The 56,306-nt window shown below is 68.9% G+C and carries 54 protein-coding genes and 2 pseudogenes (1 of these 56 only partly in view); 27 read left to right on the top strand and 29 right to left on the bottom strand.

The window, feature by feature from the left end; all coding sequences use genetic code 11:
• From BQ9890_RS09870 to BQ9890_RS09835, 6 genes are all read right to left on the bottom strand, one after another.
• A protein-coding gene (locus BQ9890_RS09870) for a terminase large subunit domain-containing protein (RefSeq protein WP_075891202.1) crosses the window boundary here: on the bottom strand, positions 1–201 show its beginning. It extends 1,299 nt beyond the left edge of the window; 201 of the gene's 1,500 nt are visible here — the first part of the coding sequence; the start codon lies at positions 199–201; its stop codon lies off the left edge, out of view.
• Between the two features lie 91 nt (positions 202–292).
• The gene (locus BQ9890_RS09865; protein ID WP_075891200.1) at positions 293–937 is read right to left on the bottom strand and encodes a terminase small subunit; all 645 of its coding nucleotides are present in this window, start codon (positions 935–937) and stop codon (positions 293–295) included.
• Positions 894–2,204 carry a DNA methyltransferase gene (locus BQ9890_RS09860; RefSeq protein WP_230297895.1) on the bottom strand — a complete coding sequence of 437 codons (1,311 nt, stop codon included), beginning with the start codon at positions 2,202–2,204 and terminating at the stop codon, positions 894–896. Before BQ9890_RS09860 ends, BQ9890_RS09865 begins: the two co-directional genes overlap by 44 nt.
• Before the next feature lie 333 nt (positions 2,205–2,537).
• Complete coding sequence (locus BQ9890_RS15910) at positions 2,538–2,930, bottom strand: hypothetical protein (protein WP_075891196.1); 393 nt, start codon at positions 2,928–2,930, stop codon at positions 2,538–2,540.
• A gap of 1,083 nt (positions 2,931–4,013) precedes the next feature.
• A complete protein-coding gene (locus BQ9890_RS09840) occupies positions 4,014–5,096 on the bottom strand; it encodes a hypothetical protein (protein WP_075891192.1) in 1,083 nt (360 codons plus the stop codon).
• Positions 5,097–5,193: 97 nt separating this feature from the next.
• Positions 5,194–5,682: a hypothetical protein gene (locus BQ9890_RS09835; RefSeq protein ID WP_230297894.1), complete on the bottom strand. Its 489-nt coding sequence runs from the start codon at positions 5,680–5,682 to the stop codon at positions 5,194–5,196.
• Between the two features lie 104 nt (positions 5,683–5,786).
• Here BQ9890_RS09835 and BQ9890_RS15375 point away from each other — a divergent pair, with 104 nt between their 5' ends.
• Complete coding sequence (locus BQ9890_RS15375) at positions 5,787–6,272, top strand: hypothetical protein (RefSeq protein WP_143226299.1); 486 nt, start codon at positions 5,787–5,789, stop codon at positions 6,270–6,272.
• A 225-nt stretch (positions 6,273–6,497) separates the two neighbouring features.
• Here the strand turns inward: BQ9890_RS15375 and BQ9890_RS09830 are convergent, their stop codons facing one another.
• From BQ9890_RS09830 to BQ9890_RS09765, 14 genes are all read right to left on the bottom strand, one after another.
• Positions 6,498–6,995: a single-stranded DNA-binding protein gene (locus BQ9890_RS09830; RefSeq protein WP_075891188.1), complete on the bottom strand. Its 498-nt coding sequence runs from the start codon at positions 6,993–6,995 to the stop codon at positions 6,498–6,500.
• Entirely contained in the window at positions 6,995–7,189 is a 195-nt protein-coding gene (locus BQ9890_RS09825; RefSeq protein WP_075891186.1) for a hypothetical protein, read from the bottom strand. Before BQ9890_RS09825 ends, BQ9890_RS09830 begins: the two co-directional genes overlap by 1 nt.
• Positions 7,186–9,696 carry a DNA methyltransferase gene (locus BQ9890_RS09820; protein ID WP_075891184.1) on the bottom strand — a complete coding sequence of 837 codons (2,511 nt, stop codon included), beginning with the start codon at positions 9,694–9,696 and terminating at the stop codon, positions 7,186–7,188. The genes BQ9890_RS09825 and BQ9890_RS09820 overlap by 4 nt, the downstream gene beginning before the upstream one ends.
• Positions 9,689–9,868 (bottom strand): hypothetical protein, encoded by a 180-nt coding sequence (locus BQ9890_RS09815; RefSeq protein WP_075891182.1) that lies wholly within the window; start codon positions 9,866–9,868, stop codon positions 9,689–9,691. Before BQ9890_RS09815 ends, BQ9890_RS09820 begins: the two co-directional genes overlap by 8 nt.
• The gene (locus tag BQ9890_RS09810; RefSeq protein WP_075891180.1) at positions 9,865–10,167 is read right to left on the bottom strand and encodes a DUF4406 domain-containing protein; all 303 of its coding nucleotides are present in this window, start codon (positions 10,165–10,167) and stop codon (positions 9,865–9,867) included. Before BQ9890_RS09810 ends, BQ9890_RS09815 begins: the two co-directional genes overlap by 4 nt.
• Positions 10,164–10,499 carry a hypothetical protein gene (locus BQ9890_RS09805; RefSeq protein WP_143226298.1) on the bottom strand — a complete coding sequence of 112 codons (336 nt, stop codon included), beginning with the start codon at positions 10,497–10,499 and terminating at the stop codon, positions 10,164–10,166. Before BQ9890_RS09805 ends, BQ9890_RS09810 begins: the two co-directional genes overlap by 4 nt.
• 65 nt (positions 10,500–10,564) lie before the next feature.
• Positions 10,565–11,395 carry a DNA translocase FtsK gene (locus BQ9890_RS09800; RefSeq protein WP_075891176.1) on the bottom strand — a complete coding sequence of 277 codons (831 nt, stop codon included), beginning with the start codon at positions 11,393–11,395 and terminating at the stop codon, positions 10,565–10,567.
• 6 nt (positions 11,396–11,401) lie between these two features.
• Complete coding sequence (locus BQ9890_RS09795; RefSeq protein ID WP_075891174.1) at positions 11,402–11,665, bottom strand: hypothetical protein; 264 nt, start codon at positions 11,663–11,665, stop codon at positions 11,402–11,404.
• Positions 11,662–12,324, bottom strand: coding sequence for a ParB N-terminal domain-containing protein (locus BQ9890_RS09790; protein WP_075891172.1), 663 nt, complete (start codon positions 12,322–12,324; stop codon positions 11,662–11,664). Before BQ9890_RS09790 ends, BQ9890_RS09795 begins: the two co-directional genes overlap by 4 nt.
• Positions 12,321–12,689 carry a hypothetical protein gene (locus BQ9890_RS09785; protein ID WP_075891170.1) on the bottom strand — a complete coding sequence of 123 codons (369 nt, stop codon included), beginning with the start codon at positions 12,687–12,689 and terminating at the stop codon, positions 12,321–12,323. The genes BQ9890_RS09790 and BQ9890_RS09785 overlap by 4 nt, the downstream gene beginning before the upstream one ends.
• Complete coding sequence (locus BQ9890_RS15675; protein WP_154671910.1) at positions 12,686–13,138, bottom strand: hypothetical protein; 453 nt, start codon at positions 13,136–13,138, stop codon at positions 12,686–12,688. Before BQ9890_RS15675 ends, BQ9890_RS09785 begins: the two co-directional genes overlap by 4 nt.
• Positions 13,139–13,805: 667 nt before the next feature.
• Complete coding sequence (locus BQ9890_RS09775) at positions 13,806–13,991, bottom strand: hypothetical protein (protein ID WP_075891166.1); 186 nt, start codon at positions 13,989–13,991, stop codon at positions 13,806–13,808.
• Between the two features lie 21 nt (positions 13,992–14,012).
• Positions 14,013–14,240 (bottom strand): hypothetical protein, encoded by a 228-nt coding sequence (locus tag BQ9890_RS09770; protein WP_075891164.1) that lies wholly within the window; start codon positions 14,238–14,240, stop codon positions 14,013–14,015.
• Between the two features lies 1 nt (position 14,241).
• Entirely contained in the window at positions 14,242–14,508 is a 267-nt protein-coding gene (locus BQ9890_RS09765) for a helix-turn-helix domain-containing protein (RefSeq protein ID WP_078062364.1), read from the bottom strand.
• A 94-nt stretch (positions 14,509–14,602) separates the two neighbouring features.
• On the opposite strand from BQ9890_RS09765, the gene BQ9890_RS09760 reads away from it, so the two are divergent.
• From BQ9890_RS09760 to BQ9890_RS09750, 3 genes are all read left to right on the top strand, one after another.
• Complete coding sequence (locus BQ9890_RS09760; protein ID WP_075891162.1) at positions 14,603–15,058, top strand: hypothetical protein; 456 nt, start codon at positions 14,603–14,605, stop codon at positions 15,056–15,058.
• An 18-nt stretch (positions 15,059–15,076) separates the two neighbouring features.
• Complete coding sequence (locus BQ9890_RS09755) at positions 15,077–15,484, top strand: ImmA/IrrE family metallo-endopeptidase (RefSeq protein WP_075891160.1); 408 nt, start codon at positions 15,077–15,079, stop codon at positions 15,482–15,484.
• A gap of 124 nt (positions 15,485–15,608) precedes the next feature.
• Complete coding sequence (locus tag BQ9890_RS09750) at positions 15,609–16,709, top strand: type I restriction endonuclease (protein ID WP_075891158.1); 1,101 nt, start codon at positions 15,609–15,611, stop codon at positions 16,707–16,709.
• A 59-nt stretch (positions 16,710–16,768) separates the two neighbouring features.
• Here BQ9890_RS09750 and BQ9890_RS09745 read toward each other — a convergent pair whose 3' ends face one another.
• Positions 16,769–17,569: a PASTA domain-containing protein gene (locus BQ9890_RS09745; RefSeq protein WP_078062363.1), complete on the bottom strand. Its 801-nt coding sequence runs from the start codon at positions 17,567–17,569 to the stop codon at positions 16,769–16,771.
• Between the two features lie 84 nt (positions 17,570–17,653).
• Between BQ9890_RS09745 and BQ9890_RS09740 the strand changes: the two genes are divergently transcribed.
• The 6 genes from BQ9890_RS09740 (at position 17,654) to BQ9890_RS09715 (ending at position 24,126) form a co-directional block, all read left to right on the top strand.
• The gene (locus tag BQ9890_RS09740; protein WP_075891154.1) at positions 17,654–17,965 is read left to right on the top strand and encodes a hypothetical protein; all 312 of its coding nucleotides are present in this window, start codon (positions 17,654–17,656) and stop codon (positions 17,963–17,965) included.
• Positions 17,966–18,312: 347 nt separating this feature from the next.
• Positions 18,313–18,987 (top strand): GNAT family N-acetyltransferase, encoded by a 675-nt coding sequence (locus tag BQ9890_RS09735; protein WP_143226297.1) that lies wholly within the window; start codon positions 18,313–18,315, stop codon positions 18,985–18,987.
• A gap of 369 nt (positions 18,988–19,356) precedes the next feature.
• Positions 19,357–20,400, top strand: a complete 1,044-nt coding sequence (locus tag BQ9890_RS09730; RefSeq protein WP_075891150.1) for an efflux RND transporter periplasmic adaptor subunit — start codon at positions 19,357–19,359, stop codon at positions 20,398–20,400.
• Position 20,401: 1 nt separating this feature from the next.
• A complete protein-coding gene (locus BQ9890_RS09725; protein WP_078062361.1) occupies positions 20,402–21,211 on the top strand; it encodes an ABC transporter ATP-binding protein in 810 nt (269 codons plus the stop codon).
• Positions 21,208–22,614, top strand: coding sequence for an ABC transporter permease (locus BQ9890_RS09720; RefSeq protein WP_075891148.1), 1,407 nt, complete (start codon positions 21,208–21,210; stop codon positions 22,612–22,614). The genes BQ9890_RS09725 and BQ9890_RS09720 overlap by 4 nt, the downstream gene beginning before the upstream one ends.
• 54 nt (positions 22,615–22,668) lie before the next feature.
• Entirely contained in the window at positions 22,669–24,126 is a 1,458-nt protein-coding gene (locus tag BQ9890_RS09715; protein ID WP_075891146.1) for an MFS transporter, read from the top strand.
• Here the strand turns inward: BQ9890_RS09715 and BQ9890_RS09710 are convergent.
• On the bottom strand, positions 24,115–24,948 hold the full coding sequence (locus BQ9890_RS09710) for an HhH-GPD family protein (RefSeq protein ID WP_195907704.1): 834 nt from the start codon (positions 24,946–24,948) through the stop codon (positions 24,115–24,117). The two genes, BQ9890_RS09715 and BQ9890_RS09710, sit on opposite strands and share 12 nt — an antisense overlap.
• A 246-nt stretch (positions 24,949–25,194) precedes the next feature.
• Between BQ9890_RS09710 and BQ9890_RS09705 the strand changes: the two genes are divergently transcribed.
• The 7 genes from BQ9890_RS09705 (at position 25,195) to BQ9890_RS09670 (ending at position 32,165) form a co-directional block, all read left to right on the top strand.
• Positions 25,195–25,782, top strand: a complete 588-nt coding sequence (locus BQ9890_RS09705; protein ID WP_075893003.1) for a TM2 domain-containing protein — start codon at positions 25,195–25,197, stop codon at positions 25,780–25,782.
• Positions 25,783–25,964: 182 nt separating this feature from the next.
• Positions 25,965–26,558, top strand: a complete 594-nt coding sequence (gene dcd / locus BQ9890_RS09700) for a dCTP deaminase (protein WP_075891144.1) — start codon at positions 25,965–25,967, stop codon at positions 26,556–26,558.
• Complete coding sequence (locus BQ9890_RS09695) at positions 26,551–27,771, top strand: hypothetical protein (protein WP_075891142.1); 1,221 nt, start codon at positions 26,551–26,553, stop codon at positions 27,769–27,771. The genes dcd and BQ9890_RS09695 overlap by 8 nt, the downstream gene beginning before the upstream one ends.
• A 283-nt stretch (positions 27,772–28,054) precedes the next feature.
• Positions 28,055–28,837, top strand: a complete 783-nt coding sequence (locus BQ9890_RS09690) for a hypothetical protein (RefSeq protein ID WP_075891140.1) — start codon at positions 28,055–28,057, stop codon at positions 28,835–28,837.
• 325 nt (positions 28,838–29,162) lie between these two features.
• The gene (locus tag BQ9890_RS09685) at positions 29,163–30,923 is read left to right on the top strand and encodes an FAD-dependent oxidoreductase (protein WP_078062360.1); all 1,761 of its coding nucleotides are present in this window, start codon (positions 29,163–29,165) and stop codon (positions 30,921–30,923) included.
• Positions 30,910–31,185: a metal-sensitive transcriptional regulator gene (locus tag BQ9890_RS09680; RefSeq protein WP_075891138.1), complete on the top strand. Its 276-nt coding sequence runs from the start codon at positions 30,910–30,912 to the stop codon at positions 31,183–31,185. The genes BQ9890_RS09685 and BQ9890_RS09680 overlap by 14 nt, the downstream gene beginning before the upstream one ends.
• 308 nt (positions 31,186–31,493) lie before the next feature.
• Entirely contained in the window at positions 31,494–32,165 is a 672-nt protein-coding gene (locus BQ9890_RS09670; RefSeq protein WP_075891134.1) for a class I SAM-dependent methyltransferase, read from the top strand.
• A gap of 259 nt (positions 32,166–32,424) precedes the next feature.
• On the opposite strand, the gene BQ9890_RS09665 is transcribed toward BQ9890_RS09670, so the two are convergent.
• Positions 32,425–35,091, bottom strand: coding sequence for a (Fe-S)-binding protein (locus BQ9890_RS09665; protein ID WP_075891132.1), 2,667 nt, complete (start codon positions 35,089–35,091; stop codon positions 32,425–32,427).
• A gap of 354 nt (positions 35,092–35,445) precedes the next feature.
• Between BQ9890_RS09665 and BQ9890_RS09660 the strand changes: the two are divergent.
• Positions 35,446–36,712: pseudogene (locus BQ9890_RS09660) on the top strand (IS256 family transposase).
• Positions 36,713–37,225: 513 nt separating this feature from the next.
• Here the strand turns inward: BQ9890_RS09660 and BQ9890_RS09655 are convergent.
• Complete coding sequence (locus BQ9890_RS09655; RefSeq protein WP_075889596.1) at positions 37,226–38,329, bottom strand: IS110 family RNA-guided transposase; 1,104 nt, start codon at positions 38,327–38,329, stop codon at positions 37,226–37,228.
• 358 nt (positions 38,330–38,687) lie between these two features.
• On the opposite strand from BQ9890_RS09655, the pseudogene BQ9890_RS15905 reads away from it, so the two are divergent.
• The 8 genes and pseudogenes from BQ9890_RS15905 to BQ9890_RS09615 form a co-directional block, all read left to right on the top strand.
• Positions 38,688–39,890, top strand: a pseudogene (locus BQ9890_RS15905) (proton-conducting transporter transmembrane domain-containing protein); the annotation flags it as partial.
• 629 nt (positions 39,891–40,519) lie between these two features.
• Complete coding sequence (gene mbhE, locus BQ9890_RS09645; RefSeq protein WP_075891128.1) at positions 40,520–42,889, top strand: hydrogen gas-evolving membrane-bound hydrogenase subunit E; 2,370 nt, start codon at positions 40,520–40,522, stop codon at positions 42,887–42,889.
• Positions 42,886–43,404 carry a Na(+)/H(+) antiporter subunit C gene (locus BQ9890_RS09640; protein ID WP_075891126.1) on the top strand — a complete coding sequence of 173 codons (519 nt, stop codon included), beginning with the start codon at positions 42,886–42,888 and terminating at the stop codon, positions 43,402–43,404. The genes mbhE and BQ9890_RS09640 overlap by 4 nt, the downstream gene beginning before the upstream one ends.
• The gene (locus BQ9890_RS09635; RefSeq protein ID WP_075891124.1) at positions 43,404–45,278 is read left to right on the top strand and encodes a Na+/H+ antiporter subunit D; all 1,875 of its coding nucleotides are present in this window, start codon (positions 43,404–43,406) and stop codon (positions 45,276–45,278) included. Before BQ9890_RS09640 ends, BQ9890_RS09635 begins: the two co-directional genes overlap by 1 nt.
• On the top strand, positions 45,278–45,952 hold the full coding sequence (locus tag BQ9890_RS09630; protein WP_075891122.1) for a Na+/H+ antiporter subunit E: 675 nt from the start codon (positions 45,278–45,280) through the stop codon (positions 45,950–45,952). Before BQ9890_RS09635 ends, BQ9890_RS09630 begins: the two co-directional genes overlap by 1 nt.
• Complete coding sequence (locus tag BQ9890_RS09625) at positions 45,949–46,488, top strand: MrpF/PhaF family protein (protein ID WP_075891120.1); 540 nt, start codon at positions 45,949–45,951, stop codon at positions 46,486–46,488. Before BQ9890_RS09630 ends, BQ9890_RS09625 begins: the two co-directional genes overlap by 4 nt.
• Positions 46,485–46,895, top strand: coding sequence for a monovalent cation/H(+) antiporter subunit G (gene mnhG, locus BQ9890_RS09620; protein WP_230297893.1), 411 nt, complete (start codon positions 46,485–46,487; stop codon positions 46,893–46,895). Before BQ9890_RS09625 ends, mnhG begins: the two co-directional genes overlap by 4 nt.
• Before the next feature lie 202 nt (positions 46,896–47,097).
• Complete coding sequence (locus BQ9890_RS09615; protein ID WP_075891116.1) at positions 47,098–49,125, top strand: RNB domain-containing ribonuclease; 2,028 nt, start codon at positions 47,098–47,100, stop codon at positions 49,123–49,125.
• Here the strand turns inward: BQ9890_RS09615 and BQ9890_RS09610 are convergent.
• The 5 genes from BQ9890_RS09610 to BQ9890_RS09595 all read right to left on the bottom strand — a co-directional run bounded on the left by BQ9890_RS09610 (position 49,007) and on the right by BQ9890_RS09595 (position 54,433).
• Positions 49,007–49,750 (bottom strand): response regulator, encoded by a 744-nt coding sequence (locus tag BQ9890_RS09610; RefSeq protein ID WP_195907657.1) that lies wholly within the window; start codon positions 49,748–49,750, stop codon positions 49,007–49,009. The genes BQ9890_RS09615 and BQ9890_RS09610 overlap by 119 nt on opposite strands.
• A 21-nt stretch (positions 49,751–49,771) precedes the next feature.
• Positions 49,772–51,082 carry a sensor histidine kinase gene (locus tag BQ9890_RS15360; protein ID WP_143226295.1) on the bottom strand — a complete coding sequence of 437 codons (1,311 nt, stop codon included), beginning with the start codon at positions 51,080–51,082 and terminating at the stop codon, positions 49,772–49,774.
• On the bottom strand, positions 51,034–51,291 hold the full coding sequence (locus BQ9890_RS09605; protein ID WP_075891113.1) for a hypothetical protein: 258 nt from the start codon (positions 51,289–51,291) through the stop codon (positions 51,034–51,036). The genes BQ9890_RS15360 and BQ9890_RS09605 overlap by 49 nt, the downstream gene beginning before the upstream one ends.
• 80 nt (positions 51,292–51,371) lie before the next feature.
• On the bottom strand, positions 51,372–53,687 hold the full coding sequence (locus tag BQ9890_RS09600; protein WP_143226294.1) for a hypothetical protein: 2,316 nt from the start codon (positions 53,685–53,687) through the stop codon (positions 51,372–51,374).
• A gap of 92 nt (positions 53,688–53,779) precedes the next feature.
• Positions 53,780–54,433, bottom strand: a complete 654-nt coding sequence (locus tag BQ9890_RS09595) for an ABC transporter ATP-binding protein (RefSeq protein ID WP_078062358.1) — start codon at positions 54,431–54,433, stop codon at positions 53,780–53,782.
• A gap of 810 nt (positions 54,434–55,243) precedes the next feature.
• On the opposite strand from BQ9890_RS09595, the gene BQ9890_RS09590 reads away from it, so the two are divergent.
• On the top strand, positions 55,244–56,306 hold a 1,063-nt coding region (locus tag BQ9890_RS09590), incomplete at its 3' end, for an amidophosphoribosyltransferase (RefSeq protein ID WP_407638914.1).

Genomic DNA, 56,306 nt, shown 5'->3' with positions numbered 1-56,306 from the left:
CTGGCGAGCGACCTCGATGACAACGGTCCGGAACCGCAGCTTCCCATCGGGGCGCAGTTCGAAGAGGTGGACCAGCAGCCACTTCTGCCAGGGCATCAGGTGGAGATGGAGCATCTCCTCCGCGAAGCGGATCACTTCGAAGCCGAGCGTCGTCTCCTCGGTGAGCTCGCGCAGCGGCTTCGTCCAGATGCGGGGCGCCATGCACCCCATGACCTCGCGGGCCCTCGGATCCGAATAGTGAATCGGGGCGGACGCTCCGGGGCGGCCCTTCGGCCGGCGCTTCCGGGTAGGACTACGCCGTTGCTTCGCCGCGCCGCTTGCGGGCTTCCTCTTGGAAGTTGACGAGGCGACTGCCATGAGCCTCCCCCTTCGCCGCATCCTCCACAGCACGGCGAGCCGCTGGGGTCGCGAGCATCTGCTGGAGGATGTTGTTCAGGTGAGGGATCATGTACAGCGCCTTCACGGCGACCTCGACCTTCCCGTCCTTGGTTGCTTCGTCGACGTGAGCCGCGATCTTCTGCGCCGAAGCGATCAGCGCCGCATCCCGGGAGGCATCCAGCTCAGTGGTCGCCGCGACTGTCTCGTTGACCGCATCCAGCAGGGAGATGTCACCAGCCGACGAGGGCGACTGGAGTCGCTGACGCTGCCGCTGGATGTCGAGTACAGCGGCCACCGCCGCCTTGTCCCCACGCCTCGCCTTCGGCCACATGGCCATCTGCAGGACATCGAGACGGTGCAGCTCCAGGCGGTGCAGATCCGCCGGATTGGGTTGCGGGGATCGCTCCATCTCCCGGACTGCCGCGGCCTCCGCGGCTTCGGCATCTCTGAAGTTCAGCTGCCCCGCGATCAGGTCGAATGATGTGCCGGCCCGCCACAGCTCCAGTGCCTGTGCATCACGCTTGTCGCGCCGAGGGTGAGGGGACCGATTCTGAGTCATGCTCGCCCCCTACGAATGAGACCGGCTCCCCGGTCGACGCTCGGACCGGGACGACGCCCGTCGCATCCTCGAACCTCCGACAGATGACGTCCACGTAGCGCGGATCCAGCTCCACGAGCGCTGCGCGACGACCCTCCATGTGAGCCGCGATCACCGTTGACCCGGACCCGCCGAAGGCATCGAGGACGAGACCGCCACGAACGACCGAGTTGCGCACCATGGGACGGATCAGTTCGACCGGCTTCATCGTCGGATGCAGCGCCGACGCCTTGGGCTTCCCGACCTCGAACACCGTCGAGGATCGGTTGTCGCCGTGCCAATGCGGGCCACCCCGGCCGAGACGCCCACTGCCGCCCTCGGCGAACCCGTAGGCGATGTGCTGGAACTCCTTCTCTGGCACCTCGGCGGAAAGGATCGGCTCGTGGCCGTTCTGATAGTCCGAGTGCCCCAGGACGAACCGATCCTTCACCCACACCAACGCCTGGCGCAGGACATACCCCGACGCCGCGAGCGCGCCTTCGAGATAGCTGCGCTGCGACTCTGCGTGGCAGACGTAGACCGCGCCGCCGGGCCGGATGAAGGGCCGGGCCGCCGGGAGGAACGCCTCCACGACCTGACGGGCGCCTTCGGCACTGTCGTTGCGAATCGTCATCCGGTCGCCGGTGCCGCCGACGTACTCGACGCCGTAGGGCGGATCCGTCCACATCGCCTCGGCCACGGCCCCGTCGAGGAGTTCCCTGTAGGTCTCAGGTCGGCAGGAGTCTCCGCAGATCACGCGATGGTCGCCCAGCAGCCAGAGGTCACCTTCCCGGGAGACCGGCGAGTCGGGGGCCTCGGGCGCATTGTCAGGGTCGCCTCGCACTTCGCCCGGCGCCATGATCGCGTCGAGCAGGTCTGCGAGCGCGCCCTCGTCATACCCCGTGCCGGACAGGTCCGGCAGTGATGAGAGGACCTCGGAGAGCAGCTTCTCGTCGTAGTCCCCGAGGTCGGCAGTCCGGTTGTCGGCCACCATGATGCGGGCCGCGCCGTCATCGTCGACGTCGACGTAGGTCACGGGCACTGCGGTCGCGCCCTCAGCGGCCAGGGCCTTGTGAGTGTGGTTCCCGGCGAGGACGTACCCGGTGGAGCGCTGGACGATGAGGGGTCGGTAGACGCCGTTGGTTCGGATGGAGTCCCGGATTGCCCCGACCGCGCCGCGGCGAGCGTTGCGCGGGTGGGTCCGGACGGCGTCGATCGGCACGTACTCGATGGCCAGATCAGCGATCACGAGGACCTCCGATCAGCGGTCGAAACTCTACCTGACGTGCAGTTTTAGCGGGGGGGGGGGTAGTTTCTGCCCGTGCGCGCATGCGCGTTTTCGCCCGTTTTTCCGCCCATGGGGGTGGGGTACGGGGGAGAGAGAGGACTCTGGCCGGGCGGGGCCTAGGCCGACCTTGAGGTCAGCCGTGATCTGAACCCCCCCCTACCCCCTGACGACGGGTCGATCTTCACGAAGCCAGTGCCGACTCGCGCCGATCGGGTGGTCGAGGGCCGGATCGCGTCGACCGAGACGCGCAGCGGCACCTCCAAGGTGCCCAGGTCCACGCGCTCGCTGCCCAGCTCAGTGAACAGGGGCAGGCTGATGGACGCGTGCATGTCGGGAGTCTTCGGCATCGTCGTCCTCCTCGTCATCGTCAGTCGCCGCGAACAGCGGGACCGTCCAGTCGCGACTGAGTCTGCCGACGCCCGGGTGTGGAGCGTCGTTCGACCGCGCGTTGTTGCAGCCCGCGTGGGATGCCCGGAAGTTCGCCGGGTCGAGCGCCAGCTCTGGATAGTCGGCCACGGGGTAGTAGTGATCGAGCTGGAAGCGGGACCGGTTGGTCTCATCGCTGAGCTCAGCGTCGTAGTCAATGGCCTGCCCGCAGATCCAGCACGGCGCATCCGCCTCGATGCACAGGGCGTGGAACTCGCCATGGAGCTTCTTGTACCGGCGGTGTGAACGGGGATCGGCCACAGGATCACCTCACTCCGAGACGACGAAACCCGGGGCGTCATGCGCTCCCGGGTCACCGTGGACATACCTCGTCCGCTGGCACCCACTGTACACCCGAGGTCAGGGCACTCTGCAAGCATCGCGATACCGGCGTGTGGTGCGTTCCTGCACCGCCGCGTCTGGCCAGCACACCCACAGCTCCCGGCCAACCTTCATCGTCCGGACCCTGCCTCGTCGCGCCCATTTCCACACCAGGTCCCGAGTCACACCCGGCAGCCGGTCGGCCACATCGTCTGGCCGCAACCACTCGATCCCGTCAGGCGCACGCACGTCGCACTCGCTTCCCCCGGTCGCCGGACTCGATCGCCATGGACACCAGGCGGGTCCACGTGTCATCCACCCACTGCCGTCCGCACTCCGGGCTGTCGCAGGTGACCATCTGCGGGGCTCGCTCCACCGAAGGAGGATGGTAGGTCAGCGAGTAGCACCCACACGACGGGCACGGCATCGGCACCACATGCGGGCGTTCCTCCCACGGCCAGCGCGCGCGGATCGTCGCCACCATCCGGGACAGCTCGGCACGCATCTCGCCCGCCCACTCTTGGTCAGCGACCCACCGCAGGTGCGGCATGATCCACCGCTGAGTCGCCTCGACCGCCTCTTGGGACGCACCCAGCGGCACGGGATCAGGAGACACCTCTTCGCCATGGAGCATCTGGACACCCGGCCTCGACCACCGCCACCCGATCCGTGAAGGGCCCAGAAGGTGGGCCGGGTGCTCGGCCACGATCTCCTCCACCCACACGCCCAGGGCACCGACCAGCTCGTCGGCCGCATCCAGCTCAGGCGGATACAGGATCCGCGGGCCCGGCGCCCCGCCACCGCCATCGGTCTTGCCCGACGGGGACGACAGCGCCGGCCTCGCGAGGTACGCCAGGTGTGCCGTCACGGTCGGGACATCCACCACCGCACCCACCAGGGACTGCCAGCACCACTGGCACAAGCGCCCCACCTCAGCAGGCCTGGGCACACATCCCTTGCACTCCTCATCCGCACAGGACACCAGATGCTGACCCCTGATCACGCACCCAGACACACAGCTGCTCACCGTCTCCTCCTCCGCTTGTGCTTCCCAGACCTGGGAGTCGCCTTGCTGCCCTTCCCGGACCGACCATTCCCGTGCCTGCCCGAACCTTCCCTTCCCGGACCTGCCCGTCCCGTCCCGACCCGACCCGGCAAGTCGTGACTTCCGAGGCCCCGAGTCTGCGACTGGTCGTGAGACTCGCCTGCGACTCGGGGCGGACTCTGCGGGAGCGGACCGCCGGCGCCGGGGCCATCGGAGCGGGGTCCCGCGGACGCACCCTGATGGGTGCCGGGGTCCACCTGCTCCGAGATGCCCTCGGGCGCGCCGGGCTCGACCTCGTGACTCGCAGGACCGGGGTGCTCGCCCTCGCCCGCGAGATCGCCCACCGAGGGCGTCTCTGAGGCTTGGGGGAGACCCGCGGACGTCCCGCCAGTCGTCGAAGGAGTCAGGTCGGTCCTGATCCCGTGGTCCAGGAAGTAGCGTCTCGCCCAGGCGCCGTACTTCGGCATGGGCGGGATGGGGAGGAGCGGGTGGTCGCGGTCCCACGTCCCGGTCTCGTCATCTTGGCGCTGGGAGTTGCACAGGGTGCATGAGACGACCATTGTCGCGACCGTTCCCGGCTTGCCGGGGACCCGGTGGTCCAGGGTGCCCTTCCGGTTGCCCGAGGGCCCCGACCAGTACACCTCGCGCCCGCAGTATCGGCAGTTGTCGCCGTCTCGCAGGATGACGGGCCCCTTGAGGCCCGGATCGCGGTTGTCGTTGTCGCGCTGGCGCTCCCACTCGCTGCTCTCCTTGGAGAGCATGTGCAGGAAGCTCGTGTCCTCCAGGATCTTGACCTTGCGGATCCCGTCGACCTCGATCCACTCCATGAGGCCCGCGGCCACGGCCAGACGGATGAGCTCCTCGTGACGACCGTTGCCCAGCATCATCAGGGTGCCCAGATCAATGACGTAGTCCGTCCAGTGGGCGGCGCCCATGGTGGCCGCCCGCCACACGAACCCCGCGAGCTCGTTGAGCGTGCGAGAGTCCACCCCCTGCATGCCCATGACGCTCATGAGCTTGGGGTAGGTGGCGGCCTCGTCACCGGATCTCAGCCAGGCCATCGGTTTCCTCTCGGGTCAGTCAGAGCACCGGCACTCGCCGGTGAAAGGGTTGATCAAGCCGCCACACGAGGGGCAGAACTTGCCCTCGGGCGGATCTTCAGACTTCGCCATGCGTCATCACCTCCCCTCCCGTCAGTCGGGGCAGGAAGTCCGCGAGTGCGGCCCGGATGCGGGTCTGCGTGGGGAAGTAGTCGGCGGGGTAGAACTCGAAAGTGAACTCGCTGCGCCCGGGGGCGCTAGCAGGGTGGTCGGCGGGCAGGATGAAGGGCCCACGGACGTAGCGGTCGTTGTCGTTGGGCAAGAACTTCGCGTCGGCGACCATGCCGTCGAAGAGTGCCTTCACGGTGGGCGTGAAGTTGGCGGCGTCTCCGAGGGTGCCCTGGGGGCGGGCGACCCAGACGATGACGACGGCGCGTTCGAGCTGGCCGCGGCGGCCGCGCCGGTTCCGCACGTTCGTGCCGAACATCTTGCCCCGGCCGCGCAGGTCCTTGGTGATCGCGGCTTTCACCATGCGATGCTGGCGCCCGTTCTCGGACAGAACAGCATCCTGCTCGACGGGGATCATGATCGAGAACGGGTCCATCACTCGTTCGCCTTTCTGCTCTTCACACAGCTGCAGGATTGATGTGAATGCGGGTGCGCACGGCTCAATCGCTGCCCTCGCGCTCTCTGGGCACGTAGCGTTGGACCATGGCTCTCGCAGACTGGGTGGAGATCGGACTGACGATGCTGTCGATGGGCGGCGCGGGGTTCTCCTGGTGGAAGGCGCATAGATCGAACGAAGCAAAGGAGAAGGCAGAGACCGCTCGGGACGAGACGCAGAGGAAGCTCGACGCCGCTGTTCGACAGGCTGCCGCGGCCGAGGCAACGGCTCGCGGCGTTGAGTCCTTGGTCGAGAATCTCACCGCACCGCCGTTGACCGTCGCGTGGCTCGGAAAGTCCCAGTTTGCGGTTCGGAACACCACCCCACGCGAGATGATCGTGACGTCCAGAAGTGTCGACGGCAGTGATGATGCTGTGGTTGGCCTCGAGGTCGGAACTGTGATCCGAGCGCATCAGTCCATTCGGGGATTCGTTGAAGAGACTCTCGCAGATCCCTGGACGGCCGGCCTCGAACTTGGGATTGAGGGACGCGATGCTCCTGTCTACTTGTCGTTCGGAGATCGACCTCTTTGAAGTCATCGCCCAATCGTCGAGCTCACTCATGCAAGTCCTAAGTCGTCGGCTCACGTTCGCTCCTTGGGTTAGATCTGACTCGCGGGTGACGGAGCATCCATCGGCGCTCCGTGAAGCCGTAGACCTGTAGTTGGTGCTGCTCGTAGCAGGCCGGGTGGCGCACGATGCCCGCCCCCACGGGCTCCCCACACTCGGGGCAGGTGCGCGTCGGCGCGTAGGTGGGCATCAGAACGGCGGCTCAGTCGGGACGTCACCGCGCTGGGCCGGGTCCCACGGGTCCTGCGGTTGAGGTGCAGGCGCACCCCGTGCCGGAGCCGGGGCATACCCGCCCTGCCCGAAGCCACCCCCCTGCTGCTGGGGCTGGTTGCGAGTCACCTGGGCGCGCGCCCGCTTCAACGACGGGCCGACCTCGTCCACCTGCAGCTCCACGACCGTGCGCCGCTCGCCCTCGCGCGTCTCGAACGAGCGCTGCGTCAACCTGCCCTGGACGATCACGCGCATGCCCTTGCGCAGGGACTCCGCCACGTTCTCCGCGGCCTCCCGCCACACCGAGCAGCGCATGAACAGGGTGTTGCCGTCCCGCCACTCGTTCGTGTTCCGGTCGAACGTCCGCGGCGTCGAAGCCACCGTGAAGTCCGCGACCGCCGCACCCGAGGGCGTGAACCGCAGCTCCGGGTCCGCCGTCAGGTTCCCGACCAAGGTCAGGATCGTCTCCCCGGCCATCAGTCGCCCACCTCGGTGATCTCATGGCCGCCGACGCGCAAGAGCGAGATGAACGCAGCCGCTTGGCCCCGATACCCCGTGAGCTGGCGCTCGTCCGTCAGGTCGCACCACTGGACCGGCGGCTCGTCCTCGACAGACGCCCAGGCCGCGTTGTAGAGGAGCTCCGCCACGCGTTCGTCGCTGATCTTGCTCATGCTGCGTCTCCATTCGATTCGAGGACCGAGAACAGGTCCGGGGAGTTGACGGCGGCCTCCGTCTCCCTGAGGTAGACGAGGGCATCGCGGTAGTAGTCGGGGTTGAGCTCCACGCCACGGCCACGCCGGCCGGCCTTCATGGCGCGCACCGGGACCGTGCCCAGCCCACCGAAGGGGTCGAACACGAGGTCACCCGGGTTGGAGTAGCGCTCGATGAGGCGATCCACGATGTCGAACTGCAGGGGGCAGACGTGCATCGCCTGGCGGCGCTGGGACTGGGCGGTGTTGAGGGTGAGCATGCGGTTGATGTCGGTCCACACGAACGGCGACCAAGACCCGGGCGCGAGGCTCATGAACGTGGAGGACAGGTCACCGCGGGCGTCGAGGTCCTCCGCGAGTGCCACGTGCCGGCCAGCGTCGTAGACGGTGCGCTCCGACTCCTCGGTGAACATCCGCATGCGATCACTCATCGACACCGAGGCGAGCTCCTCGGCCGTCAGGAGCCGGTTCCCGGAAGATCGCCAGTAGGCGTGGGCGTCGACCTGCCACCGGGCCCGCGTGTACTCATCCTTCGAGTGGGTCACGGGCACGTCCGCGTAGCCGCGGGTGCGGTCCGACTGCGGCTTGTGGAACAAGAGCACGTACTCCGGGCTGCCGACGCCCATCTTCGTCATGTCCTTGCATGCCTCGGTCCAGCCCAAGCGGTAGGTCTGGTTGTTCTCCCGGACCACGTCGGTGACGACCGTGATCATGCCCAGATAGTCGAAGCCGTGGCGCATCGCGTGGAAGGCGGCCTCCATGTGGAACGGGCTCACGGTCGGCAGGCCGGCGCCCGTGACGGCACCGAAGTTGATGCGGTCCTTCACGTGGCAGGCGTAGATCCTGCCCGGGCGCAGGACGCGCAGCAGCTGCGGGGTCAGGTAGTCCATCTGGGCCCAGAAGTGCGAGTTGTCGTCCGTGTGCCCGAAGTCCAGGTAGCTGGGCGTGTACTCGTACTGGTTGGAGAATGGGATGCTCGTGACGATCAGGTCGACGGAGTTCTCGGGCATGTCCCGGGTCTCTTCGACGCAGTCATTGTTCGCGTACTCCCAGCCCTCACCTCGGGTCGCGACCCGCGTGACCTGGGAGGAGCGCACCAGCTGCTCCAGGCCCGTCTCGGAGAGGCCGAAGCGGCGCACGAGGTCCTCCATGCGGGCCTGCAGCTCGTCGTGGCGGGCCCACTTCTCCTTGAGGACCTCCACCACACTCGCTTCGGACTCCGCGTAGATGATGTCGATGACCACGCGCTCGGTCTGCAGGAACCGCTGGATGCGGTGCACCGCCTGGATGAAGTCGTTGAACCGGAAGCCGACGCCGACGAAGATCGCGCGGTGGCAGTGGCGCTGGAAGTTGCACCCGGACCCGGCGATCACCGGCTTCGTGGCGAGGATCCTCGAGCGGCCCTCCGAAAAGTCGATGATGCGCTGCTCGCGCACGTCCAGGTCCTGTGACCCGTAGACCTCCACAGCCTCAGGCAGGGCCGCCTTGATGGCGTGACGCTCGTCCTCCAAGTCGTGCCAGAGGATGAAGTGATCATCCGGGGCGGCCTCCACCAGGTCCCGGGCCATGGCCACGCGCGCCGGAATCGACGTGCGCTTCTCCCGGGCCGCGTCCGCCACACCGATCGCCGCATCCCGGAACAAGTGCGCCTGCCCATCCCGGTCCACCGTGACCTTCGTCTGGTCGACCTCCACCTTGTGCCAGCGCACGTCCAGGTCGGGCAGCTCGTACCCCTCATCGGAGTAGCCGAGGTCCGAGGGACGCAGGAGGAACAGCGCCCAGGAGTGGAGCCACAGCCAGAACTCGGTCTCCTTGTGCGGGTACAGCGTGAGGTTGTTCGCCTTCGTCGAGTCCCGCTTGAAGAACCGGGTCAGCGCCTGCCCCGTGTCCATCACACCGAGGTAGCCGGCGTAGTGGATCAGCTCCTTGTAGCGGTTCGGAGACGGGGTGGCCGTGGCCACGAACCGGTAGGGCACCGCGTCGAACAGGGTCAGGAACGTCTGGTACGTCTTGGACCCGAAGGAGCGGAGGATGCTGGCCTCGTCCAGGCTCACCGCGGTGAACATGGCCGGGTCCAGCTTCCCGTCACGCACCGACTCGTAGTTCGTCAAGTACATGCCCGGCCCGGTGACCTCATCCGAGCGGCGCACGAAGCGGATCTCGATGCCGAGCTTCGCGGCGTCCGCTTTGAACTCTTGGCGCACACCCAACGGGCAGACGATCAGGCCGCGAGCGCCGTCCCCTTCGTGAGCGAGGCAGAGGCGGATGATCTCCAGCTGCTGCATGGACTTGCCGAGGCCGAAGGCCTCGAAGAGGGCGCGCCGGCCGCCCTTGCAGGCCCATCGCACAGCGTCCGCCTGGTGGGGGAACAGGATTGGGTTGATCTGGTCGGGGTGGACGTCGAAGCCGTAGTCGGCGGTGAGGTTGGCCTTGTCGGCCACGAACTCCTCGTAGGTGAGGTCACTCATGGTCGGCCTCCATCGGGGTTGTGACGATGCGGAGGGTGGTGCCGATGGCCACGCCGAGGAGGTAGTCGTCGAGGGCGGGGTTGGTGGAGGTGGCGCCCATGTCTTCGCGGGCGACGTCGACCTCGAGCTTGATCTCGCGGAGGTCGTTGTCGGTCAGGTGGATGGTGCTCATACGGCCCTCCCTGTGGCGAGGTCAAGGACGGGGATGCCGCAACCGCGTGCCCAGAGGACTTCCACGTACGCGCCGCGGGACTTCTCCCATCCGGGGAGGACGCACACGGCGTCCGCCTGGGTGAGGAGCCGGGTGGTGGCGCGCATGTAGTCCTGCCAGACGGCGTCCCCGCCGAGGTCGATGGCTGCCGGGTTGAGCGGCTCATGGCCGAGGCCTTGCAGGACGCCGGCGGCGTCGTGGAATGACGGGCGGTTGTAGTCGGGCAGTCCGGTCATGGGGCCTGCGATGTAGATTTTCATGCGGCCACCTGCTGACCGCGCACTGCGCGCCAGACGTCGGGGAGGGCGTCGTCGAGGACGCAGGTGATCCAGGTGGGCAGATCCCGGATCGCGTGGTCACCGCGCTGAGCCCAGTAGGTGTCGGGCGACGAGTAGAACCCATCGACCCACGTCTCCCAGACCTGCATGACCGCTTCGGCAGAGTCGACAGGCAGCGAGAACAGGGTGAGTGCCCCACTGCGCGGCACCCAGCCGACTGCCGTCACACTCAGCCACGCGCCGAGTGGACCCTGGTCCTCGCCGTAGCTGACGTTGAGACGCTCGGGCACGAACAGCATGCCATCCCTGGCCATGCACGTCTCCCACTCTGCGTCGCTGCGACGGATGGTCGCGGTGAACCCTGAAATGCTCGGTGAGCTCATGCGGCGTCACCGCCGTCGAGGTCCTCGTCGGTAGCGACGATCTCGGGCGCGGGAGCGTCCTCGGGCGCATCGTCGGTGCCGGTGTGGAGGATGTCGCCCACGATGGTGTCGAGGTCCTCAGGGTTGGCGAGGACGTTGCGGGCTTTCGCTCCCTGGGCGGGGCCGACAACACCCCATGCTTCGAGCTCGTCCATGATGCGGCCCGCCTTCGCGAAGCCGACACGCAGTTTCCGCTGGATCATCGACGTCGAGCCCAGCTGGGAGACGATCACCATGCGCGCCGCATCCGCCACGTCCTCTGCTGGGATGGCTGGGTCCGCGACGGGTGCCGGCGCGGCCTCCGCGATGCGGTCGAGGATCGCTTCCTCCGCGGCCTTAACCACGTCGAACGGCTCATCCGGCGCGGCCGCCTGCTCGGTGCCAGGGCCTGGCGTGGCGCCGCCCTCGTCGTCCTCGTCGTCGGAGTACTCATCCCCCGGCACGGTGATGACACCCGTCTCCGTGTCGATCGTCGTGCCAGGCGGGAAGATCGCCGCCATCTCCTTGTCGATGTCGAAGGGCAGCAGGCTGTCGCCGAGGCGCCACTCGATGCCGTGGCTCAGCAGGTACTCCGCGGACCGCAGGTCCCCGGGGGCCACCTCCTCGATGCGGCGGATCCTCACCGTGGCGTCGCGCGCACCGGTGTCGGTATCCACCTCGATCTTCGAGCAGTCGCACACGACGATCGCCATGTGCAGCTTCGTCGGGTCAGCTGCCGCTCGCCGCGCCAGCTCGTAGAGGCCGTTCGTCTCAGTGTTCTTGGGCAGGGTCGCCTTGATCTTGGGCATGGGATGTCACCTCACGTAGTCGGAGAGGGGCCGGTCGAGCCGGTAAGTGATGGTGTGGGACTGCCTGATGTCCCCGTGGGAGGCGGCCGCAACGTCGCCGTCGTTGTGCACCCAGTACCCGATGCACAGGTCCTCGTCGTCTGCGATGAACTCCGTGACGACACTGCCGGCGGGCACCAGCTGGGCGATCACATCGCCCAGGGCCTGGCGCAAGGTCTGCGCCCCGCCCGGGGCAGGCATGGTGGCGGGCGCGGGGTCGAGGTCGCTCACCGGGAGGCCTCCCCGCCGCGGTAGATCAGGTGTGCGTCCTCGCTGATGCGGAGCACCTCGTCCTCCGGGATGCCCGTCGTCTCCGCGACCACCTCCGCTGGGACACCCATCATGGCGAGGATCTCCACCATGCGATGGACCTGCTGGGGTGTGGGGGTCCCGCCCGTGATGTTGAGGACCAGCTGCTTGAGTGCCTGGCCCTCCGCCGTCTGCCCCTCAATCACGAACACGGGGACCTCGGGCACCATCGCCAGGGCCGCAGCACGCACCCGGCGGCGACCATCCAGCACCACCAGCTGGCCCACCCGGTTCTCGAACGCCACCACCGGGGCAAGGACGGAGAGTACCCGCACCGAGTCCACCATCCAGTCCAAGGGCTCGTCGGACTCAGGCCAGATCTTGGCCTCAAGGAACTGGAGATTGTCGGGAGCGACCCACCGGAGCGTGCCGTACCTGGTCATGGGGAAAGCCTTTCGGGGAGAGTGATCGAGGTAGGGGAGGTACCCCCAGGTGGCGGCCGCCAGGCCTACGGCCACGGCTCCGGGCAGGAGACCCACCGAGATGGGCAAGGTCGAGTCCAGGAGGATCCCGGACGCGATCAGGAGGACGAGGCCCGACACGACGATCCACGTCGGCACGGGAATGACACGGGAGCTCATGCCAGGGACCTCCTCACCGAGGCGTCACAGACCCGGGCGGCCTCCACGAGGGCGCCCACCACGCGGTCCAGAGGGCGGGACCCCAGTGGCGTCCACACGCCCTCCTGCGTCGGGTCCTCAACGAACACACGCCGGTGCTCCACGCTCCACCGCATGCGCTTCAACGCCTCCAGGGCGATGTAGGGCAGGCCCTCCTCTAACTCCGTCACCTGGAGGGAGACCTTCACCCACTCCCGGTCGGTCGGATTCGAGATGCGGACCTCGTCCACGTGGATCACGGCCGTGCCCAGGCACGCCGGGTGGCGGACCTCAAGCTCCGGGGTGAATGAGACCGCGTGCTCTGTGTGCCAGACGTTGCGGTTCATCGTTCGGTCCAGGTGTCCGTCGCGACAGTCGCGAGCACGCGCTCCGCGTGCGTCACCGGCACCCCGACGACGTCCAGGCGGCCGGTGTGCAAGCGCAGGGTGATCAGGACCGACGTCAGCCCGTCATCCACCGACAGGATCGGCGCCGAATCGACCTTGCCCGTGACCGCCTGGTCCTCCGTCACCATTGACAAGACGGCACCGCTGCGCACCGAAGTGAGGATCCGCCAGGCGCGCACCCGCCGCGCCAAGCGCTCCACCAGCGGGCCCGGCGTCGCCGCCACCCGCTCCACCAGCGGGCCCGGCGTCGCCGCCACCCGCTCCTCCACCGACACCCACCCAGACGGCTCGCGCCGAGCTACGTGGTACCGGCCCACCTCGTCGGCGGGAACCTCCACCCGGACGGGGGCCGTGCCCGGAGCAGTCATGATGTCGGCCCGCAGGATCATCGAGTCCCGACCCGGCACCAGCCGGGGCGAGGACCACAGGATGCCGCTCGTCGCGCGACGGGGACCTCGGACCTGAATGTGGTCGCCCACGATCGCGGACGACAGCGCCCACCACTGCACGTCGGAGAGGAACTCCGCGTCGTGGTCGACCGCGAGCGCGGTGGGGGGTTTCGGTGTGGGGTGNCCCGCCGGCCGCCCCCCCGCCGCGCCAAGCGCTCCACCAGCGGGCCCGGCGTCGCCGCCACCCGCTCCACCAGCGGGCCCGGCGTCGCCGCCACCCGCTCCTCCACCGACACCCACCCAGACGGCTCGCGCCGAGCTACGTGGTACCGGCCCACCTCGTCGGCGGGAACCTCCACCCGGACGGGGGCCGTGCCCGGAGCAGTCATGATGTCGGCCCGCAGGATCATCGAGTCCCGACCCGGCACCAGCCGGGGCGAGGACCACAGGATGCCGCTCGTCGCGCGACGGGGACCTCGGACCTGAATGTGGTCGCCCACGATCGCGGACGACAGCGCCCACCACTGCACGTCGGAGAGGAACTCCGCGTCGTGGTCGACCGCGAGCGCGGTGGGGGGTTTCGGTGTGGGGTGCATCTTGGTAGCCTTTCTGGTGAATCGACGAGGGTTCTTTGGCCCCCACCGGCGGCAACCGGTGGGGGTGCTTCTCATTTGGTGTCGGTGGTGAGGTTGTCCTGGGCGGCGCCGACGTAGCCGCGCATGAAGGCGAGGAGGCTGTCCTCAGTGGCGTGGTGGTTGGCCAGGGCGTCGGTGGCGGCCTCCAGGAGGTTCGCCATGCCGTCGATGTAGTGCTTCAGGTCGGCGCCGTTCGTGGGCCGGGGGTGCGTGCTCATTGGTGGTCCTTGGTGTTGGGGTCAGCCGGGGTAGCGGGTTTCGCACTCTTCGAGCCATGTGGCGAGGTCGTCCTCGCGGACCTGGAAGCGGGCTCGGGAGGAGGCTCCGACTCGGCTGGCGCGAAGGGGCGGGGGGTACGACTCGGGGTCCGTGGTGTGGATGGCGCGCGTGAGGGTCGCGACGGAGACCCCGGCGAGGGTGGCGGCCTCACGGAGCTGGAGTCGGCGCACGATTGTTGTCGCGGTCATGTCAGGCTGGGACCTTCTCGCACGACCTCTGGAGCGCGGGCGGGGTGAAGTCGGCGGGGGAAACGCCGATCGCTTCGGCGAGGAGGATGAGCTCAGCGAAGGTGAAGTCGGACTTTCCTGCCAGCTTCCGGTTGAGCGTGGAGTACGGGATTCCCGTCTCGTCGGAGATCGACAGCTTCGTGAGACTGGAGCTGTCGATGGCGTCGGTGATGGTCCGGGCGGTCCAGGCGACCGCTTCAGCGGACTCGGAAGTAACTCGATTGCTCATGTGAACAATCTAGGTACCCAGCGGAGCAATGTCAAGCGGTCTTGTTGTCGGTTTGAGCATTGCGATTGTCCATTATGAGCGCTAGACTATCCGCATGGACAAACGAGAGAGAGCAGAGCTCTTCACCCGCTACGTCGGTTTGGAGCTCAAGGGCAAGATCATTTCCCGCGGGTTCAACGCCGCGCAGGTCGCCACTGACAACCACCGGTCGATCGCAGCCTTCAACCGCTGGCTCAACGGCAAGGTCCAGATCCCGCTCGCAGTCCTCTGCGAAGCGTGCGAGACCATCGGTGTTGAGCCTCGCGACATCGTCCAGACCGCATACGACCGCGTGGTTGTGGAGTGCGGCGAGATCACCGGCGAGACCTATGACGACTTGACCAGGGCCGAGTCGGCAGCTCAGAGTGCCGAAGCGGAGATCGTTCCCTTCCCGACCGAGATGCCCACGGCCACGGGTACCGTCTCCGACGAAGAGATCGAGGAAGCGAAGCGGCTGCCCTACGCGGCCCGCGAGCGCACGCCAGGTCCCGACAGTCAGGACGTCGAGTAGCAGCAGAGGTGAGCCGGGGTGCCGTCGATTAAGGATCTGATCGAGCTGGCATCCCGGCTCGATGTGCGCGTGGCGTGGGTCCGGCTCGATGGTGAGGCTGGCCGGTGGGTGCCGGAGCGCTCGATGATCCTTCTCGACTCACGGCTGGTCGCGCGCGAGGAGGTGTGCACGCTGGCACATGAGCTGGGGCATGCGTTTCACCGGCACCCGGCATCGGGGTCGTCGGGCCCGCGGGTGGACGTTGAGGCCAAGGCGGATGAGTATGCGGCGATGTTGCTCATCTCCGAGGATGACTACCGGCGGGCCGAGGTTGAGGTGGGATGCTCACACCCCGGGGCTCTGGCAGCGGCGCTCGACGTGGACGCGCGGATCGTGGAGGCCCGGCAGCGGATCCTCGACGCAAGCTTGCCGATCACAGGCTCCTGATTTGCTCATCAGTGCTCACGGGACGGCAAAGCGCTCTTCCAGATGGTGCATAGGGGGCATGATTGGCACGACCCCAAGAACTCGTGGCCCAGGTTGACCGCGACCGATGGCGATAGGACCCGGCATGGACTTCACTGACGCTCTACAGGCGCTCTCCGAGAAGGTCTCCCAGCAGTGGGAGTCGATCCAGACTGAGGAGGCGACGAAGAATGCGTTCATCATGCCGTTCATCTCGACGGTCCTCGGCTACGACGTCTTCGACCCTCGTGAGGTGATCCCCGAGTTCGTGGCCGACGTCGGTGTCAAGAAGGGCGAGAAGATCGACTACGCGATCGCCCACGACGGCGAGATCCAGATCCTCATCGAGTGCAAGAAGGTCGCTGGCGACCTCACCCTCGAGCACGCCTCCCAGCTATACCGCTACTTCGCCGTCACCTCGACGCGCGTCGCCATCCTCACCAATGGCCGGGTCTACAACTTCTACACGGACCTCGATGCCCCCAACAAGATGGACGCCCGGCCCTTCCTCGTCCTCGACCTGGCGGACATCGATACCACCCTCCTCCCCGAGCTCAAGAAGCTCACGAAGGACACCTTCGACCTCACCTCCATCGTCACCGCGGCCGAAGAGCTCAAGTACGTGGGCGCCATCAAGCGGGAGGTGGCCGCAGAGTTCAAGGAGCCCACCCCGGAGTTCGTGAAGCTCCTGACGCAGCGGGTCTACGACGGACGGTTCACGCAGGCGATCCAGGAGAAGTTCACGGGCCTCGTCGACAAGGCATTGCGCCAGTTCCTCAACGACCGTGTCAACGACCGCCTGAAGACCGCCCTAGGCACCAACGACATCGGTGCCGCACCGATCACATCGAGCATCCCCGACCCTGCTGTGGACGAGCCCGATGCGGACGCCGAGGTCGCCACGGCGGACGATGGCATCGAGACGACTGCCGACGAGCTCTTTGCCTTCCGCATCATCAAGGCGATCGCGTGCGCCGAGCTCGCGCCCGAGCGCATCACCTACCGTGACGCCAAGAGCTACTTCGCGGTCCTCGCCGACGACAACAACCGCAAGCCCATCGCCCGGTGCTACTTCAACGCCAAGTCAACCAAGTGGCTCGGCCTCCTCGACGAGGACAAGAACGTCACCCGGCACGACCTCGACAGCATCGAGGACATCTACAAGTACGCCGACCAGATCCGCGAGACCGCACGCCGCTACGTGTGAACCGTAGGCATGGTGAAGGGTCCCGACGCCGAAGCGTCGGGGCCCGACCCGTCAGATCGTCATCTCTGGCTGAGGAGAGGGACTTCTGTCGAGTAGACATTGACGTCAACACCGTCGGCGCCTCGAACGACGACCGTGTCCAGATCTGTTACCTGTAGGCCTGTGAGTGACAGGATGTTGCGCCCGAGCTCGTGCGCTCGGTCATCCGAGAGGTTCTCCTGGACGTACACCCGGATGGTGCCTGCGCTCACGTCCTCCCACTCGGTGATAGCTGGAGCCGCGACGGTGACGGCCGGGTCTCCCGCCAGTTCACTCAGGTCGTCCACGCCCCACGCATTGAGGTACTCGTCGTGAGTTCTCTGCGCAAGATCTGACGTGATGGAGGTTCCGGACGAGGCGTCTTCGGAATCGTGGTGAACCTTGAGAACAACAGCATCGGCGGGGGAGACCTGCGTCCCCGCTGCGGGGTCTTGAGAGGTCACCGTCCAGTTCGAGGCATCCCAGACACCCTCTTCGCCAGTCTCATCTTCGAGGGTGACTAGGCCCGTGATCCCGGCGGCCGTGAGCACATCCTTCGCGGCATCGCCCTTCATTCCGACCACGTCAGGAATGGTGACTGCGCTAGATTCAGCCGACGTAGTCGGCGATGCAGTGGGAGTGGACTGGGGTCCTGATTGTCCTCGCTCGCTGGCAATGCCCGAGCCAATGACGACAACAAAGAAGAGTACGACGAGAACGATGAACCACCACTGCGTGTAGAACGGCCTCTTCTGGGTGGGTTTGGGCACTTGGTTCGGCTTGGCCGGGAAACGCATGACGATGATCCTCCTGAGCGATGGGTACCCGTCGAGAGTACCCATCTCGAGATGACGCTAGACACTGAATCCGGGCCGTGATCCAATTGCGATAGGGGACAGTCCCCGTTGTCGTCCCGAGGAGGACACATGGCCACCACACCCGCCGACCAGATCGCCACCATCGAGCGAGGCCTGCGACGCACCAGCACCAACCTGCTTGACGAGCTACGCACCACCGGCAACACCGACCCACTCCGCGCCCGGCGACTCACCCGGGCCATGCTCGACGTCGACCGCGCCACCCAAGACGTCCACGCGCTCGCCCTCGACGCCCAGGTCCACATCCTCCAAGACCCAGACCAGAGTCTTGACCGGCTCGTCGCGCAGGCCGAGACTATCCGCGAGCGCGCCCGTCAGACGGCGGCGGATGCTCGTCAGGGTCACGCAGGGACGCGCTAGAAATGGGCGACAGAATGGGCGACAAGATCGGTCAGAATGGCGGGATTTCAACGGTCACCCCTGTCATTCTCGCGGCTTCCCAAGCTGGTAGCGCGGGTTCGATTCCCGTCGCCCGCTCCACCAGGAGCCCTCGCCACGGCGGGGGTTTTCCGCATCATTCCGCCGTTTCCGGCCTCCACCCACTGAGTCGCGGGCGGAGCTGCAAACGCCCCGCTCCACCCTCGGACGCGCTGGAGACGGTTTGCAGGAAGGGTTACCTGAAGCTGGGATTTCCTCGCGGTCCTGGGTGCCCCGTGGTGGTCGTGCGGAGCAGGGTGTCGAACAGGGGCAGCCCCTACGCTGTGGACATGCCTGACCGAGCCGTGTCCGGGGCCCCCGGGAGTCCCCACGTCCGCCTCCGTCCCTACACGGGCGAGGACGCACAGGCGACGCTGGGCGTGTTCGTCGCTGCGGTGACCGGGACTGCGGCGGCCGACTACACACCCGAGCAGGTGGCCGCCTGGGTCGGCGGAGCCACGCGCGTCCCACCGGCCGGTGACCGCGACAGTGGCGGTACCGGCGTCGTTGACGCCAGTGCGGGTGCCAGTGCCGGTGTCAGTCCCGGACACGTCGACGAGGGCGGCCCCGGAGCCCGGATGGTCCCGGATCCGTCATTGGCCAGGGACCTGGGTGAGTGGGACCGGGCCAGACGTTCGGCGCTCACAGTGGTCGCCGTCATCGAGGACTCCACACAGGAGGGGAGTGTGGTCGGCTTCGGGGGTCTCATCGGGACCGGCCACATCGACATGCTCTTCGTCGCTCCCGGGCACGGTCGTCGCGGCATTGCCACAGCTCTGCTCCACCGTCTCACCGAACTCGCGAGCTCCCGGGGCGCGGTCGGACTCACCGCCGATGTGAGCCTGACGGCGCGTGCGTTCTTCGAGGCCAACGGTTTCCGGGTGCTTGCCGAACAGCATCCCGTGAGGAATGGCGTCCAGCTCGTCAACCACCGAATGGCCAGGACGGTGAGTGGGGCGGAGTGAGGCCGAGAGGCCGGGAGGCCGCTCGATAATGTCAGCTCCCGGGACGCGCCGCTGTGGACCGCCGCCGCCCGGTCCTGACCCACTCCGGGCCGCCCATTCCTGGCCGACCCCGGGCCGAACGGCCCTGACCGACCGCCGCCGCCCGACCCACCTCGACCTGGACCTGCCCACCCTGAGTGACCCTGACTCGACCCTGACCCGACCCTGATCGCATCGCCGGGTCCCTCCCGCCAGCTGACCTGCAGGCATAGGGTGTCAACCGTCGGCCGGTACGCGCGGAGGCGTTGCCCGGTGGACGCATCCCGCCCTCCCCCGCAGTGCCCAGCACCCACTTCGGCGACTCGCCGTCGAGCCACACCAGGAGCAGCCATGAGCACCTCCCGATCCCGCGGCGCCACCGTGATGTCCGTCCTCAGGCTCCTCGTCTGGACCGTGATCGCGGTCGCCCTCGTGAAGTTCGCATTCTTCCCGACCACTGCACAGGCGGAGGAGGCCGTCCTCGACCCCACGGCGCATTACGGACAGATGACGGTGACCGCGGAGACCGGGACGATCACGAACTCCATCTCCCTGGAGGGCACCATCCGATCCGACGCGGCCACAACCGTTCGCGCCTCCGGGGAGGGGGAGGTGACCGCCGTCTACGCCGAGGACGGACAGGTCGTGGCCCAGGGCGACCCGATCCTCCTCATCCAGCGGGAGGTCCCCGGTGAGGACACGGTGACCACGGACGCCGAGGGCAACACCACCGTCACCCCGGGACAGTCCCAGTGGAGGAACGCCTGGATCAACGCCCCCGCCGCGGGGACCCTGCAGCTCACGGCCCTGATGGGGCAGCAGTTCGCCATCGGTGACAGCCTCGGCAGCATCCAACCCCCCAGCTTCTCCGCCGTCGCCACCCTCACGCCCGACCAGATGTACCGCATCCAGGACGTGCCCGACACCGCCACGATCACCATCACCAATGGGCCCGCTCCCTTCGAGTGCAGCGGTCTGCAGGTCCTCACCCCCAAGGCCGGGGCGGAGTCCGCCGGTGGGGGGTCCACCGGCGGGGATGCCTCCGGGGACGAGGGCGCCTCCGCCACCTCCATCCTGGCCACCTGCGCAATCCCCTCCGACCAGAAGGTCTTCCCCGGCCTCCAGGTGAGGATGGACCTGGTGGCGGGGGAGGCCGAGGACGTCCAGACCCTGCCGGCGACAGCCGTGGAGGGCCGTTTCCAGACCGGCTACGTCTACGTTCCCGGCGACGACCCCTCCGAGCCGAAGAAGGTGCAGGTCAAGCTCGGGCTCAGCGACGGGGAGCGCGTGGAGGTCACGGACGGGCTCGGGGAGGGCCAGGAGGTCCTGGAGTTCGTGCCCGGTGAGCAGGAGACCGAAATGCAGTGCAACCCGATGACGGGTGAGGGCTGCTGAGGTGGCGCTCCTGGAACTGGCGGGGGTGACCCGCAGTGTGGTCCTGCCCGACGGGTCGGACCTGCACATCCTGCGCGGCATCGACCTCGCGGTGGAGGCAGGGGAGCAGGTCTCCGTCGTCGGACGCTCGGGGACGGGGAAGTCGACGCTCCTCAACATCATGGGGCTGCTGGACCGGCCGACCTCGGGGACCTACACCGTGGACGGGGTCGACGTGCTGCGCCTGCACGAGGCGCGCCGGGCCCGCATGCGGGGGTCGGGTTTCGGCTTCGTCTTCCAGCAGTTCAACATCTTCAACGCCCGCACCGCGCAGGAGAACGTCGAGGTCCCCCTGCTCTACGCCACGGGAGCGGACTTCTGGCGACGTGGTGCCCTGGCCGCAGCCATGCTGGAGCGTGTGGGGTTGGGTGACCGCCTGGACTCCTACCCCACCCAGATGTCGGGAGGGGAGCAGCAGCGCATCGCCACCGCCCGTGCCCTGGTGCGACGTCCGCGGATCATCCTGGCCGACGAGCCCACCGGAGCGCTGGACCCCGACACCGGGCGGTCCGTCATGGCCCTCCTGGAGGAGGTCGCCCACGAGAACGACTCCGCCCTCGTCGTCATCACCCACGACCTCAATGTCGCCGTGCGCGCCGATCGCGTGCTGGCCCTGGGCGAGGGCGTCCTGCGCGAGGTCACCGACGCGAGGGAGGCGCTGGTCCCCACCACCGGTGGGGAGCGGGTCACCGCCCTTCCCGGGGACGGCCTGGTGGTGGCACCGCTCGGGTCGGACACCGGTGCGCGTCGGACCCCGGAGGAGGACTCATGAGGTTCCTCAACCAACTCGTCGGCGCCCTGGTCGAGGCCTGGGGCGAGGTCCGCGTCCAGAAGGCCCGCGTGGTCCTCTCCCTCGTGGGGGTCGTGGCCGCGGTTGCGGCCATGTCGACGGTCATCGCCCTGGGCGACCTGATCGTCCAGTCGAACACGGAGATGATGGAGTCCTGGTCGGGACGATCCGTCACCCTCACCCTCATGCCGCAGAAGGTCCAGACGGACCAGGAAGGGTCAGGCGTTGAGGTGTTCAACTCCTCGGGTGGGGGAACGGCCGTGTCCACCGTCACCGGCGACGGGCAGGCCGACGGGGAGGCCGACGGGGAGGGGACGGCCGGGGACACCAGCTGGACCTCGGAATCGACGGGGATCGCCGAGGACCCTGTCGGTGCCGCGATGGGCACCGTCGCCGACCGCTTCTCCATCCCGTACTGGTCCCGAGGGGAATACGGGAACCTGCAGCTGGCGGAGATGAACGAGGTGATGAACAGGGGCACCTTCCACGGAATGCCCGTGGCGCCACCTGAGTACGGGTTCCAGGAACCCCAGGTGCAGGCCGTCGACCCGGCCTACGCCACGATCTTCCGCCTGGAGACCGAGCAGGGGCGCTGGCTGCGCTCCGGCGACGTCAATCAGAGGGTGACGCCCGTGGTCATCAACGCCGCGTTGTGGGAGTACTTCGGCAGCCCCGACATCCGCGACCCCCTGGTCCTGTCCACGACGGGCACCGGGACCCAGCAGCTGCGGGTGGTGGGTGTCCTGAGGTCCACGGGTGCGTGGGAGTCCCCGGTCCTCTACCTCCCCTACGACTCCTGGCAGATCATGAAGCCGACGGATGACCAGGGGATGGGTTCGGCCAGCATGTACGTGTGGGCGGGCGAGGACCAGGCCGACGAGGCGCGCACGACCCTGCCCGCCGCATTGTCGGCCGTCCTGGGCGAGGGGTGGCAGGTCGACGCCATGGGAGGGGAGGACTTCGACTCGGGCCAGGAGACCCTGGGCACGATCCGCACCGTGATCATGGCGATCGGTGCGATCGTCATCCTCCTGGGTGCCCTCGGCCTGCTCAACGTCGCCATCGTCACCGTCCGCCAGCGCATCCGCGAGATCGGGATCCGGCGTGCCATGGGAGCATCGGCCACGCGCGTGTTCTTCGCGGTGTTCCTGGAGTCCGTGGTCGCCACCTTCGTCGCCGGTGTCATCGGGGTCGGGCTCGCCATCGTCATCCTGCGCCTGATCCCCCTGGAGGGGATGGGCATCTACCTCCAGGAGCGCCCGCCCTTCCCGACCTCGGCCGCCGTGGCCGGGGTGGGGATCGCGACCGCCGTGGGTGCGCTGTGCGGGATCATTCCCGCCCTGGCGGCCATCCGTGTCAGGCCCATCGACGCCATCCGGTACTGACCTCCTGTCGGTCTCCGCGTGAGGCGTGGGCCGTCACCCGCTAGAGTTCGCCGGGTGGAGAACCCCCCGCCCGAGAACCCCACCCTGTCCGACGACCAGATCCCTCCCGACGACCCCACCGTCCCCTCGGAGGCGGACCCCGCCTGGAAGCGCCGGATCGCGCTGTTCCTGACCGGCCAGACCGTCTCCCTGTTCGGGTCGAGTCTGGTCCAGTACGCCGTCATGTGGTACCTGACGCTGGAGACCAAGTCCGGCACCGTGATGATGGCCTACGCCGTCTTCGCCTTCCTGCCCCAGGCCCTGGTCTCCCTCTTCGGGGGCACCCTGGCCGACCGCGTGAACCGCAAGGTGTTGATCATCTCCGCCGACGCCACGATCGCGGTGACGACCCTGGCGCTCGCCCTGGCCATGAGCGCGGGCTACCGTGACCTGTGGCTGATCTATGCAGCCGTCGCCGTGCGCTCCGTGGGCGCGGGGTTCCAGACCCCCGCGGTGGCGGCCGTCATCCCGCAGCTCACGCCCCAGGCCCACCTCATGCGGGTCAACGGCATCAACACCACCATCCAGTCCGCGATGGCACTCCTCGCCCCCGCGGCGGCGGGCGCCGTGTTCGCGGCCGGGGGCATCGTGCCCACCTTCTTCGTGGACGTGGTCACCGCGGTCATCGGCATCGCGATCCTCGCCTTCATCCACGTGCCCACCGTGCGCAGGGCGGCGGAGGAGGCGTCCTCGTACCTGACGGACCTGGTGGAGGGTGTGCGCTACACCTTCGGCAACAGCGTGGTGCGCTGGCTGATGACCGTGTACGGGATCATCTTCGTGCTCACGGTCGCGCCCTCGTTCCTCACGCCCCTCATGATCACCCGCAGCTTCGGCGACGAGGTCTGGATGCTCACCGCCCTGGAGATCGCCTTCTCGGTGGGCATGACCCTGGCCGGTGCCGCGGTGTCGATCTGGTTCACACGTCGCTCCCGTCAGCACATGATCCTCGTCGCCTGCGTCTGCTTCGGGCTGCTCTCGATCGCGTTGGGACTCTCGACGAACCTGTGGGTGTTCTACGCCTTCATGTTCCTCACCGGCATCGCGGTGCCGTTCTTCTCCACTCCCTCCATGACACTGCTCCAGGAGAAGGTCGAGCCGGAGTACATGGGCCGCGTCTTCAGCTTCGTGTCCATCGTGTTCGCCGTGGGCATGCCCCTGGGGATGCTCGTCTTCGGGCCCCTCGCCGACCGTGTGAGCGTGGAGTCCCTGCTCGTCGCCGCGGGCATCATCACCCTGGTGGTCGTGGCGATCGCCTTCTCGATCCCGGACGGGCGCCGGGCGCTCGCGGACGGGCGGGCCTACCGCGTGCTCAAGCGCACCGAGGCCGCCGATGCCGCGGAGTCCGGCGACGCCGGGGCGGCGGGCAGCGGGGGCGTGGCTGCGACCACGGGTGAGGGTGGCGCCGACGGCACAGGCGTGCCGGGCACCGCGACGGACGAGGGCGACGCCGCGTCCCCCTCAGCGCGGTAGGCGCAGACCGCCTGCGGCGGGGTCGGTGGCCACGAGTCCGTCCACCAGGAGCGCCTCGATGACGCGTCCGGCCTGGGCGCGCTCCGCGCCGGGGAGTGTGGCGGCCGCCAGGGCCTCGTCCCGCGTGACCGAGCGCCCGGCGGAGTGGGCCTCGCGGAGCAGCGCCATGACGCGTCCCCGGGCCTGCCGGTCGGTGCCCGTCCAGGACTGGCCGCGCGGTCGGACCTCGGCGGCAGGGCGTCCCTCGGCCAACCAGCGGCACTCCCCGGCCAGTGGGCACTGCGGGCAGCAGGGTGAGCGCTGGGTGCACACCAGTGCACCGAGCTCCATGAGGGCCACGTTCCACTCCGCCGCCGCGGCCCCGTCCAGGGGCAGCAGCTCCTCGGCGCGGGACCGCTCCGTGCGCGGGGGTGCCGACGAGGGCGCGAACTCCACCCCGTCGAGTGTGCGGGCCAGCACGCGGCGCACATTCGTGTCGAGCACGGGCACGCGTCGGTGGTAGGCGAAGGAGGACACCGCGCTGGCCGTGTACGGGCCGATCCCGGGCAGGGAGAGCAGCTCCTCGAAGTCGGCGGGGACACGGCCCCCGGGTCGGGCGGTGATGGCTGCGGCGCAGCGCTGCAGGCGCAGTGCGCGCGAGGGGTAGCCCAGGTGGTCCCAGGCGACCAGCACGTCCGCGGGGCTGGCCGCGGCCAGGTCGGCGGGTGTGGGCCAACGTTCCATCCAGTGTTCCCACACGGGTTGCACGCGCGGGATGGGTGTCTGCTGGCTCATGACCTCGAAGACCAGGGTCGCCCAGGGGGAGACGCCCTCGTCACGCATGGGGAGGTCACGGCGGTGGCGTGCGAACCACGGCAGCAGGGCGTCGAACACGGGCTCAGGGTAGCGTGCGCTGCTCCCCCCGTCCGCGTGGGGACGGGACGTACGGACTCGCACAGGGGTGGGGTCGCGGGTCGGCCGGGGAGCGGCCGCGGAGGGCATGGGGTGGGCTTGCGGGCCCGCGCCGGTGGTGCCCGTGGGAGAATCGCCCTGCACGCAGGCACGATGTCGACGGTCCAGGAGGACTCGATGGCTCAGGACGATCAGCGCCCGGATGCGGTCCCGGGACAGGGCAGTCCCCAGGGGGGCCCGCAGGTGCCCGGCGGCCAGCAGCAGTACTGGCAGTCCGGTGGGCAGGCGCCCCAGGGGGCGTACGGCCAGCAGACGTATGGCCAGCAGGGACAGGCGACGTACGGCCAGAACCCCTACGGCCAGCAGGGGCAGGCGACGTACGGCCAGCAGACTTATGGCCAGCAGGGGCAGGCGCCACAGGGCCAGACCCCCTACGGCCAGCAGGGGCAGGCGACGTACGGCCAGCCCGGTGGCCAGCAGGCATACGGCCAGGTGGTTCCCGGTGTCCTGCCCAAGAACATGGTCGTCGCCGTGCTGCTCGCCCTCTTCCTGGGGACCCTCGGCATCCACAACTTCTACCTGGGCTACACGCAGAAGGGCGTCATCCAGTTGGTGCTCACGGTGGTCGGGTGGGCGACGTCCTGGCTCCTTGTCGGGTTGGTGGCAGTGCTGGCGGTGGCCGTCTGGGTGATCGTCGACATCATCCAGATCGCGACGCGTCAGGGCCCGTACGTCACGGATGCGAACGGGATTCCCCTCCAGTAGTCGCGGGAGGGGGTGCGAGGGACGGACCGGCCGCACCTCGGCCGCCGCTCCTGTCCAGCCTCCCTCCCGCGCCACGTACACCGAAGCCCGGACCTGCTCCTGGAGTGGCCTCGGGCACGGTCCCTGACCCCGGCGCTGGCACCGGGACCCGCGATCGGCGCGCTCGTGCCACAATTGCGACCATGCTGCTCAGTGACCGTGACATCCTCGCCGGGTTCGAGTCCGGACGGATCCAGCTCGACCCGCTCGAGCGTGACCTGGTCCAACCTGCCAGCATCGACGTGCGCCTGGACAGGCTCTTCCGTCTCTTCGACAACCACCGCTACTCCGTGATCGACCCCGCCGCCGACCAGTCCGACCTGACCCACATGGTCGATGTCGGACCCGATGAGCCCTTCGTCCTCCACCCGGGCGAGTTCGTCCTGGGGGCGACCTACGAGCGTGTCACCCTCGGAGACGACATCGCTGCGCGCCTGGAGGGGAAGTCCTCCCTGGGCCGTCTGGGGCTGCTCACACACTCCACGGCAGGCTTCATCGATCCCGGGTTCTCGGGACACGTGACCCTGGAGCTCTCCAACACGGCGACCATGCCGATCCTGCTCTACCCGGGCATGAAGGTCGGTCAGCTGTGCTTCTTCGACCTCTCCACACCGGCGCTGCACCCCTACGGTTCCAGCGGGGTGGGGTCCCACTACCAGGGCCAGCGTGGGCCCACGCCCTCGCGCACGCACCTGCGCTTCTCGCGACTCCGCATCGAACGGCCCGACGATGAGTGACGAACCGCGCCCGCCGGAGCGCCGCTCCATCAAGGACAAGCTCGCCCACGTCCCCCCGACACCGGCGAGTGCACCCCCCAACCCCCTGACGGAGACCACCACGACGGCGGTCGGTGGGTTGGACATGCTCAGCTCCGCCTACCGGATCGGTGAGGGCGGCAGGGTCGTCCACGAGAAGGTCAGCGCACCCTTGGCGGCCCCTCTGCAGCGCATCGAGGCCGCCCACGCGATCGAGCTGGACTGGGCGTCGGCGCACCACCTGCTGCTGCTCTCCTCCGAGGTCGAGCCCGACGAGGTCGAGGCGCTCGCGGTCTCCGTGTGGGAGGACGCCGGCTGGTCGGGGCCCGGCATGCTCCGGCTCGGGGGACAGGCCGCGCTGCAGGGACCGTGGCTGGTCGACACCGACGTCCGTCGCGCTCTCGGGACAGCTGCCGACCTGACGCAGGCGTGGGTGCTCATCTGCCCGGCGACCAGGGGTCCGGCCCCCACGCCGGAGATCATCGAACGTGACGAGTGGGCCAGGGCCTTCCCCGAGGGCATGCCTGCCGGAGTCGAGTACCGGGTCCTCCTGAGCCTGAGGCGCATGGCACGCAGGCTCGCCGGCGCGATCCGCGCCAGCGGAAGTGGTCAGGTGATCACTCCTGACCCGGACTCCGCCGTGAGCCTGGCCGTCTACTCCCCGCGCTGGGTCCTGCCCGACGACCTCCTGGGCGTCCTGCGCCCGGTGTTCCCCACCGTCATGGACTCCCGGGACGTCGGCCCTGCGGAGCCACGACGGCCCACCAGGCGCGAGGTCCAGCGGATCTCCGCCATGGTCGACGGCCGCGTCGACCTGCCTGAGGAGGTGCTGCGCTCCATCGAGGAGTCCCGCCGCCGGGCCGCCGAGGAGCCCCAGGTGGTCGACGGGTACGCGCTGGTGGCCCCGGTCGGGAACCGGTCGCAGGTCCTCATCGAGGTGCGTCAGGTCCCCACGGTCCCCCAGGCGTTGCGTTGGGAGACGTGGAGCAACGGTGTGGTCGTCGAGTACCGGCTGCTCTGGCAACCCGACGGTGAGTTGGCCCCGCTGCAGTCACCCCTCACCCGCACCGCCCGCCTGGAGCGGCTGCGGTCGGCCCGCGACATCGAGGAGGCCGCCGGGTTGGTCTTCTCCGTCGTGGGGGGCTCCGTTGTGGACGAGGACGACTTCCTCGTCGCCCTCGACACCTCCTCCTGACCCCGAGGCACGCCTCTCCGGGCCACTGGGGCACGTCTCTCCGGGCCCGCGGGACGCGCCTCTCCGGTCGGGGCCTGGAGCGGGTCCAGGGTGGGGCGTGCCTGGGTCGTCCGCGTGGGCGTACTTCGAGCATCTGGGGAGGCGTGCCTCGGGGGAGTGGAAGGGGTGGGGTCTTCGCCCGTGGCGGAATGCGGACCTCCCGGAGGCTGTGCACGGCTGGCGTCCAGCCCTTTCACAGGTGTGCAGCCTTGGATCGTTGGAAACGGCGGCGAGAGGAGACACGATGACTGCCGATGACAGGATCCCCGAGGTCACCTTGGTCTTCGAGGACGGACACCATGACGGACCGAGCTACACCCTGCGCCCCCACGGAGGTGCCGGGGACGGTCTGTCGGGGGAGGGACGCCCGGGACGCGGCCCCCTGAGGAACACCGACGAGGGCAACGCGCTGCCGACTCCGGGCCTCCCCATCGCCGTCCTCGGAGCGACACTCGGCGTCATGGCGCTGGCGGGCATCGTCACGACCAGCCTGGGCGCGACCGCCCTGCCAGGTGGCGTGGTGGTCGCCGCTGCCCTGGGCACGGCCGCCGTCCCGACAGTCTTCGCCGGGATCGCCCAGGCGGTGTTCGGGCCACTGGGGATGACGCTGGTGGTGCTTGCCGCCATGGCTGGGCTCGGGTCGCGCCCGCGGGCGAGGTCCCTGCGCTTCCCCCTGCTGGTCGTCATGGGTACTGCCTGGATCGCGACCGGGATGGTCTCCACCGTGACCGCGGGGGCGACAGGTTTCCTGGTGAGTGCGGCGGCGGCCGCCGCCGCGGCGGCGACGGTCCTGGTCCTGCTGGTGCGACGGGGCCTGCGTCTGCCGGTTGCGCTGGTGGGAGTGCTCCTCTCGGCGGCGGTGGCCGCGAGCCTCGTCTACGTCGGCGCGGCCAGCGTCATCGGCGTCATCGCCTCCCTGGTGGTGGGTGTGGCCGGTGCACTGCTCGGGGCAGCCATGTGGAACCGCAAGTGGGCCCCCGTGATGGACATGCGTGACGAGAGCTACCGCAGGGCGGGCATGCGCTGAACAGGTGAGTGAGTGCCCGACGGAGCCCAGCTTGCTCTGACGATTTTGCTTCACCGAGGAGTGCGGGAGACGCGCGGTATGTCGCGTCCGCACGCGCTGCTCACGTTGCGACGCCCCGTCCTCCCCACGGTGTCGGATCTGGAGGCGCTTCCTGCTGGGTGGGGACGGTCAACCCCGATTGGAGACCAGATCGGCGAGTACCAGTGGTCCTTGTATACCCCATGGGGTATATTGCCCGCATGAGGATGACACTGAGTCGGAGCCACTGTCCGCAACGGCCCATACCCTGCGGGGGACGCGCCCGACCACAGAGGGGGTCTCGACGATGACCCGTCTCGTGGTGGTCGGTGGCGTCGCCGGTGGGATGAGTTGCGCGGCGCGCGCGCGACGGCTCGATGAGACCGCGGAGATCATCGTCCTGGAGCGCGGCGCGCACGTCTCCTTCGCGAACTGCGGACTGCCCTACCACGTGGGCGGGGAGATCCCCGATCCCCAGGACCTTCTGGTCCAGACCCCGGAGAGCCTGCGTGCAGCCCTCGACCTGGATGTGCGCACCGGGCATGAGGTCATCGGTGTGGATCCCCGGGCCCGCGAGGTCGTGGTCCGCACACCGGACGGCGAGGAACACATCGGCTACGACGCCCTCGTCCTCGCTCCCGGGGCCGTCGCCGCGCGGCCCCCGATCGAGGGTCTGGACTCCCCCCGGGTGCACGCGCTGCGGACGGTCGGGGATGCGACGTGGCTGCGCCGGACGGTGGACGAGGGCGCGAGGCGGGCCGTCGTCCTGGGCGCCGGGTTCATCGGGATCGAGGCCGCCGAGGCCTTCGCCCACCAGGGGCTCTCCACGACGATCGTCGAGTTCGCCGACCATGTGCTCCCGCCGCTCGACGGCGAACACGCCCGCCTCGTGGAGGATGAGCTCCGTGCGCTCGGGGTGGACGTCCGCACAGGTGTCGCCGCACGCGAGGTGATCCCGGGTGAGGCGGAGGACACGGTGGTCCTGGGCGACGGCACACGGCTGGCGGCGGACATCGTCGTCCTCTCCACAGGTGTCCGACCTGACACAGCGGTGTTCGAGGAGGCCGGGGTCACCTGTGAACGTGGTGCCATCGTCGTCGACGAGCACGGACGCACCTCCCTCGACGGTGTCTGGGCCGTGGGGGATGCGACGGTCAGCACCGATCCCGCCACCGGTGTGCGTCGGCCGGTGGCCCTGGCAGGCCCGGCCAATCGAGCGGGCCGACAGGTCGCCGACGACATCATGCGCCCCGGTCACGCCCGTCCACTTCCGCAGCCTCTGGGCACGGCCATCGTCCGTGTCGGTCGGCTCACGGTGGCGGTGACGGGTGCCAACAGGGCGGCGCTGCGCGCAGCGGGGATCGAGCACCACACGGTCCACCTGCACCCCAACCAGCACGCGGGGTACTTCCCGGGTGCGACTCAGATCCACCTGAGCGTCCACTTCCGCGCCGGGGACGGCCTGCTCCTCGGTGCGCAGGCCGTGGGGGTCGAGGGAGTCGACCGACGCATCGACGTCCTCGCCACCGCGGTGCGCTCGCGGATGACCATCGCGGACCTCATCGATCTCGACCTGGCCTACGCACCCCCGTACGGACAGGCCAAGGACGCGGTCAACCTCGCGGGCATGGTCGGATCCAATGTGCTCGACGGCACCCTCGTGCTCTGGTACCCCGAGGAGCTCGAGGGGGTCACCCGCACCGCGTTCGTCCTCGACGTGAGATCCCCGCAGGAGTTCGCCACCGGCCACATCGCTGCAGCGGTGAACATCCCCCACACGGAGCTCCGGGACCGCCTCGGGGAGGTCCGCACCGGAGCGGCTGGCCGACCCGTCCGGGTGACGTGCGCCTCCGGGGTGAGGTCCGCGATCGCCCATCGGGTCCTCACGCAGAACGGCTTCGATTCGGCCTCCCTGTCCGGGGGGATGCTCACCCTGCGTGCCACCCTCGGTGACGACTGCGACCTGCTGGCGTCTCCCCGTCATCCGTCCAGACCTGCGAACGCGGTCGACGCCGGTCCTCGCGAGCCCGCCACCACACCCCTCAGGAGAACTCGTGCCCGTCACTGACGCAGATGCCCAGCGCCGCATCCTCAACCGCCTCCGACGGGCCCGCGGCCAGCTCGACGCCGTCATCAACGCTGTCGAAGGTGGGGGGACGTGCAGGGAAGTGGTCACCCAGCTGGCCGCCGTCGCCTCCGCCCTGGACCGGGCCGGCTTCGTGATCATCTCCACGGCGATGAAGGACTGCCTCGCCGATCCGGAGGGGGCCGACCGCGAGGACAAGATCACGACGGAGGAACTGGAGCGGCTGTTCCTCACCCTCTCGTGACCGACCTGCGCCCCCATTCGGGCAGCGCCCCGGTGTCCGGATGCCCGGATGCGCGGGAGCACCAGTGCGCCGATGCACCGGGCCGGCGGCAGCCACACCCACACCCACACCCACACCCACACCCTGGAGGAGAACAGCATGTGCCGAGCAGTCACCTGCAAGACCTGCGGAAAGACCACATGGGCCGGCTGCGGCCAGCACATCGACGACGTCAGGAGGACGGTGCCCGCCGGACGGTGGTGCCCCGGCCATGAGGAGAAGCATGAGGACCGTCCCGCGAGAGGACTCTTCGCGACGCTGTTCAGGCGGTGAGGCCACCCGAGCCCGGGAGCGGGCCTGCACACGATCCCGAGGAGTACTGGGATGCCCGCTACCGCGAAGGCGGCGCCGTGTGGTCGGGGCGCCCCAACGTCCCTGTCGTGGATGCCGTGCGTTTCCTCTCACCGGGGCGGGCGCTCGACCTGGGCTGCGGCGAGGGAGGGGACGCGATCTGGCTGGCGGAAAGGGGCTGGTCGGTGACAGGGGTGGACATCGCGCCCTCGGCCATCGCGCGGGCGCGGGAGGCGGCAGGAGCACTCGGAGCGGCGCCGAGCCCGACCTTCGTGGTCGCTGACCTCTCCACCTGGGAGCCGGAAGGGGGTCCCTTCGACCTGGTCACGGCGAGCTTCCTGCACTCCCCCGTGGATCTCGCGCGCACCGCGGTCCTGCGTCGGGGTGCCGATGAGGTGGCTCCCGGTGGCCACCTGCTCATCGTCTCCCACGTCACCCCGCCCACAGGCATGTCCACGGGTGGGCACACGCCGCCCCGCTTCCTGACTCCCGCACAGGAGCTTGACGCACTGGGCCTCGACGGTGACGGATGGGAGGTGTGCCTCATGGAGACCCGCACCCGGAGGCGCACCCCGCAGGTCGACGCTCGCGCAGGCGGGCCCGAGCAGCGGATGGACGGGATCCTCCTCCTCCGACGGCTCTCGTCCTGAGGGTGCTGGGCGCATGCGCCCGGGTCGGGGTGCTCCTGGCATTGACCCGGGGACGGGGTGGCGACGATGTGGGGTCTCGGTGACGGAAATCGGTCGGATCGGGCCGGGACTGACGTCGAGACCCCACTTCGTTGACACGCCGGTGTCGGCGCGTGGGTTCGTCGGGTCAGGTGCATGTCCTGGTGTGTGCGGGCACACGGGTGTGGGGGGGCAGGACCTGGGCCGGGGCGCATGGGGGAGGCGCACCGGGGGTCAGGAGTCAGTGACCGTTGGCCCCGTGGTCCCCGTCAGGTCCGAGGTGCTCGTCCAGTCCGCGCCGCACACCGTCCAGCAGGAGCAGGGCCACGTCCCGCACCTCCGGCAGCTTCGCGGCTCCGCCCTCGTCGGCGCCGGTGCTGCCCGAACCCGCGTCTGCGGACCCTCCTGGGCCCGCGGGTGTGCCCGAGGTCCCGAACCCGGCGCTCGCCCCGGTGGCGGAGCCGAGCATCTGGGAGCAGAAGGGGCAGGCGGTGGCGACCACGGCCGCACCCGTGCTTGCCGCCTCGGTCATGCGGGCGTCGGCGATGCGGATGCCGCGGGTCTCCTCCATCCACGCTCGTGCCCCGCCTGCGCCGCAGCACATGGCGCCCTCGCGGGAGCGAGGCATCTCCACCAGTTCCAGGCCGGGCAGTGAGCCGATGAGTTCGCGTGGGGGTTCGTAGACCTGGTTGTGGCGACCCAGGAAGCAGGGGTCGTGGTATGTGATGGGGATGTCGCCGGTGGCGCTGCCCGCGGTGCTCCCGTCGGCCCCGGGCGCGTTCGCCGTGCCCGGGGTCCCCGCCGTCCCGACCGCCACGGACGGCGCAGTTGCCACGGACGGCGCAGTCGACACAGGCGACGCGGGCGGTGCGACGGGACGCAGCTTGCCGTCGCGGACCAGGCGGTTGAGCAGCTGGGTGTGGTGGATGACCTCGAAGGTGCCCCCCAGCTCCGGGAACTCCCCGGCGATGGTGTTGAAGCAGTGGGCGCAGGTCACCACGATGCGCTGGGCGCGGGCCTCGTGCAGGGTGTCGATGGCCGCGCCCGCCAGCATCTGGAAGAGGACCTCGTTGCCGGCGCGCCGCGCCGGGTCGCCCGTGCAGGACTCCCCGGACCCCAGCACCGCGAAGCTGACGCCGGCGGTGTGGAGCAGTTCCGCCACGGCAGCGGTGGTGGCCTTGGCGCGGTCGTCGTAGGCCCCGGCGCAGCCGACCCAGAACAGGTAGTCGACATCCTCGGCGGACTCCAGGTCCTCACCGATGACGGGGACCTCGAAGTCGAGTCCCTTGGCCCAGTCCAGGCGCTTGCGGGCGGGTTGGTTGTAGGGGTTCGCCTTGGTCTCCATGCCGCGGAAGGCGCGCCCGAGCTCGCGGGGGAAGGCGGACTCCATGAGGACCTGGTGGCGGCGCAGGTCGAGGATGTGGTCGACGTGCTCGATGTCGACGGGGCACTGGTCCACACACGCCCCGCACATGGTGCAGTCCCACAGGACGTCCTCGGTGATGACGTCGGGGACCAGGGGCCCGTCCGCCACCGCGACCCCCAGGGGCCCGGTCGCCCCGGACTGGGACAGTGCGCTCAGGACGTCGAAGGAGTGGGGGGCGGGGTCCACGCCCTTCTCCACCAGGCGCGTGATCTCGCCGTCGGGGCCGGTGACCTCCTCGACGTCGACCTCGGTGACCTCGATGTTGGAGACGGCCTCCAGGTGGTCGCGCATGGCGAGCACCAGCAGCTTCGGGGAGAGCGGTTTCTGGGTGTTCCACGCAGGGCACATCTCCTGGCAGCGCCCGCACTCGGTGCAGGAGTAGAAGTCGAGCCGGTCCTTCCAGGTGAGGTCCGCGGCCGTGCCCACCCCGAGCGTGGCGTCCTCGGGCAGGTCCTCCACGTCGCGGACGGGTTCGCCCGCGTGGAGCATCGGGGCGGCAGGACCCAGTGCCTTGGTGCCGTCGGCGTTGCGGCGGGCGTAGAGGTTCACCACGGCCAGGAAGCGGTGCCAGGCCACCCCGGCGCTGGTCTGGACGCCGACCACCATCATCCACAGCATGGAGGTGGTGATCTTGACCGCGGACACGATGACGATGGCGTTGGCCAGGGCGAGTGGGGTGACCCCGCCCAGCAGCGCGCCGATCCACGCGGTCAGGGGGAAGTGCCAGGCGCTGGCCAGGTGGGCAGTGGCGGGGTCGGTGGAGAGGTGCGCGTACTCCAGGGCCCGCAGCGCCACCACGCAGGCGCACACGATGAGCACGACCCATTCCACGAAGAGGGCCTGCCAGCGCGTGGAGCCCAGGAAGCGGGAGGCGATCCCGCGCGGCGAGCCGTCGCGCGGGGAGGGTGACGGAGGAGCGGAGGTCGGCGCCTCGGCCGGGAGATCGGCGGGGTGGGGGGTGTCGCCCTCGTCAACGGTGCCCCGGGGGGAGGCGGGGGCGGGGCGCGCGGACGAGGGCGGCTCCGCATCCCCTCCGGACAGTGCGGCCTCACCCGGGGCGCCGTGGCCGGCCCGGCGGCGCACGACCATCAGCCAGGCGATGCCGAGGAGCCCACCCCAGGCGAAGAACTCCGTCAGCCACTCCCAGGGCGGGAAGTGGCCGATGAGGGGGAGGGCCCAGGACGGATCGCGCAGCTGGGCGTAGCCGCTGACCAGGGTGAGGAAGAGGAGCGGGAAGGAGATCATCACCAGCCAGTGGGCGGCCTTCACCGCCGGGCGGCCCTTGAACTCGCGATGTGTCAGCGCCGTGGAGAGGAGTCCCCACAGGCGTTGGCCCACCGGGCGGGTGCGGGTGTGGTCGGGTTGGCCCCCGCTGAACTCCCGCCACAGGTGCGCAACGCCGCGCACCAGTGAGATCACGCCGAAGAGGGTCGCGAAGAGGGCGACCACCCATGTCAGCGTCGAGAGCAGGGGAGAGGGCATGTGTGACTCCTCGGTCGCGTCACCCGGGGCGGGAGGGCACTCCATTATCGCCCCACCTGCGACGTGTGCTCCGGGAGGGGTGGAAGGCGCTCCGGAGCGGGCTGCGACCAGGTCTCGCGAGCGCGACGGCGGACAACGCGCCGGACCGGAGAGTGACGGGCCCTGCGGTGAGGGGTGTGACCTGCGTGAACAGATGCGATCGCGAGGTCCGAGGACTGGCGCCGGAGGCGGTCCTTCCGGCGGAGTCCCTTAGGGTGGTGGCAATTCCTGCAGGTCAGCGAGCATCCTTGGGGTGTTGGTGGGCCATCGTGGGTGTCCAGAGTTTCGACCAAGAATCCTAGGAGTGTTCCCACGATGGCCCGCAACCAGTCTGCCCTGTCCACCTTGATCAGTGAAGTCCTGTCCGACCCGAGCCTTGCAGGAGACGCCGTGTTCCGTCGACTGTTGGAGGCGGGCCTCCAAGACCTCATCGATGCTGAGGCCACCACCAAGATCGGGGCGGGGCGCTATGAGCGCAGCGAGTCCCGCCTCACCCGACGCAACGGAAGTCGCGACAAGACGGTGTCCACCCCGGCAGGAGACGTGGTGGTGGCCATCCCCAAGCTGCGTGAGGGGTCCTTCTTCCCCAGCCTCCTCAACCCCCGCAAGCGGATCGACAAGGCCCTCTACGCCGTCATCTGCCAAGCGTGGATCAACGGGGTGTCCACCCGCAAGGTCGACGAGCTCGTCAAGGCATTGGGATGCGAGTCGGGCATCTCGAAGTCCCAGGTCTCAAGGATCTGCGCCGACATCGACTCCGTGGTCGAGGAGTTCCTGACCCGTCCCCTGTCCCACACGTGGTACCCGTACCTGTTCCTGGACGCCACCTACGTCGACGTCCGCCACGCCGGCCATGTCGTGTCCAAAGCGGTCGTGGTCGCCACCGGCGTCTCCGCCCAGGGCAGGCGTGAGATCCTGGGCATGAGGATCGGCGACAGTGAGTCCACCTACTTCTGGACGGAGTTCCTACGATCCTTGCGCGAGCGCGGCCTCAAGGTCTCAACCGACACTGACCCACTGGGAGTGCAAGTCGTCACCAGTGACGCCCACCAAGGCATCAAGAACGCCGTCAAAGCCATCCTCACCGGCGCCTCTTGGCAACGCTGCCGCGTCCACTTCGCTCGCAACGTCACCCAGACCCTGGGCTCCACCCGCTCCAAGCCCGTCAACGCCCTCATCGCCACCATCTTCGCCCAGACCACCCCAGAGGCCGTCAAGGACGCCTACCACCAGGTCGTGGCCTCCCTGACCCCGACCTTCCCCCAGATCGCCCAGATGCTCACCGACGCCGAAGTCGACCTCACCGCCTTCGCTGACCAGCCCCGCCCCCACTGGCAGAAGATCTGCACCACACAACCCCATCGAGCGACTCAACCGCGAGATCAAACGCCGCACCGACGTCGTCCAAGTCTTCCCCGACGACGCCTCCGCCACCCGCCTCATCGGAGCCATCCTCCAAGACCAAAACGAGGAATGGCAATACGGGGAACGCCGCTACCTCTCAGAGACCTCCATGCGCGACCTTACTGACCAACTCACCCACCCCAACCACCCCGACCCCACCCACCTCCTCACAGCCTGAAACCAACCCCCACCAGCCCAAACGAAACAACAGACACTTACACCACCAACAGGGACTTGATCGGTCCTTCCCTGCGCGCCGGCGGTGTGCAGTGGAGTGCAGTCGGACAGTTCAGTGAGTTCAGGGGTTCGGAGGGATGGACCTCGTGCCCCGAACTGAGCGGACTTCGTGCTCCGATCAGAGCGGACTTCGACCCCTGAACTGAGCGGACTGATATGGGGGTGTGTGCTGTCAAGTGGGCATGGTGAGGCGCCGCCCGGCACTGGTTGTGGGGCGGCGCCTCGGTCGTCGGGGTGGGGCCTTGTGGGGGTGGGGTGTGTCCGTTGGTGGACGGTGTGGTCACTCTGATATTCGCGGGTTGGTGCCGCATGACGGTGTTCCGGCGGAAGAGGGGTTCACTGCGGTCTTCGAGACGGGCGTGCCCGGGTGGGTGCCCATGTCCGCATCGGTGGTTTCCCTCTCCGACACACTGCCCCACTCCCTCAGGGGCCGGCCTCGACGAGACTGTGGGGCTCAGGCGTCCATGGTGACCAGCACCTGACACCATCCGGCCAGTTCACGCGCGATGGCGCAGTTGGCGACCGTGGGAGTCTTCTTGCGGGCCTTGAATCCCAGCCATCGCTTGTGGAGTCGACGGTTGCCGCGCCCGGCGTGGTCTGCGACTGCTCGGGGGGCCTTGTCCCAGCGTGCCTGCAAGGTGGCAGATGGATGGTAGGTGGGCAGGTGGTGCCAGGCGGCCTCCACCAGGAGCCTGCGCGCATGCGCGTTCCCGGTGCGGGTGAGGCCGCCTTGGTGGCGGGTGGACCCCGAGGAGTGCTCACTGGGGACCAACCCCAGGTAGGAGCCGATGCTGGTGGGGGTGAAACGCTGCCAGTCACCCACCTCCACAGCCAGGCCCACCGCTGTGAGGGTGGAGATGCCGCGCAGGCAGGACAGTCGCTTCACCCCCTCAGCGAAGGAGGACTCCTCAGCCAGGCGGGCGATGCCCTCATCGAGGCGCCCCCTCCTGGCCTCCAGAGCACAGACCGTCTCCCAGGACTCATCAAAGGTCTGCAAGGTCGCCCACCCCGCCCCAGCCAGTCCCTCCCGGCGGATCGTGCCCAGCCACGCCCGGTGAGCCACACCCCACGTGGTCTTGCCCTCATAGAGGAAACCCCGACGCAGGAGCAGCTTGGAGAGACGATGACGAGCGGCCATGAGTTCACGGCGCACGTCATCACGAGCACGCACCAGGTCCCGGGCGGACTCCTCCTCCACGGTGGGGACACGCACTCCCACCACTTGGCCCGCCGCGAGCATCTGGGCCAGGTGGAGGGCATCACGACGGTCCGTCTTGATGCGGTCTCCACTGGCACGCAACAGTTTCGAGGGGGCCGCCACCACACACTCAATGCCCTCCCCCTCCAGGGTCCGTGCCAGGTGGAAACCGGTCGGCCCGGCCTCATAGGCCACCCGCACCCCCCGGGCGTCACCCACACGCGCAATGAAGTCGAGGACCTCCCCGTCCCCACCCCCCAACGCAGCCTCCCGGATCACACCCGAGAGGGGATCAATCGCTGCTGCTCGAACACTGCGAGCGTGAACATCCAACCCAATACACGTAGCATCTGACAACACCTGGGGCCTCCCCTGAATCGCATGTCGGCACCCCCACCCACGGGCGAGGGCGATCCACGAAACCGTGGCACTGCACCCCAACCAGGGCACTGAACCACGTTGCACAGGGAAGGCCCCAGGCCACAAGACCCAACCTCAGACCACCCCCACCCCCATATCGTCTTCGTGCTCCGAACAGAGCGGACTTCGACCCCTGAACTGAGCGGACTTCGGCGAGATGGGGGGTGGGGTGGGCACGGCGGGCAGCGACTTGGCCTGTGCATTACCCTTGGTGTGGGCCGGTGAGGCGGCGTCGGGCTCCGAGTCGGCGCTCGTCCGGCCCGTTGCCCTGACCGCACCCTGACGACCAGGAGCCCACATGATCGTGCTGCTCGCCGCGCATCTCGCAGCAGCGCTCGCAGCACCCACCCTGGTCCGCCACCTCGGGCGACGCACCCTCGCACTCCTCGGCCTCGTCCCCGCATCCGCTGCCGCCTGGGCCGCACTGAACACCCGCGCCGCCTTCTCCGCGACGCCCCCCACCGAGCACCTCACGTGGGTCCCGGGCCTCGACATGGACCTCTGGTTCCGCCTGGACCCGCTCTCCTGGCTGATGACCCTCATCGTGGGCGGCGTGGGCGCACTGGTGCTCGTCTACGCCTCCGGGTACTTCTCCGACACCTCCGCCGGGCTCGGCCGCTTCGCGGGGGTCTTCGTCGGCTTCGCCGGTGCCATGCTCGGGGTCGTCACCGTCGACCACTCCATGGGCCTGTACCTGTTCTGGGAGGGCACCTCCCTGCTGTCCTTCCTGCTCATCGGCCACCACCACGACCGCCGTCCCGCCAGGGGTGCCGCCCGCCAGGCCCTCCTGGTGACCTCCTCCGGGTCCCTGGCCATGTTCGCGGGCTTCGTCATGCTGGGCCTGGCACCCGGGGGCTCCTTCCGCATCTCGGAGCTCGTGGCCGCCCTGGCGGACGGCACCATGGACCCGACCTCACCCCAGGTCGTCATCGCCGCGCTACTGGTGCTGGCGGGCGCCGCTACGAAGTCGGCCCTGGTGCCCTCCCACTTCTGGTTGCCCGGTGCCATGGCGGCCCCCACCCCTGTCTCCGCCTACCTGCACGCGGCCGCCATGGTCAAGGCCGGTGTCTACCTCGTGGCGCGCGTGGCTCCGGGCTTCACCGAGGTCCCGGCCTGGTCACCGGTGGTCGTCGCGCTCGGCCTGGCGACCATGCTCCTGGGCGGGTGGAGGGCGCTGCGCCAGCAGGACCTCAAGCTGGTGCTCGCCTACGGGACCGTCTCCCAGCTGGGCCTCATCACCGCCACCGTCGGGCAGGGCAGTGCCGGGGCGATGGCGGCAGGGTTGACCATGCTGCTGGCCCACAGCCTCTTCAAGTCCACCCTCTTCCTCACGGTCGGCGCCGTCGAGTCGGCGACGGGCACCCGAGACCGTCGCAAGCTCACCGGTCTGGCCCGGCGCATGCCCGTCCTGGCCACGGCGGCCGGCCTGGCGGCACTGTCCATGGCGGGCGTGCCGCTCACCACCGGGTACCTCGGCAAGGAGGCCCTCCTGGCGACCCTCCTGCACGGCTCGGAAGCGGGGTGGGTGGGCCCGACGCTCCTGACGGACGTCCTCGTCGCCCTCGTCGTGGCCGCAGGGTCCGTGCTGACCGTCGCCTACTCCTGGCGCGCCTGGTGGGGAGCCTTCGGCACCCGCGGGGTGGCCGAGGAGGTCACGGTGCGCCCGACCCCGCGCCCCATGCTCCTCCCCATCGTCGTGCTCTCCGCAGGCGCCCTGCTCGGTTTCCTCCCCCACACCCTGGAGAACCTCTTCGCCCCCGCCACCACACTGCTCCCCGGCAGCGCGCACCTGGCGTGGTGGTCCGGATGGGAGCCCGCGGCGCTCACCGCGGCCGTCCTGGCCGGTGGCGCCCTCCTGGCCCGGGCCGCCCCCGCCTTCGAGGCCCTGCAGGAGCGGGTCTCGCCGCCGCTGTCGGTGGTCGGCCTCTACTCCTGGAGCATGCGGGAACTCGAGATCGTCTCCGCCCGAGTGACCCGGCTCTTCCAACAGGGCTCCCTGCCCTGGAACCTGTCCACCATCATGCTCACCATGGTGGCCGCGGTGGGTGCCTCGATCCTCATCACCCCACCCGGACCGGTCACGGTGCGCTGGGCGGACTCCCCCCTGCAGGTCGGCATCGCGGTGANNCCATGGCGGCCCCCACCCCTGTCTCCGCCTACCTGCACGCGGCCGCCATGGTCAAGGCCGGTGTCTACCTCGTGGCGCGCGTGGCTCCGGGCTTCACCGAGGTCCCGGCCTGGTCACCGGTGGTCGTCGCGCTCGGCCTGGCGACCATGCTCCTGGGCGGGTGGAGGGCGCTGCGCCAGCAGGACCTCAAGCTGGTGCTCGCCTACGGGACCGTCTCCCAGCTGGGCCTCATCACCGCCACCGTCGGGCAGGGCAGTGCCGGGGCGATGGCGGCAGGGTTGACCATGCTGCTGGCCCACAGCCTCTTCAAGTCCACCCTCTTCCTCACGGTCGGCGCCGTCGAGTCGGCGACGGGCACCCGAGACCGTCGCAAGCTCACCGGTCTGGCCCGGCGCATGCCCGTCCTGGCCACGGCGGCCGGCCTGGCGGCACTGTCCATGGCGGGCGTGCCGCTCACCACCGGGTACCTCGGCAAGGAGGCCCTCCTGGCGACCCTCCTGCACGGCTCGGAAGCGGGGTGGGTGGGCCCGACGCTCCTGACGGACGTCCTCGTCGCCCTCGTCGTGGCCGCAGGGTCCGTGCTGACCGTCGCCTACTCCTGGCGCGCCTGGTGGGGAGCCTTCGGCACCCGCGGGGTGGCCGAGGAGGTCACGGTGCGCCCGACCCCGCGCCCCATGCTCCTCCCCATCGTCGTGCTCTCCGCAGGCGCCCTGCTCGGTTTCCTCCCCCACACCCTGGAGAACCTCTTCGCCCCCGCCACCACACTGCTCCCCGGCAGCGCGCACCTGGCGTGGTGGTCCGGATGGGAGCCCGCGGCGCTCACCGCGGCCGTCCTGGCCGGTGGCGCCCTCCTGGCCCGGGCCGCCCCCGCCTTCGAGGCCCTGCAGGAGCGGGTCTCGCCGCCGCTGTCGGTGGTCGGCCTCTACTCCTGGAGCATGCGGGAACTCGAGATCGTCTCCGCCCGAGTGACCCGGCTCTTCCAACAGGGCTCCCTGCCCTGGAACCTGTCCACCATCATGCTCACCATGGTGGCCGCGGTGGGTGCCTCGATCCTCATCACCCCACCCGGACCGGTCACGGTGCGCTGGGCGGACTCCCCCCTGCAGGTCGGCATCGCGGTGATCGTCCTCCTCGCCGCGATCATGACCGCCCGCTCCCGGCGACGCATGCGTGCCGTCTTCGCCCTCGGCGCCGTGGGCCTGGGCGTCGCCCTGCTCTACGCCTCCCAGGGTGCACCCGACCTGGCGCTCACCCAGATCGTCGTGGAGGCCGTCGCCATGGTCGTCTTCGTCCTGGTCATGCGCAAGCTCCCGCGCTACTTCTCCGACCGGCCCCTGGCCGCCGCACGCTGGCTGCACCTGGCGATCGCGGGCGCGGTGGGCGTCGGGGTCGTCCTGACCGGCCTCTACGCGGCGTCCGCGCGAATCCACGCCCCGGTCTCCGCACTCATGCCCAGCGAGGCCCTGGAGTTCGGCGGCGGCCAGAACATCGTCAATGTCATCCTCGTCGACATCCGCGCCTGGGACACCGTCGGCGAGCTCTCGGTCCTGCTCGTCACCGCCACCGGCGTGGCGTCCCTGATCTACCTACGCTCCCGTTCGGGACGCATCGACCGCGCCCCCAGCGCCTCCGAGCAGCGCCCCTTCCTCCCCGCCGTCTCCGCCCTGCGCCCCCAGGACCGCTCCACCGTCCTGGAGGTGACGACCAGACTCCTCTTCCCGACCATGCTCCTGCTGTCGGTGTGGCTGCTCTTCGTCGGCCACAACTCCCCGGGAGGTGGCTTCGCCGGTGGTGTGGTGGCGGGCCTGGCCTTCGTCCTGCGCTACCTGGCGGGCGGTCGCCACGAACTCGGCGAGGCCATGCCGATCCCCGCAGGTCGCGTCATGGGACTGGGCCTGTTCATCGCGGGGGCCGGGGCCATGCTGCCCCTGCTCTTCGGCAATGCCGTCCTCCAGTCGACTGCCGTCGACATCCACCTGGGCATCCTGGGTGACCTGCACTTCACGACCGCCATGATCCTCGACGTCGGTGTCTACGTGCTGGTGGTGGGCCTGGTCCTCGACCTCGTCTCCGCCGCCGGCGCCGAGATCGACCGTCAGTCCGCCGCTGAGCGCCGCAGGCGGGCTGCGCCCGCGCCCTCCACCCTTGACGAGGGCGCCCCCGCTCCGGTCGCCGCGGGCTCGGTGCCCGGGGGTGCGGTCCATCCGGCTGCCGCCAGGCCCCGGGACTCCTCGCCCGGGGGGCCGGGCGCACCGGTGGTGGCCGCCGACCCGCCCGGGCGTCCCTCCACCGGGGATTCCACCGCCCCGCGGGCGGCCACGGCGAGCGAAGAGGGCACCAACACGGCCACGGACCAGGAGGGGACACGATGACCGTTCCCTCCCTGGTCCTGCTGATCATCTCCGGCGGCCTGGTCGCCACCGGTGTCTACCTGCTGCTGGAGCGTTCCCTGTCCCGGATCTTCATCGGCCTGGGTCTGATCACGCACGGTGTCAACGTCCTGATTCTCGCTTCCGGCGGTGCTGCCGGGCGCCCACCCCTGCTCGGGCTGGAGGACCCTGCAAACATGGCGGACCCGCTGCCCCAGGCGATGATCCTCACCTCCATCGTCCTGTCCCTGGGCACCACCGCCTTCGGCCTCGCCCTGGCCTACCGGTCCTGGCACCTGAGCGGCCACGACGAGGTCGTCGACGACGTCGAGGACCGCCTCCTCGCCCAGCGCGCCGCCCACGAGGCGGCACTGGCACATGCCGAGGCGACCACGGGTGACGAGGACGAGGGCATCAACTACGACTCCGAGGACCCGGGGAGCGACGGCGACGCCCTCGTCCGCGGTGCGGGGGATACAACGACAGAGCCCGGCTCCACGCGGGGAGGTGACGCCTGATGGGTGTCTCCTGGATGCTCCCCGTCCCGGTGCTGCTGCCGCTGCTCAGTGCGGGTCTGGCCCTGCTGGTGGGACGACGTCCCAATCTCCAGCAGCTCATCGCCCTGCTGGCGCTGTCCGTGACGACCCTGGTCTCCGTGGTGCTCGCCGTGGCCGCCTCCGCGGGTCCCGTGGTCCTGGATGTCGGTTCCTGGGCGGCCCCGATCGGCATCACCCTGGTCGCCGACCGTCTCTCCGCCACCATGCTCCTCGTCAGCCAGGTCGTCACCCTGGCCGTCCTCATCTACTCACTGGCCCAGAACCTGGCCGATGACGGGCCGCGCGCCCCCATCGCCATCTACTTCCCGACGTTCCTGATCCTCTCGGCCGGCGTCTCCAACGCCTTCCTCACCGGCGACCTCTTCAACCTCTTCGTCGGCTTCGAGATCCTCCTGGCCGCCTCCTTCATTCTCATCACCCTGGGGGGGACCCGCGGCCGGGTGCGTGCGGGCACGGTCTACGTGGTCGTCTCGATCATCTCCTCCGCCATCTTCCTGGCCGGCATCGCCCTGACCTACTCGGCGGCTGGCACCGTGAACATGGCGCAGCTGGCCGTGCGCCTGCAGGAGATCGACCCCGGCACCGCCCAGATGATCCAGGTGCTCCTGCTGGTCGCCTTCGGCATCAAGGCCGCCGTCTTCCCCCTGGAGGCCTGGCTGCCCGACTCCTACCCGACAGCACCCGCCCCGGTCACCGCCGTATTCGCGGGGTTGCTCACCAAGGTGGGGGTCTACGCCCTGATCCGCCTGCAGTTCCTGCTCTTCCCCGGGGACCACCTCAGCGGGGTGCTGACCTTCGTCGGTCTGGCGACCATGCTCGTGGGCATCCTGGGTGCCGTCGCCCAGGACGACATCAAGAGGCTCCTGTCCTTCACCCTGGTCTCCCACATCGGGTTCATGGTCTGGGGCATCGCGCTGGTGTCCCGTACGGGACTGGCCGCGGCCATCTACTACGCCGCCCACCACATCCTCGTCCAGACCTCCCTGTTCCTCGTCTCGGGACTCATCGAGCGGCGCACCGGGACCACCTCCCTGTCGCGGCTGTCGGGTCTGGCCCGCACGGCACCGGTCATCGCGATCCTCTACTTCATCAGCGGCATCAACCTGGTGGGCATCCCGCCCCTGACCGGGTTCGTCGGGAAACTCGGGCTGGCACGGGCCTCCGTGGAGGCAGCCACACCCGCAGCGTGGGCGCTGCTGGCAGGCGGGATTGTCACTTCCTTCCTGACGCTCTACGTGTTCGTCAAGTGGTGGAACATGGCCTTCTGGCAGACCTCCACGGATGCGCCGCCCATGCTCGCCACACCCGAGCCCCGCCCCGATGCCACCGAGCGCTCCACCCGCAGGGTCGCCAACCAGATCGAGCGCGCCGAGCAGACCCTGGGGCGCACGGCCCGCCGCTCCGAGCAACAGGCCGAGGCCTCGCGCACCGACGCCGAGCAGGGCAAGGGCAACACCTCGGTCCTCATGACCGCCTCCGTCGCTGCCCTGGTCGGGGTCCAACTCGCCATGGCCCTCTTCTCCGGACCCGTGTGGGCCTACATCGACCGGGCTGCCGCGGACCAGATCGCCCGCACGCCCTACATCGAGGCGGTCCTCAGCCAGGGGGATCGCGGTTCCGGGACCTCCGACGAGGAGACCGAGGGCAGTGAGGTCAGCCCCTCGCCGAACCCGACGGCTTCACCGCTGGAGACCGGCACGCCCACCCCCACCCCCTCCGTCGACCCCTCGCCCCAGTCCGGGGCGGTGCCCACCCCGGGTGTGCGGCCCGGTGAGGCGCAGTCAGGGCAGTCAGGTCAGGACTCCCAGTCCGGCACGGATGGGGGTGATCGCTGATGTGGCGCCGTCTCGGTCGCATGTCCTCCGCCGAGTGGTGGGCGGACACCGTCCCACGTCGCGGCAGCGGCGCCGTCTCCTGGCGCCTGACACTGTGGCTGCTGCTCGTGTGGGTGATGGTCTTCGGCAGTGTGGACCCCCTGATACTCCTGGGAGGTGTCCTCGTCGCCGTTGCGGTCCAGTGGGCCTTCCCCTTGCCACGGGTCCAGGGCAGGTGGACCCTGCGCCCCCAGGAGACACTGGTCCTGCTCTCCCGTTTCGCCGCGGACCTCGTGCGCGCAGGCGTGCAGGTCTCCTGGATCGTCGTGTCGAACAGGAAGGTCGACAATGCGATCCTGCGGGTCGAACTGCGCAGCGCCGACCCGGTCCACCTGACCGTGGTCTCCGCGATGACGTCGCTGATGCCCGGGAGCATCGTGGTGCGTGTGGACCGCCTGATCGGGCGGATCTACATCCATGTCCTGGACGTGGAGGGCCAGGGTGGCATCGAGGCCGTCAGGCAGTCGGTGCTCGACCAGGAGGAGCGGATCCTGCGAGCGCTCTCCCGCCCCGCGGACCTCAGTGCCTACGGACTCGGGAAGTCTGCCGAGGACGCCGCCGATGATGATGCCAGCCCTGTTGGCACCGATGACACCGCCTCCTCCGGCACGACGGACGGGGGGTCCCCGGAATGAGTCCGATCGACGTCCTCCACCTGGCCACCGCCGTGGTCGCCGTGTTCTCCGGGGTGCTCGCCCTGTACCGCATGAGCATCGGGCCGGGACTGCTGGACCGCACGGTCGCCACCGACGTGCTGACCGCCTGCGGGATCGGGATCCTCGCCGTGATGGTCGTGTGGTGGCAGCGCTTGGATCTCGGTGTCCTCCTGGTCATCCTCGCGCTGACGGCCTTCATGACCGCCGTCGTCGTGACACGCTACGCCGTGCGCGAGGACGCCTCGTCCAAGCGCATCCTCACCCGTGAGGAGGCGGAACGCCAGGACCGCGAACGCGCCGAGGCGGAGATCGCCGCCGAGCAGGCGGAACTCGAGGAGGCGGCCCGCCTTGCCCGCGGTGACGCCTCGGGGGACGGGGACTCAGGCGGCGGGGGCTCCGCTGACGAGGGCGACACCGATCCCTCCGGGGACGCAGTGGACGGGGCGCCCGACAGTGGGCAGGCCGGTGCCCGCACGGACGGGCCGGCCGGTCCCGGGGAGAGGGGACAGGAATGATGAGATCGTCAGCAGTGGCAACCCTGGCCACCCAGCTCCCGGAATCCCTGCTCGAGGTGGTGGACTGGGCGGGCGCGATCCTGCTGTTCATCGGCGTGGCCTTCACCCTGGTCGCCGCCATCGGGCTGGTCCGCCTGCCCGATCTCTACTCCCGCATGCACGCCGCCACCAAGCCCCAGCTGCTGGGCCTCATGTTCGTCTGTGTCGGGATCGCACTGGACACCCTGGACTGGCGCTGGGTGGTGCTGGGGCTGGCTGTGCTCACCCTGCAGGTGATCACCGCCCCGGTCGGGTCACACCTGGTGGGTCGCGCCGTCTACCGGACCCGGCGCGACGAGGGTCGCGACCTGGTCGTCGACGAGCTCAGCGAGGACCTGAGCTCCTCCTCCCTGGGCGACGGCTCCTGAGCCGCCGGGGCGAGGGGACATGATCCGTCCCACGTGTCCCGGTCGACTGGCTCGCGGATCCCTCGGTCAGGACAGGCGGACCCACCCCACGGCGAGGTCGCTGGTGGAGCGCGCCGCGCCGAACACGCGCCCACGTGAGCCGCGACACGTACCCTGTTGTCGGTCCCGGACGCGCGAGCCGGGTCGGGGAGGGGGGTCGGCCATGTTCCACCGTCACCTCCCCCTGGCCAGTGTCGCCGAGGACATCCTCGTTCCCGTCCTGGACCGGATCCGCTCCGAGATGCGCATCCCGGCCGTCTTCCCGGAGGCGGTCACCGAGCAGGCACGGCGTTCGGTCGCCCAGTGGAGGGACTTCCTCGCCACCCTCGACCTCGACCTCGACCCCTGCCCCGGCCCCCACCCCGACACCGGGACCGACCCGGACCTGGACGCGGATGAGGACCTGGACCCCGCCAGGGTCCAGCACCGCGGTCCCGCCCTCGTCGATCCCGGGGCAACGACGGACGCGACCCGCATCCAGGAGTTCCGCCCGCTGCACCGCGCAGCCACCGGGCGACGCGCGGAGGAGGCGCCGCACCCCTCTGCCACCGGGCGACCCCCGGCGGATGCGCTGTGGGCGCCCGCCCTCCCGACCCTGGACGCCACCCACATCCCCTTCGTGACCATCGACCCCGAGGGTTCGCGCGACCTGGACCAGGCGATCCACCTCCTGCGCCTGCCCGCGGGCGAGCCCGACGGGGCGACCTTCCTCGTCAGCTATGCGATTGCGTCAGTGGCCACCTTCACGCCCCCGGGCTCGCCGCTGGACGCCGAGGCGCGCGCCCGTGGTCTCACCACCTACTTCCCGGACAGCGCCACACCGCTGCACCCCCGTGAGCTCTCCGAGGGTGCGGCCTCCCTGCTGCCGGGACAGCTGTGCCCGGCCTGCGTGTGGCAGATCCGCCTCGGGCCCGACGGCGGGAAGATCACCTGGAACGTGCGTCGCGCCCTGGTGCGCTCCCGCGCCCAGCTCACCTACGAGCAGGTCCAGGAGGCGCTGGACTCCACCGATGGTGGTGAGGGGAGCGAGTTGCCCCCGGGTACACCCGTCGACCTGCCGGTCCTCCTGCGCGAGGTGGGTGAGCTGCGACTGACCCGCGAGATGGCCCGGGGCGGGGTGTCGGCGCGCATCCCCGAGCAGGAGGTGGTCCGTGCTCCCGGGCCCGATGGGAGTGGGCACTTCCGCCTCGTCTACCGTTCCAGTCCGGCCGTGGAGGAATGGAACGCGCAGGTCTCCCTGCTCACCGGGATCTGCGCGGCCTCGACCATGAGGCAGGTGGGCTGCGGGGTCCTGCGGACAGTGCCCCCGGCCACCCCCTCGGCGCTCGCCAAACTGCACGCCGTGGCGCGAGCCCTCGGAGTCGGTTGGCCCGACGAGGTCGCCTACCCGGACCTGGTCCGCTCGATCTCCCCCGACAGCGCACCGGAGGCCGCGTTCCTGCTGGAGGCCACCTCCCTCTTCCGCGGTGCGGGGTACGCGGTCTTCGGCGTGGGGGAGGCGCCGCCCTTCCCCGACGAGGGCGACCCCGTGACCCGGCACGCAGCCATCGCCGCCGAGTACGCGCACGCGACCGCACCCCTGCGGCGCCTCGTGGACCGCTGGTCCCTGGAGATCTGCCTGGCGGCGTGCGCAGGTGAGGCCGTGCCCGGCTGGGTGCGAGAGAGCCTGCTCGAGGTTCCCTCACTGATGGGGAAGGCGACCCAGCGGGTCTCGGCCGCGGAGCGGGAGTCGCTGTGCGCGGTGGAGGCCCTGCTGCTGGCCGGGGAGGTCGGCAATGTCTTCCGGGGCGCAGTGGTCGACGTGGACGGGCGGCCACCGCGCAATGGGGTCACTACCGGGGGAGGCAATGGCGCCCGGGGGAACGGTGCCCGGGAGAACGGTGCCCGGGGGAACGGTGCCAACGGCCAAGGGGTGGGTCCTGACCGTGCCCAGGGTGCCGGAGTTCCTGTCGGCCCGGACCAGCCACCCGCGCAGGCCGGAGCGAGGCGCGGCACGGTCATGATCGCGGATCCCGCGGTGATGGGGCGGGTGCTGGTGGCGGAGGAGTCGGAGTCCTTGCGCCTCGGTGAGGTCATCGAGGCGAGGTTGGTCCAGGCCGACGTGTCGCGGCGACGCATCGAGTTCCTCTGGCCGGCCGGCCCGGAGCGGCAGGACGGAGCCCCAGGGCCTGGTCCGGAAGCCCGGAGCTGAGCGCGCGAGCCGCCACCTCCGTGCGGGACCGGCTGCCTGTGAGGCGCAGGATCTCCGAAACGTATCCTCGAACGGTCGACTCGCTGAGATGGAGCTCGTGGGCAATGTCGCGATTGGACGCGGCCGCCACGAGGAGGTCGAAGACTTCTTTCAAGCGCAGGGGCATGGCTTGGACGGTAGCGATGAAGTCGGAGCTGGTCTCCTTCCGTCGAGCCTGTTCACGGTACGACTGTGCGAGCAGCGCCGTGGGGCGCGCTCCCATCACGGTCTTCCCGGATGCGGCGTGCTGCAAGAGGATCACGAGTTCCTTGAGCGGGAGGTCTTTCGTGAGGAACCCCGAGGCTCCAGCGAGCAGGGACTGCTCGAGGAAGTCCTCCCGTTCGAAGGCGGTGAGCATCACCACCGTCACATCTGGGTGCTGCGCGGCGATTGCCCGGGCCGTTGCGACGCCGTCGAGGACGGGCATGTCGACATCGAGCAACGCGACGTCAACGATGTGGTGCCGCAGCTCATCGAGAGCTGCGGCACCGTCAGCAACGGCAGCGACCAGAGTGATCTGATCAGTGCTCGCGAGTGCCGAGCCGAGCTCTCTGCGCAGGACGGGATCGTCGTCTGCGAGGAGCACTCGCACGTGCTCCGGTTCCATCTATTCCCTTTCTCCTTCCCGTTTCGCTGTCTCGACTACCGGGGAGGACTCCAGCGTGGCCCCCGGCACCCCGGCTTCTCCAGTCCGGGGCGCACTGCTCCTCCTTGTCGCGGGTGGAGGTTCTCCTGGCAGACTGAGGGTGAGCACCCACGACCCATGGTTGGGTCCGAAGAGGACTCTGCCACCTTCCCCAGCAACCCGGATGGACAAGTTCTCAAGTCCAAGTCCTCCGGAGAGGACGCCGTGGTCGATCGCTGGGGGAGGAGGCATCTCGCTGGCCAGCATGAGATCCACGGCCCTGTCGGGGAGGAGTTCGACGACGAGGCGCGCCGTGGATCCCGGTCGGGCGAACTTGAGGGTGTTGGTCGCGCCCTCCCGCACGGCACCGGCGAGAATGGCGCGCTGGCGAGCAGTGCACGAGGAGTCCACGTCCCCAACGACCTCGGAGACAAGATCAATGTCGCGTCCGCTGAGCATTGCTCGACAGGTGTGGATGATCTGCCCGAATGGCTCCGAAGCAGTAGGTGGTCCTCCCTCGCCTGACTTGGCCATGAGAGCTCGCAGGCGACCCAGGGCGATCCGCGCACGATCGCCCAACTCTTCGATCTCGGAGGCAAGCTCAGGGTCGGTGGCGCCGCGTGCGATGCCGCTGCTGGTCAGGATGACTCGTACCAGTTCACTTGCCACGTCGTCGTGCAACGCGGCAGCAAGGCTGTGGCGCACTGAGAGTTCCGCCTCGGATGCGACGCGGTGCGCGTGCTCTTCCAGGGCAGCTCGCTGCCGTCGGCCCCATCGCAGGACCGCACCGATCACAAGGGTGAATGTCACCCCCAATGCGGCTCCGACGATGTCCGCCCTCGGTGTCGATGACTGTGAGAGCTGAGCAAGCTCGGAACTGAGCAGAATGGCAGTTGCGGGAAGAGCCCATCCCCGGGCGATCCAATCCACTCCGAGCACGTAGATGCCGACCATCGGGAGCGCCAAGGACAACACCTCGCGTGGCAGACATATCCCGATCACGGTCAGACCCGAGTACAGGGAGCCCCCGATGGCAGGCGACCATGCTGACGCAGCCAGGAGCAGACAGCTTCCCACTGCCCAGATGAGACTGTAGCGACCGATTCCATCCGAGACGGGACCTGAGAGGAGTTCGCTCAGGAGAAGGATGGCGGCTGCCGCGACGAACAGGATCTGGCGGAGGTGGAGACTGGCGTGCTGACCAAGAGTCGAGGCGTCGAGCCCCTCGACTCTCGTGCGCGTCTTCAATTTCTCTTGCATGAGGGAAACGAGGGAAAGAACGTGCAGATCCACGGCTCGTTGTTCTCGATGGTCACTTCTGTGAGACCCCGTTCATGTCCAAAGAGGTGCGGCGTCGAACTGAAGACGAGGTCGTCCCCCAACTGATCCACCCCCATAGGGGAGACGAACAGCAGATAGGCAATGGCTATCCGGGCTACTGTCATGTTGGAGATCTTTCCGTGCATCTTGGTCCTCTTGGCGTAGCCGTGTGCTTCGATCATCTGTTTGCTACACCATCCTTCCTCTCTTGGGGTGTTGGAGGGGCTGGGCGCGGCGTCGAGACGATCTCGTGTCGGTCCTGTCAATCTTCCGCCGACGGGCTCGTTCTGTTGCGCGATTTCGGCGCCTCCCTCGAGCCGTGAGTCGCTCCCGTCCGCATGCTCCCGAGGGACATGATCAGCGCGGTGACCGCAGCTGACGGAACCGGGATCAACCAGAACCAGCCGTAGTCGAAGTCCAGTGGGGTGCCCGCAACCGAGAGAGTGGGCATGGCCCCAATCCGTCCCATCGCTACCGCCACACATGTAGCAGCAACCGTTGACAACGCGAGAGGGATTGTCAGGCGCAGACGTTGATGGCTCGTCGCCCCTGAGTTCCTTGCGACTTCCCACAAGGTCCTCTGCTCCGATGAGATCGAGATGAAAAGCAGAGCGACCGCGATGGAGGCGATGAGGGCGGCAAAGGATGGAATGGTGAATGCCATGGCACGCATCTGACGAGCCTCTGGACTGTCGGACTCGGTGACGAAGCTGTACCCGGCTTGGGTGATGACGCTGGTACGGAAGCCATTCTTCTCCCGATCCGTATGCTCGCTGAATCCTTGGATGATCACGGTCCGAAGGTCTGAGGAGCCGATGCCCAATCTCTTCACTTCAGGAGACAGGGGGTCCAGGACCACGTCCGGCATTCCATTGACACCCATCTCCGGGTCGGGAGGGCCAGTCGTGAGATGGGCAGTGGATTTCACCCGTCCAGAGGCTGGCTCAAGGACAACCACTCCGAGATCGCCATCGGTGGAGAGCTCCTCGGAAACTCGGCCGGCAAAGGTCGCTGCTGGGCCGTCAGAGGGCGCGAACACCACTAGGCGGAGGACTTCCAGGGGACAGGCCGTGAAATAGTCCTCGTTTGTGCCGATTGCTTGCTCGAAGCAAGAAAGGCCTTCTGCAGTGGTCGCGCGAGGCTGGGATTCTGATTCATCCGCGTTTACGAAGACCAGCGCATCCGCCATGATGTCGGGATATGTTGCGCTGAGGTTCTCGACATCATTCGCTGTCAGGGACTCAACCATCATCGAGGACTCGGAGCCGTCCATCCCTGATGTCACATCGCTCATCAGGCTGGCGCTCTGGTAGGCAGCGAGCGTCAGGAGAAGCATCAGTGCGTTGAGAGTCGGAACAGTGTTCCGGGTGGTGGCCCACAGCGCACGTTGCTGCACGGGGGCGCGTGACAGCCAGGGGATCCGCCACAGGAGCACCGGCCATGCGATGGAGGCCACGATGGTCCCCAGCGCGACGCCCAGATGAAGCACCTGCGTCTGGTATAGGTAGACGAGCAAAGCCGACAGGACCACTCCCGTCGGTGCTGCGATCAATGGCCAACGAGGCGGATCCCGACGAGGCTCCGCGTGCCTCTGCTTGGGTCGATGCTGGCAGGCGATCCAGGCAACGAGAAGTGCGATCATGACGTAGCCGCCGACAAAGCCGAGCGAGGGCGTCAGCCATCCGGGCGTCTCTTCCCACACCTGTTCGACCTGGGCTGCCAATGGTCCCCGTGCGATGCGCATGAGCATCTTGGTGCCCATGACGCCGACAAGTGATCCACACACAGGCAGGAGGAACAGCCCCATCTGCGTCACCCACCAGGATCGCCGCCATGACTCCCCCGAAGCGACCAATGCACTCGCGACCCTTCCGGTCGTGGCACGTGTGGAGATCAGGACTCCTGCCAATCCCACGGCGCCGACGACGAAGAGGAGCGACAACAACCAGGGCAACCCCGCCAGCTCTCTCACTCCAACCTCCGCGGAGGCCGCGCGAACAGAGGCGTCGACCGTGCCTGCCTGTGCGTTGCCCGAGGACAGATCCGTCTGCAGTGCGGGGATCGTCTCCGGGTCTGCGTCGGTGAGCCAGGTCTGAGCGCGTGATCCAATCCCCGGGGAACGCGTGACAGCAGCCATCGTCACCTCGCTTGGGGATGCTGGATTCAGCGTGATCCCAGTGACGGTGTACTCAGCGGTTCCGAGCTCCTCCTCTTCGGAGCTCACAAGGACGCGTCCACCGACGGCGACACCAGCCTGTGCCGCGCCTTCACGGGAGATGGAAAGTTCGCCCGGAGCCGTCGGATGGCGTCCGGAGATGACATGCCCGTAGCGGGACTGCCCGGAGAGCTCAAGAACGGTCCCTGTGGTGGCTCCGGGGTGGTCGCTCGCCGTCGCAGAGCCGCGTCCCTTCACGACGGCAACGGCCTGACCGGAGTTGACCAGCTCGGTGAGGGCCTCTCGAGCAACCTGTCCGCCCCCGCTGATCTGGTAGTGATACCCGCCGAAGGAATCAGCCGCACCCTGGCGAATGGTGTCCCGATATGTGCTCGCACCATCCAGCATGCCGGTCGCGACCATTGACAAGAGAGCTGAGAACAGCAGAAGTGTCGCGCACGTCCCAGGTCGGCCGCCTGCCACCTTCCAGGCGATACGCTTGCGTATGCCCCACATCAGGCCGCGACCAGATGGCGGCTGTGGATGCGGACCACCGCGTCGGCGTGCGCCGCCACGTCTTGGTCATGTGTGGCGACAACCACGACAATCCCCCACTCCTGAGCGACCTGCCCTAAGAGAGTGGCGATCAGTTCTGTTGCCTCCTCGTCCAGTGCCCCAGTCGGTTCATCTGCGAGAATCATCCGGGGAGAGCCAACCAAGGCACGCGCCAAGGCGACACGTTGCTGCTCGCCACCGGACAGCCGCTCAACCGGTCCGTGGAGACGCTCACCCAGTCCGAGGCGTTCCAGCAGTTCGCGGGCGCGGGTCGGGTTGGCGCGCAAGGTTCCGGCGATCTCCTGCGGGAGCCTGACATTGTCCAAGGCGTCCAGAAAGGGCACGAGTCGGTAGTCTTGGTGGACGCGAGCCACAAGAGTACGACGCAGCACGACGCTGTCCATAAGCGTCAGGTCTTGTCCCTCAATGAGGACACGCCCCTCGTCGGGGTGCAATTCGCCACTGGCGAGGCGGAACAACGTGGTCTTGCCGGATCCGGAAGGCCCCATCACCGCATGCATCAGACCGGGTTCGAATGACCAATCCGCAGACTCGAAGATCGTGCGCGAGGAACCATAGGCGAAGCGCACCCCCGAGAACTCCAGACCCGTCACCTCATCCGCCTCTCTGCCGGACCGCCCCGCCGAGGGCAGGATTTGAAACGAGGACTACTCGTGTGGATCCTGCCCCCGTACGCGGCTGTGGCACTCACCTCGTTCCGAGATCCACCCGGGCGCTCCTGGGCCAACCACTTGGAGCATTTGGATCGTAGATCCAAGCGCCGGTCGTGTAGGTGACACCGGTTCTAGTGAACCACGAGGAATGGCGATCGACGCCAACAGAAACATCGAGTGTCACTCGGGCCTTCGTGTCTGAGCCCAGCGTTTTGCAGGATCCTTGACCGACCGTATAGCCGACCTTCGGGACGATTGACGCCGAGCAGTTCCCGCTCAGCGCAAACACGCCCGGGGCGTTCATACCCACAAAAGCTCCTGCCGCAAGCATTGACGCGGCTGCTATCGAAAGGCTTCGTCTTGACGGACTTCTCATCTTCACCACACTCCTCTGCGGATGGGGGACACCTGGAGGTGCGGGTGGCTCCTTCGACGGGTGAACTCGGCCGATGCGCTTGTCGAAGGATCCAACCTTGGCAGGTTGTGCTCTCCTGCCTCGATCAGCGTGCCTGGCCTTGCCCCTGAGATCCACCGACAAATGTCGGTGGCTTCGGAACCAACTGCCCGTGGTCCGGACCCGCTTGGCAGTGGGGCTGGCACCTGTGAGACAGTGGCCCCGTGTTCACCGGCTCCTGGCACCTGGACGACACCGACGGCACCGCCCCGACCAGTTCCCCCGGGCGTCGTGATGCCCCACACCACCACGCACCGGCCCCCCGGCCCGGGCAGGATCCCGTCACGGCCGATCCCCTGGCCGGCGGTCCGCTCGCCGACGACCACCCCCGCGACCACTGCGGGGTCTTCGGGGTGTGGGCGCCGGGCGAGGACGTCTCGCGCCTCACCTACTTCGGGCTCTACGCCCTGCAGCACCGTGGCCAGCAGTCCGCGGGCATCGCCACCTCCGACGGACGCAACATCCTGGTCTACAAGGACCTCGGTCTGGTCAACCAGGTCTTCACCGAGCAGACGCTGACCGGACTGCGCGGGCACATCGCCCTGGGCCACTGCCGCTACGCCACCACGGGTGCCGACACCTGGCGCAATGCCCAGCCGACGCTGGGGCCCACCCCGACCGGGACGATCGCGCTGGGGCACAACGGGAACCTCACCAACACCGAGGAGTTGCGCAGGCTGGCCCGTTCGGTGGCCCCCGAGGACGAGGACCTCGAACACGGTGCCTCCACCGACACCTCCATCGTCACCGCACTCATGGGGTTGGCCGAGCGGCTCCCGGGTCCGGTCCCCTTCGTGGACCGCTCCCGCACCGTGACGGCTGCCGCGCCCCCGGACCCGTCCGCGCCGGAGACGTCGTCCACCGGCGCTGCCGACCGCGCCTCCGCCGGTGGGGTGGACACCACCGCGGGGGGGACCGGTTCCGGAGGCGGGGACGTCCCCGCAGGTGTCACCGGTGCCCTGTCCGCCGGGACGCACACGGACCCGCACCCGCCCTCGTCGGCCCCCCTGGGTGACCCGGAGCCCCCGGCACTGGTCCCCGCGGCACTGAAGGTCCTCCCCCGCCTGAAGGGCGCCTTCTCCCTGGTATTCATGGACGAGCACACGCTCTACGCTGCGCGTGACCCCCACGGCTACCGGCCCCTGGTGCTCGGGCGCCTGTCACGGGGCTGGGTGGTGGCCTCGGAGACCTCCGCCCTGGACCTGGTGGGCGCCACCTTCGTGCGCGAGGTCGAGCCGGGGGAACTCATCGCCATCGACGACAACGGTGTGCACTCCCGCCGCTTCGCCGTCACCCGCGCCAGCACCTGCGTCTTCGAGTACGTCTACCTGGCCCGTCCCGACACCATCATCGGTGGTC

This window comes from Actinomyces provencensis (assembly GCF_900155435.1).
Taxonomy (GTDB): Bacteria; Actinomycetota; Actinomycetes; order Actinomycetales; family Actinomycetaceae; genus Pauljensenia; species Pauljensenia provencensis.
This window is presented reverse-complemented; position numbering and strand designations above follow the sequence as displayed.

Bases quoted from the DNA above. Each gene is read 5' to 3' on its own strand.
- BQ9890_RS09765 (WP_078062364.1), bottom strand. From the start codon at position 14,508: ATGAGCAATCGAGTTACTTCCGAGTCCGCTGAAGCGGTCGCCTGGACC.
- BQ9890_RS09770 (WP_075891164.1), bottom strand. From the start codon at position 14,240: ATGACCGCGACAACAATCGTGCGCCGACTCCAGCTCCGTGAGGCCGCC.
- mnhG (WP_230297893.1), top strand. From the start codon at position 46,485: ATGATGAGATCGTCAGCAGTGGCAACCCTGGCCACCCAGCTCCCGGAA.
- BQ9890_RS09640 (WP_075891126.1), top strand. From the start codon at position 42,886: ATGACCGTTCCCTCCCTGGTCCTGCTGATCATCTCCGGCGGCCTGGTC.
- BQ9890_RS09685 (WP_078062360.1), top strand. From the start codon at position 29,163: ATGACCCGTCTCGTGGTGGTCGGTGGCGTCGCCGGTGGGATGAGTTGC.
- BQ9890_RS09805 (WP_143226298.1), bottom strand. From the start codon at position 10,499: ATGGCCAGGGATGGCATGCTGTTCGTGCCCGAGCGTCTCAACGTCAGC.
- BQ9890_RS09730 (WP_075891150.1), top strand. From the start codon at position 19,357: ATGAGCACCTCCCGATCCCGCGGCGCCACCGTGATGTCCGTCCTCAGG.
- mbhE (WP_075891128.1), top strand. From the start codon at position 40,520: ATGGCGGCCCCCACCCCTGTCTCCGCCTACCTGCACGCGGCCGCCATG.
- BQ9890_RS09635 (WP_075891124.1), top strand. From the start codon at position 43,404: ATGGGTGTCTCCTGGATGCTCCCCGTCCCGGTGCTGCTGCCGCTGCTC.
- BQ9890_RS09800 (WP_075891176.1), bottom strand. From the start codon at position 11,395: ATGCCCAAGATCAAGGCGACCCTGCCCAAGAACACTGAGACGAACGGC.
- BQ9890_RS09630 (WP_075891122.1), top strand. From the start codon at position 45,278: ATGTGGCGCCGTCTCGGTCGCATGTCCTCCGCCGAGTGGTGGGCGGAC.
- BQ9890_RS09810 (WP_075891180.1), bottom strand. From the start codon at position 10,167: ATGAAAATCTACATCGCAGGCCCCATGACCGGACTGCCCGACTACAAC.
- BQ9890_RS09690 (WP_075891140.1), top strand. From the start codon at position 28,055: ATGACTGCCGATGACAGGATCCCCGAGGTCACCTTGGTCTTCGAGGAC.
- BQ9890_RS09600 (WP_143226294.1), bottom strand. From the start codon at position 53,687: ATGGTCGCGACCGGCATGCTGGATGGTGCGAGCACATATCGGGACACC.
- BQ9890_RS09720 (WP_075891148.1), top strand. From the start codon at position 21,208: ATGAGGTTCCTCAACCAACTCGTCGGCGCCCTGGTCGAGGCCTGGGGC.
- BQ9890_RS09710 (WP_195907704.1), bottom strand. From the start codon at position 24,948: ATGCGTGACGAGGGCGTCTCCCCCTGGGCGACCCTGGTCTTCGAGGTC.
- BQ9890_RS09775 (WP_075891166.1), bottom strand. From the start codon at position 13,991: ATGAGCACGCACCCCCGGCCCACGAACGGCGCCGACCTGAAGCACTAC.
- BQ9890_RS09625 (WP_075891120.1), top strand. From the start codon at position 45,949: ATGAGTCCGATCGACGTCCTCCACCTGGCCACCGCCGTGGTCGCCGTG.
- BQ9890_RS15675 (WP_154671910.1), bottom strand. From the start codon at position 13,138: ATGATCCTGCGGGCCGACATCATGACTGCTCCGGGCACGGCCCCCGTC.
- BQ9890_RS09695 (WP_075891142.1), top strand. From the start codon at position 26,551: ATGAGTGACGAACCGCGCCCGCCGGAGCGCCGCTCCATCAAGGACAAG.
- BQ9890_RS09605 (WP_075891113.1), bottom strand. From the start codon at position 51,291: ATGATCGAAGCACACGGCTACGCCAAGAGGACCAAGATGCACGGAAAG.
- BQ9890_RS09665 (WP_075891132.1), bottom strand. From the start codon at position 35,091: ATGCCCTCTCCCCTGCTCTCGACGCTGACATGGGTGGTCGCCCTCTTC.
- BQ9890_RS09830 (WP_075891188.1), bottom strand. From the start codon at position 6,995: ATGGCCGGGGAGACGATCCTGACCTTGGTCGGGAACCTGACGGCGGAC.
- BQ9890_RS09840 (WP_075891192.1), bottom strand. From the start codon at position 5,096: ATGGCCTGGCTGAGATCCGGTGACGAGGCCGCCACCTACCCCAAGCTC.
- BQ9890_RS09815 (WP_075891182.1), bottom strand. From the start codon at position 9,868: ATGAGCACCATCCACCTGACCGACAACGACCTCCGCGAGATCAAGCTC.
- BQ9890_RS09740 (WP_075891154.1), top strand. From the start codon at position 17,654: ATGGCCACCACACCCGCCGACCAGATCGCCACCATCGAGCGAGGCCTG.
- BQ9890_RS09745 (WP_078062363.1), bottom strand. From the start codon at position 17,569: ATGGGTACTCTCGACGGGTACCCATCGCTCAGGAGGATCATCGTCATG.
- dcd (WP_075891144.1), top strand. From the start codon at position 25,965: ATGCTGCTCAGTGACCGTGACATCCTCGCCGGGTTCGAGTCCGGACGG.
- BQ9890_RS09735 (WP_143226297.1), top strand. From the start codon at position 18,313: ATGCCTGACCGAGCCGTGTCCGGGGCCCCCGGGAGTCCCCACGTCCGC.
- BQ9890_RS09865 (WP_075891200.1), bottom strand. From the start codon at position 937: ATGACTCAGAATCGGTCCCCTCACCCTCGGCGCGACAAGCGTGATGCA.
- BQ9890_RS09705 (WP_075893003.1), top strand. From the start codon at position 25,195: ATGGCTCAGGACGATCAGCGCCCGGATGCGGTCCCGGGACAGGGCAGT.
- BQ9890_RS15375 (WP_143226299.1), top strand. From the start codon at position 5,787: ATGGCTCTCGCAGACTGGGTGGAGATCGGACTGACGATGCTGTCGATG.
- BQ9890_RS09820 (WP_075891184.1), bottom strand. From the start codon at position 9,696: ATGAGTGACCTCACCTACGAGGAGTTCGTGGCCGACAAGGCCAACCTC.
- BQ9890_RS09750 (WP_075891158.1), top strand. From the start codon at position 15,609: ATGGACTTCACTGACGCTCTACAGGCGCTCTCCGAGAAGGTCTCCCAG.
- BQ9890_RS09785 (WP_075891170.1), bottom strand. From the start codon at position 12,689: ATGAACCGCAACGTCTGGCACACAGAGCACGCGGTCTCATTCACCCCG.
- BQ9890_RS09825 (WP_075891186.1), bottom strand. From the start codon at position 7,189: ATGAGCAAGATCAGCGACGAACGCGTGGCGGAGCTCCTCTACAACGCG.
- BQ9890_RS09790 (WP_075891172.1), bottom strand. From the start codon at position 12,324: ATGAGCTCCCGTGTCATTCCCGTGCCGACGTGGATCGTCGTGTCGGGC.
- BQ9890_RS09760 (WP_075891162.1), top strand. From the start codon at position 14,603: ATGGACAAACGAGAGAGAGCAGAGCTCTTCACCCGCTACGTCGGTTTG.
- BQ9890_RS09615 (WP_075891116.1), top strand. From the start codon at position 47,098: ATGTTCCACCGTCACCTCCCCCTGGCCAGTGTCGCCGAGGACATCCTC.